Below are 44,843 nucleotides of genomic sequence, written 5' to 3' on the forward strand. Positions count from 1 at the left end.
AAGGATATGAGCTAGCTAAGTCTCTTGAACACAATGACTTGTGATCAAGAGACAGCGTTTAACGTGCCTTTTTCTTTTTTTTATATGTTAATATCGGTCACTTCGTTTTTAGAATATCGTGGCTTACCGTGAAACAAAAAATAATAATGTTTATAAAAAATAAGCATTTTATCTTCGATCTTATAATATCTTTTTTTCTTATAGTATTATCCACCACAGCTATGGGAGCAAAGCATCATAACTATTTGTTAACACTCTTGGTGTATTTTGTTGGCGTGATGATCCTTGCTGGATATAAGCGAGTTAAATACTATTTATTATTACCATTGTTTATTATAAGTTGGCTTTATTTACCTGTTGGTATGATTTATGGTTCACCGAATATTGGCTCTGTTGCATCACTATTAGATACTAATCAGCAAGAAGCATTAGAATTTATTTCTAATATTCCATCGGATATTATTCCATGGTCAGTCAGTTTATTTATTTTAATTATTGTCTTTTCATTTAAGAAAACATCTTATCAAATTAAGCATGATATTCCGTTAGTCATTGGTTTAGTATTACTCTATTTTTCACCTTATAACCATTTTTTTGTACGCGGCTATCAGTCAGTTACTGATTATTTTGTGCAAGAAAAAGCACTTGAGGCTGCTTTCTCGCATAAAGTCAGTTTGGATATTCAGCAGGTATCGCCGAAATATCAAAACTATATTGTTGTTATAGGTGAGAGTATGCGTCGTGATTATATGTCGTTGTATGGTTATCCTACACAAACAACACCGTATTTAGATAAAGCTAATGGGGTATTTTTAAATGGATATATTTCAACAGCACCAAATACAACAACGTCATTACCGCGCACACTTTCTTTGAGTCAAGGCCTAACGTTTGAGCCTAATATTAACTTTATTAATCTAGCAAATAGCGCAGGGTTTAAAACGTACTGGTTATCTAACCAAGGGAAAATAGGACGTTATGATACGCCCATTTCAAAATTTGCAATTTTAAGTAATGAAATGCACTTTTTGAAAAATGGTAGCTTTAATGGATCAATTAATTATCAAGATTCTGACTTATTACCATTATTTAAACAGGCTTTATTAGAACCAACGCAGCAGCATAAGTTGATTGTTGTTCATCTAATGGGATCACATGCTAAATTTTGTCGTAGGATAAAACATGATGATTATCATTTAAAATATAAACAATTATCTTGTTATTTATCAACATATCGAGAGTTTGATAATTTGATGAAAAAAATGGTGGGGTTATTAAATAGTCGTCAGCAATCATATTCATTACTTTATTTTTCAGACCACGGTTTAAGTGATAAACATAAAAAAGGTAAAGACGTATATTTGGTACACGGCGCAGATCACAAATCAAATTATGAAGTGCCATTCTTTATTCTATCAAGTGATAGTAAGCAACATGACATGTTGAATAAGCAAGTTAGTGCTTACCACTTTTTATCATTATTTTCTGACTGGACTGGCATTACATCAAAAAAAGTGACGCCATTATCCATTGAACAAATTAATGATAAAGATATAAAGGTATTTAATTATACAAATATGGTTGACTTTAATAAACTTGCTGAAGATCCTGCAGTTAAAATTAAAAGTTAACTATCAACGTTATGTCTCTCGAAAGTTGATTTGTAAGAAAGGCTAAGTGTATAGCACTTAGCCTTTCTTATATATTCTATTTAGTGTTTGCATAATTAAAATGAACTTAGAATCTATATTGATGTGCTGCTAAAGTAAAAATATATATTTCATTAAGGAATAGATTCAGATAAAGGATAATAAACATTCCATACTAACTATAACATCTTAACGTAATACAGCGTTTATCAGTGTCTTGATGTTTTTGTTAAATAGTTTTATCACCTTTGGTTCAGTAAAAATATTTTGTGATGTTGATAACAAAAACTTTTTTCGCGATGATTTTTTATTTCTTAAATAATACGTCATCACAAAAAAACGATCATTTATTCCATAATTAAATTTAATTGATAGTTTGATAATTACATTAGGTCGTTATTAAGGATGAATTAATGAAAAAATTATCTATAGCTATTAGTACTCATATTTCTGATGATTTCTTACCTATATCAGAAGCTCTAAGTAATAAGTTAAATAGGAAAGTAATTAAAATAGATAATGTTGCCTTAACTGATGTCTCTGTGGTTATTTTGACTAAAAATGATCTTGAAAATAATGTTCAAGAACAATTAGATAATACCGGGTATAATTTACCTATTTTCTTAATTGCTGATCGTGAGACAGAAATAGGTGCCGATGAGTATAAGGTACTCACAGGTGTTATTGATCTAAAGAAACAGTCTGTTGATTATTATGCACACCAAATAAATGAGGCAGGGATAAAATACGAGTCACGATTGTTACCCCCATTTTTTGCGAGGCTTACTGACTATGTTGACATGGGGAATGCTGAATTTGACTGCCCTGGACATCAAGGAGGGCAATTTTATCGTAAGCACCCTGCAGGTAAGCAGTTTTATGATTTCTTTGGCGAAAATCTTTTTCGTAGTGATCTCTGTAATGCTGATGTTGCGCTTGGCGACTTATTAATTCATGAAGGAGCTGCATGTCTGGCACAGCAGCACGCCGCGAAAGTATATAATGCCGATAAAACGTATTTTGTTTTAAATGGTACTTCCGCTTCAAATAAAGTGGTATGTAATGCATTGGTGACAGAAGATGATTTGGTTTTATTTGATCGAAATAACCACAAATCAAATCATCATGGTGCGTTAATTCAAGCGAGAGGTTTGCCTGTTTATGTAGAAACAGCGCGAAACCCATGGGGATTTATTGGCGGCATTGATGAGCATTGCTTTGACGAAGCTTATATACGCCAACAGATAGCAAAAGTAGATCCAGAAAGATCAATGGCTGAACGTCCATTCCGTTTAGCGGTTATTCAACTCGGTACTTATGACGGTACTATTTATAATGCACGTTTTGTTATGGATAAATTAGGTCATCTATGCGATTACATTTTATTTGATTCGGCATGGGTAGGGTATGAACAATTTATTCCAATGATGAAAGATTGCTCTCCATTATTGTTAGAACTCAATGAAAATGATGCAGGTGTCATTGTTACTCAATCAGTTCATAAGCAGCAGGCTGGTTTTTCCCAAACATCGCAGATCCATAAAAAAGACCGTCATATAAAAGGACAAGCGCGATACTGTAATCATAAACGTTTTAATAATGCGTTTATGATGCATGCGTCAACATCGCCATTTTATGCATTATTTGCAGCTTTAGATGTTAATGCTCAAATCCATGATGGTGATGCAGGGCGGCAATTATGGCGTAATGCAGTTGAAATAGGAATTAATGCACGTAAAGAAATTTTAAATAGTTGTGACATGATCCAACCCTTTATTCCAGCCGAAATTGAGGGGAAATTATGGCAGGAATATTCAACATCAGAGATAGCGACCAATAAAAAGTTCTTTATGTTTGAACCTCATGCGGCTTGGCATAAATTTGAGAACTATGGCGAAGGACAATATTTTGTTGATCCTTGTAAGTTGTTATTAACAACACCTGGGATTGCAGATGATGGTAGCTACGACAATTTCGGTATACCTGCAACGTTGCTTGCGAACTTCCTTCGTGAAAACGGCATTATTCCCGAAAAGTGTGATTTAAACTCAATCCTATTCTTATTAACGCCAGCTGATGATATGGGAAAAATACGGCAATTAGTGGCTCAGATTAATCGTTTTGAAAAATATGTAAAAGATGACGCGCCATTGGAAGTTGTATTACCGCATGTCTATGAGATGAATAAAGCGCGTTATCACGGCTACACACTTCGCCAGTTATGCCAAGAAATGCATGACATGTACAAACAGTTAAATGTGAAAGAGTTACAAAAGAGGATGTTCCGTTGTCAGCATTTTCCTGAAATGGTTTATAAGCCTGATATCGCAACGCAAAAGTACTTACGTGGTGAATGTGATTATGTTCCATTAAAACAAGCATTAGGTCGTGTTGCTGCTGAAGGAGCACTGCCTTATCCCCCAGGTATATTGTGCGTGATTATGGGAGAAATATGGACGGATGATGTTGTTAATTATTTCTTGTCATTAGAAGAAGGGATAAATCGTTTCCCTGGTTTCGCTCCTGAAATTCAAGGTGTTTATTTAGAAGATATAAATGGGCGGATAACAGCTCATTGTTATGTCATTAAAGATTAAACCTGAAATTTTGATCGCTCTATCAAAATGATAGGGCGATATTTTCCTCGGAGGAATTCTATGAGTGTTAATAATAAGAAAATGTCAGTTATTCAATTAACTGTGCTCACTTTTATTAATATGGCAGGCTCTGGCATTATTATGTTGCCATCGAAATTAGCGCAAGTAGGGACTATTTCTGTTCTTTCTTGGTTAATTACAGCGTTAGGTTCTTTAGCTTTAGCCTATGTATTTGCTAAATGTGGACGTTTTAGTAAACGTGAAGGTGGTATGAATGGTTATGCGTCTTATGCTTTTGGCAAATCAGGGGCATTCATGGCGGGGTGGACTTACGGTCTTTCGTTATTAATTGCGAATATTGCGATAGCAATTACGTGTGTTGGTTATGGTGCTGCATTTTTTAATGCCACGCTAACACCTTTAGAAACAGGGTTATATACCATTGCTATTCTTTGGCTGTGTACCTTAGCCAATTTTGGTGGAGCAAATATTACCGGTAAGATTGGTACTTTTACTGTATGGGGGGTGATTTTACCTGTTTGTTCTTTGGGTATTATTGGGTGGTTTTACTTTTCTCCAGAGATGTACGTAAGTGCGTGGAACCCACATCAACTGCCTTTTGGTGAGGCTGTCAGTGCTTCAATTGCGATGACATTATGGGCATTTCTTGGCTTAGAGTCAGCTTGTGCGAACTCAGATGCGGTGGAAAATCCAGAGAAGAACGTCCCAATTGCGGTATTAGGTGGAACATTAATTGCTGCTGTGGTTTATATTGTTTCAACAAATATCTGTTCAGGCATTGTTGCTAATGACATGTTAGCCAGCTCTTCTGCACCATTCTCAACAGTGTGGGCTGCTATGTTTGGTACGACTGCTGGTAAAGTTGTAGCTGGACTTGCTGTGTTAGCATGTGCAGGGTCATTATTAGGTTGGCAGTTTACAATAGCTTCTGTTTTTAAAGCATCTTCGGATGAGGGATTTTTCCCGCAACTATTCTCTGAGGTTGATCATCGAGGTACACCAATAAAAGGAATGGTTGCAATTACTATTATTCAGTCATTGCTATCATTAATGACTATTTCTCCAACGTTAAATGAACAATTTGAAGCTCTTGTTAATTTAGCTGTAGTAACGAATGTTATTCCTTATATTCTTTGCATGGCATCTATTTTTATTATTGAAAAAATTGCTCATGAAAATAAGCATGATATGCGTATTACAAATACCTTAGCCATAATAGGTACAGTGTACAGTTTCTATGCATTATATAGTTCAGGTTATGAAGCTATGATGTGGGGCTCTATGGTGACATTCCTTGGATGGTCTGCGTATGGTTTGATTGCTGAAAATCATGAAAAGTTAGTTAATTAATATTGTATAAACTAGTACTTATCGATGAGATAAGTACTAGTTTAATGAGTAATGGTTAATATAAGTTATGGTCAAGTTTCACTCCATAATTACTCCATAACATATATCTTTTAGCACTATTACTTGATGTGTACATAGTTTGATGACAATGAAGACACTCAACAAAATACATATTATTTTTTTCTTTCATAATATGTAAATGACGTCTATTACAGAGCTTACAAGATAAGCGTTGAACTTTTTGATTAACATCAATTCGTCTTGAAAATTTATTAACATCATTAGATTTTAAAATATCTAAAATGTTTTTTTTCATAGGATGATCTTTTAACATGTGGTTGATGGCTAATGAGTAGATATAAGGTATAGATACATTATTGTTTTCTATATTTGTTATTTTTGAAACTGATACACCTAAAAATCCAGCAAAATCTTTTTTGCTATATTCTAATAAGAATCTAGCAGCAATAAATTTTTCAGCTGTATTAATATCAAGCATTAAATATTCCTTTTTAAGTTCATTGTGGGGAGGATGAATATGACTATTTATCATACTGTTATTGCATGATCTCTTATGAGATCGGTATCATAAAATAATATTTATTCTTTATTATGGTCAGTTATATTCTGATATATGTTTTTTAATGGTTAATTTGGCTTATTAAAATAATGGTCATTGCTATGAATTTACAGTGGATGTGTTTATTTTTTGTTATATTTATTGTGGGAGTTATTATAGTATTGACTGATTCGAACGAACCTAATATTGGCGTAACTAATACACCTCAAGATCAAAAAAAGAGAGATAAAACCTAGTGAATAAGTATTAATTAATACTATAAAAAAACATTATAGAACCTCAATTTTATATACTGAAAAATAACTCATCAATATATAGGGCAGTTGTTTGAAAAATGCTTATCATCTTCATTATATGATCTTGGGGTAGACAAATATTGCTTGGAACTTAATGATAAAAAAGTAATAGCTAGAACAGTAAAACTGCTTATACCCGTCGTTAGAAAGGAAATTGACGCCAGATATGGTCACTTTTTAGTTCGTTATGCTGAATACCTTGATTTAGATAGAAAGCGGATGGTTTATAATTTGACACGGAGAAAAATGTATCATTAAGTGTATTTAATTACTTAACCATTTAAATTATAAAGCTATTTTACGTATATTTATCATTTAACGCTAATACAGGCTGTTACTGCTATGTATTAGCGTTTTTTTCCAATTAATCGCTATGTTTCATGGTAATGAGGTTAAGGCTATTTGGTCCTGATTTTTATATGAGTCAGCGTATAAACAGGTCTATACATTCATAATGAGCGCAAATGATATATTACTTAAACATTTTTTACTTAGGTATAGCTAAGATCATTCTTCTATATTTACTAAGGATAAAAGAAATATGTTTAGCGTTATGCTTAATCATTATGTGAATCTTTGTTTTCATTTAAAATGCCAATCAAAATGTATAGATATTAGTTGTTTGTATGTTTTTGGCTATATAATTCGCCGCCAAAATGGAATCAGTTCGCCAAGGCCGGCATAACGTATATCGTGAACATCTTCTATCATAGTTATGTTGACGCGATATCACTATGATAATTATTCTTGGGAATGGATATAATGAAACTTCGCTTAACCAGCGTATTATATACACTACTTGTCGCACTCTTTTTTACGGCAATACAGAATATTGCGCTATGGCAACACATTACAGCGCTTTTTGAGAGCCAGCCACCAAAGAGCATTATTTTTGCTGTTTCTATTCCTATTTTTATTTGTGCGGCACTAAATCTTATTTTCACACTGCTTATTTGGCCTCGTATTTATCGCATACTTATCCCATTACTGATTATTTTGTCATCATTGGCAACATATGGCATGTATAGCTATGGTGTGTTCTTTGATTACGGCATGATCGTTAATATTTTCGAGACGAACACAGGCGAAGCTGCCAGCTATTTATCTTTAGGTGGTGGGCTATGGTTACTTGCAATTGGTATTATTCCCGCGGTTCTCTTTACTACGATGAAGGTGCAATTCAAGCCATTTATTAAAGAGCTTGCATCTAAATTACTATCGATTGTGATTTCGTTGGTTGTGATCGGTATTATTGCGGCTGGCTATTATAAAGATTACGCTTCGTTAGTACGTAATCACTCAGAAATCAAAGCCCTAATTAATCCGACCAATTACTTATCAGCGACGTATCGTTATGCGCATTACCAGTTAATTGAAGCGAATATGCCATTTACCCATATTGGCACTGATGCTGTAGATAAACATGCGGCAATCACAGCAACAACCAATAAACCCAATGTGGTGGTAATGGTACTCGGTGAAGCATCACGTTCTATGAACTATTCATTAAATGGCTACACGCGTGATACCAATCCACAATTATCAACCCGTAATGTGATCAGTTTTCTTAATGTGAAATCCTGTGGTACGGCAACTGCCGCTTCAGTGCCTTGTATGTTTTCTGACATGACCAAAGCGAATTACGATCCAATTAAAGCACGCCATCAAGATGGTGTATTAGATGTCTTGCATCATGCAGGTGTTGAGGTGTTATGGAAAGATAATGATGGTGGATGTAAAGGGGCATGTGATCGCGTTAAGCATATTGAAATGAGTGCTGAGATTGATCCTAGCCTATGTCATAACGGCTCTTGTTATGATCAGATTTTACTTAAAGGCTTACAGCAATATATTGATGATGCTAAGCAAGATACGATGATTGTGTTACATATCATTGGTAGTCATGGACCAACGTATGACGATCGCTATCCGGCAAAATTTAAAGTGTTTACCCCTACTTGTGATACCAGTGATTTACAAGATTGTACCCAACAACAAGTGAAGAATACTTACGATAATACGATTGTGTATACCGATCATATTTTGAGTCAAGTTATTGATATGCTAAAGCAAGATGATCATCATGCTAATACCGCAATGTTCTATATGGCTGATCATGGTGAATCATTGGGTGAGGATGGCGTCTATTTACATGGCTTACCTTATGCTATTGCACCAAAAGAACAAACGACGGTACCACTGATATTATGGTTATCGCCTGAATACCAAAAAAGTCAGCATATTAATCGTGCATGCTTAGAGAAAGAAGCTACTACTGGGGGATATTCGCAGGATTACTTATTTCATTCATTACTTGGCATGATGGATGTTAAAACAAACGTTTATGATCCTAAGCTAGATATATTCTCACAATGTCGTAATATTAGCGCCCATTAAAGCAGTACTAGCTAATGATTAATAATAAGAGAGATAAACAACAATGAAACCGGGCGCAACAGGGATTACTCGTATAATTAATGCGGCAGGCTACTCGGCAAAAGGGCTTAAAGCTGCATGGATAAATGAAGCAGCCTTTCGTCAAGAATCAGTGCTATTGGTGGTGATGACTGCGATTAGCTTTTTCTTACCTGTAACGGGGTTAGAGCGAGTGATCATGATTGCTTCATTGTTATTAGTGATGATTGTTGAACTGGTTAACTCGGCAATTGAGGCGGTGGTTGATCGTATTGGGCCTGAGCATCATGAACTGAGCGGCCGAGCGAAAGACATTGGTTCTGCGGCGGTATTTGTTGCGATGGCTGTAGTTGTATTGGTATGGGGCGGTATCTTAATTAGTTAATTAAGTATAGCGATATAACGAAAACACCGAAAAAAGCCAGAGCTTAGCTCTTAATGCATGTGAATTAAGATAATTCACATATTCTTGAAGACCTAGTCGCATAGCGACTGGGCCTTTTCTTTACTGCTCTTGGATAGCTTCTTTCCTGCCTTTCAGGTAATACAAAACTTTCTGACATATCAATTATATACCTCAATATTTCAGGCTATCGACCAGCAGCAATTAGCTTTCTTACAGTTAGGGCAAGTATGGGGTAAATTTATAACGCCACCTGACATAGGTTACTCCTTAATATGGAAAATATATCTATATATTAAATCTAAAAAGAATCGTAATTTGTGACATTTAAGCTGTATTTAACAGTATGCATCTTCCACGAACTTCATCACCCGTACGCCCATTAAAGATGAACCAATCACCTAATTTTTAATAGAAAAATGATGAATAAATCACTTTTTAAGCTGTGGTTTGTATGTCGGCAGTATTAACAATCCACTCTTTGATGATTGCTGATGTTTTTAGCCGATAAAGCCTATTTCTTACAGTGTTTTGTTTAGAAATTTAGATATACGTCTGATTTTATAAAACATTTGGTTATCTTATACTTTGCAAGCGGTTTTTAGCTTATAAATCAGTATTATTGCCGTTAATATCATCAGATAACAGATAATAAGAGATCCTTATATGACTGCTAAAATTTCAACCTCACAGCTGGCTAAAGCACGTGGTATTGTCGCAAAAGAATTGTTTAATCAATTAGCCGAAGCTGGCTATATCATTCGTGATAACACCGAATGGCACTTAACGGAAGTGGGTAAAAACGCCCAAGGTGAATACAAACATTCGCCTAAGTTTGGGCAATATATAGTGTGGCCTGATTCATTAGAGATCGTTGAACAACCAGAATTTGATGGTAAAAAGCTATCTGCCACTCAAATCAGCAGCCATTTCAATTTAACCTCGCAGAAAATCAACCAAATTTTAGATGAGCTAGGTTGGATCAATAAAGCAGTCAAAGGTTGGAAAGTCAGTAACTCTGGACTTCGTCTTGGTGGTATTCAAAAAGAAGATTTTAGAACGGGCGTACCTTATGTGGTGTGGGATGACAGCGTATTAAAAAATAAGAGTCTCATACATTCCGTTAATGAAATTACAGGAGCCAATGCTGAAGCGAAAAGCACCGATAATTCGGTTTCAAATTTTCGTCAGAAGTTTGAAGCCAAACACCGTGCTGCAGACGGGCACTATGTGCGTTCAAAAGCTGAAATGTTGATTGATAACTGGCTGTATATGGCAGGCATCGTTCATGCGTATGAGAGAAAATTACCGATTGAAGAAGATCTGTACTGTGATTTTTATTTACCGACAGGCAAAGTGTATATTGAGTTTTGGGGATTAGAAGATGATCCTAAATACGCACACAGAAAGAAAATCAAACAAGATCTGTATAAAAAATATGGTTTTCATTTGATCGAATTAAATGATGATGATGTGCAAAATTTAGATGATGTACTGCCAAGGTTACTGCTTAAATTTGATATTAAAGCGTATTAAGAAGATAACGGGCAAGGATTTAACTCTAAGCGTTAGAACAACAACGCTTATCAGGGTAGGTTTTATCGAAGAAAAGTTAGTTCTTACATATTTTAAGATGGGACATTAAGTAAAGTGAGATAATGAATTTGCCCTCTACTCAAATAAGAGGGCTTTTTTGTGTTTAATTACTGTGGTAAATGACATTGCGCGTAATGAATGATTGCTTGTGATATTTCTTTTAATACGCCAGTTTCTAATTGCCAGTGATGCCAATAAATTCGGTTAGATAAGGAAAAATTTGGCGTAATGTTAACGAGCGTGCCTTTTTCTAATTCCTCGATGATCTGTAGTTTTGGGATTAAACAGTAGGAGACACCCGCAATGGCCATTTTGATAAAGGCTTCTGAGCTACTAATTTTATGATGGACGGTATTATCAAGATTCACATTAAAGTGTTCGGTAAGAAATTTCTGGTGTAAATCGTCAAATTGATCGTAAGAAACTGTTGGTGCTTTGGCTAGCGTTTGATTATTCACGCCTTTTTTGAAATATCGCTGAGTAAATTCAGGGCTTGCAACACAAACGTAATCAATATAACCCAAATAGTCGGCTCGGCAGGACGGGATAGGTTGTGATTCTAGGCTGATTGCGCCTGCGACTTCTCCGCTTTTCAATTTTTCAATGGATAGGTTTTCACCATAAATACTTAGTGAAATCTCAACTTGTTTCTGTTTCATTACCTCTTGTAGCGAAGGTAATAACCATGTCGCAAGGCTATCGGCGTTGGTAGCCAGTGAAAGTTGAATAGGGCGTGAGCTGGTATCGTTTTCTAACTCGGGCAATAATTCATGCTCAAGTAATCTAACACGGCGATATAACCCTAGTAGTTTTTTGCCAATTGCTGTGGGTTTAGGTGGTTGTTCACGGATCAGTACAGGCTGAGCCAGAAACTTTTCTAACTGTTTTACTCGTTGTGAAATTGCTGACTGTGAAATAAATAGGTATTCAGCGGCACGTTCAAAACTACCTTGATGAATAATCGCATCTAAGGCTTCAATCCATTTGTAATCTAACCCTCGCACTTAAGCTATCTCCTTGCCTGTTCGTCTCGTTACTCTATATGGGTAACACCGTGTTATAAGTATCTCTAATGTTATATTAAAATCATTAATTATACTTATCTATCTAAACCTTTTATCTTCTCGGCTCTTTACGAATAGTGTTGTGATGTTACTGAGGTGAGTGATGAGTTTTTGGATTTTATTACAGGGATTTGGCTTGGGTGCATCAATGATCATTCCTATTGGTGCACAGAATGCTTATGTACTCAATCAAGGTATAAAGCGTAATCACCATTTAACGACAGCGACGATTTGCAGTTTGCTAGATACGCTGTTTATTTCCTTAGGTATTTTTGGTGGCGGTGCCATTTTGGCGCAACATGACATGTTACTTACCTCTGTAACATTAGGCGGCATTGCGTTTTTAACCTTTTATGGTTTGTTGTCATTAAAAAGTGCGTTCAAAAAGCCAAATGCTGATGAACAAAATGGCGAAGTGGTTGCTCGCGGTCGTCGTGCTGTTATCTTAGGTGCATTGGCTGTGACGGTGTTAAATCCGCATTTATACCTTGATACCGTGGTGATCCTTGGTTCATTAGGTGGTCAGTTTGAAGGAAATGATCGTATTGCTTTTGCTGTTGGTACCATCATGGCATCGTTTGTCTGGTTCTATAGCCTGTCTTTAGGCGCGGCAAAGCTTGGGCCTGTTTTATCACAGCCAAAAGTGAAAAAAGGCATTGATCTATTAGTCGCAGCAATGATGTTTACTATTGCGATCATTCTTGCCAAAGAGTTGATGGGTAAGTATTGGTAAAAGTAAAAGGGATAGTGATATATGCAATCGTTACAAAAAATTTATGCGTTTAATACTCAACGTTTAAAATCATTGGCTATCCCTTATCGAGAATGGGAGCATGAAAGCATTCTTGATTTTGAAACCGATCAAAAAGTGGCTGCGAGACTGGGTTGGACGGGAGTGCATACTAAGAGCATCTTTATGAAATTTAAAGATCATGGTTATGCGTTGTATTTGACGGATAAAGATTCGCGAATGGACTCGAAAAAAATAAAGACGTTGATCGGTAAGCGGCCTTCTATATGTACTGGCGAAGAGATGACTGCGCAGTTAGGGTGTTTACCCGGTGCTGTATGTCCTGTTGGGCTACCTGAACATGTCGCTATTATTATCGATTCATCCTTGTATGCGTGTGAAGAGTTGCTTTATACACCCGGTATACCGGAAATTACGTTTGGTGTGGCGGGTAAGTATTTAAAACAGTTATTAGGATCTGAATTTAATGTTATTTATGAACTGTAAATTACAAACCAAGATAAATAAATGGCAAGGGCTTTGAGTTTAATATTCAAAGCCCTTTTACTTTATTTGAAAAAGGGAAAGTGATTGATGTCTAAGTGTGTGGTTTATTTTTATACATCATCGTTAATTTCCCTAAAAGTAATATTTAGAGAGCGCATTCACTCACTCAATATAAGAGAAGTTTTTATATCCTGAGTTTATGAACAATATTCTTCAGCTATTTAAAAGTGTATACCTTTTAAGCGATAAAATAGTGTCGATAATTTAACAACGATAGATTATGGGCTTACTTCAATATTTAAAACGATCTCGATACTTCATTTTAGACAACCAATAACACATTGATTTTTAATGTTTTGTTTTTAAAGGCAAAGGCATTGCTCAGGTACATTTCATCGTTATCCCTTTTTCTTTAGTTATATAAATTCCATTTAAGTATTTAAATGTCTTGATTATAAATATCTTAATAATTACCATTCTCATTAACGGTAAACCGTAGGTTTACTATTCTATTTTTTAAATAAAAAGTGGTCGGTAATGAAAAGGACAGCTTTATTCTATGGCGCGTTATGCGTGTCATCATTTGCAAGTGCTGTAAATGCGGCATCCATTTACGCTGATGAGGGAACAAGTCTTGCTATTGGCGGGCGTGTTGAAGCTCGTGCTGAGCATCGTGATAGTGACATCAGCGATCTTAGCCGTGCACGAGTGAATATTAGTGGTGAAACACTGATCGGTGATGGTATTAGCGGCATTGGTTATTTCGAGCAGGAATTCAAAGCAAGTGAAAACAAAACACGCTATCTCTATGCAGGTATTAAAGCGGCGCTAGGAGAGGGAGAAGCGCAAGTCGTTTACGGTAAAACGGCAGGAGCAATGAGCCTTGTTACGGATATGACTGATATTCAGGCAGCATACGGCGCAATTGCTGCTGACAAGTTTAAGGTCGGCAAACGTATTGCGAACAGTATTGCCACTTTTTATACCAATGATTCGGGTACGTCATTAGGCATTAACTACTCGGGTAAACATACGATTAAAGCGGATACATTTAAACATGGTTTCTCTATTGGGGCATCGCAAGCCATTGGTAATACAGGGTTAACGTTGGCAACGGGTTATGCCGATCAAACAATGATCAAAAAAGGCAAAGAGAAAGAAAAGTCACAGTTTGATGTCGGTATGGGATATCAAGTTAAGCAGTTTTATTTAGGTGCTTTATACACCAATCAAAAATTAGGCGGTAAGGATGCTGACGGTTATGACGTAGTAGCTGCTTATAAGATCAATAGTATTTATAAAGCCACGCTTGGTTTTGGTGAGTTGCATGTTAAAGGTGGGGATGATTCTCGAGCTGTGAATGGCGACATCACCGCCAAGTGGAATAAACATTTCAGAACCTATGCTGCGGTGAATTACGACACAGTAATTGATGATACACAAGCCATGCTTGGCGCTCGTTACGATTTCTAATCTCAAAAGGTCTTATATGAAAACGCGATTTAAACTTCTTACTCTTGCCGTTGGTGTAATGGCTTCATGTTCTGCGCTTGCTGGTGATTACCCGATGACAATCACGGATGTATCAGGCCAAACAATCACGCTTGATCATCAGCCGCAACATATTGCACTTGGTACTGCTCGTAACTTCCCATTATTAGAAATCGTTTACGGCAAAGATGCTGGTAAACATGTTATTGCAATGCGTGATGATATGAAGATTTCAGCCCCTTCTATGTATGAGTTTTATACCAATAAATACCCAAACCTTAAAAAAGTGCCAGAGATTGGCAAGATCAGTAAAGGTCAGTTTGATGCTGAGTCATTTATTCAAATGAAGCCTAAACCTGATGTGCTGATCATCGGTACTAGCAGTATGAATTCTGCTAAAGAGAAGGGCTTAGTTAAGAAGCTTAATGATGCAGGTATTCAGGTGATCACTGCTGATTTTCGCGAGCAAACTATTAAAAACACAATGACATCAGTAACTTCTGTAGCAAAAGCTTTAGGTTATGAAGATCGCGGTAAAGCATTTGCGGATTATTATACAAAGCATCTAAACGTTATTACTGATCGCATTGCTAAGGCGAAAGATTTAAAGCCAAAAACAGTGTTTATGGAAACGGCAGCAGGCTACACCCTAGATTCCTGTTGCAACACTTATGCTGGTGGCAATATGGATGATTTTATCACGCTGCTAAAAGCGACAAATATTGCGACCAAACCATTAGGTGGTGCTCATTCCGGTAATATGTCACCTGAAACTATTGTTGCGGAAAACCCTGATATTTACATTATGCAAACGGCTGGCTGGGTTGATAAAAAAGGTAATTCTATGAAGGGTATTCCTCTAGGTTACGCGGCTAATGACGCTGCGATCAAAGCGGCAACGAAAACCTTGATGGATCGTCCTTGGTTACAAGCGACCAACGCAAATTTAACCGGCAATGTTTTCTCTATTTATAAGCCGTTTTATAACTCGCCGTATAACCTTGTGGCGCTTGAACACTTTGCGAAGTGGATCAGACCTGAGTTATTTAAGGATTTAACCCCAGAACAAACCTTCGTTGAAATGAATAAGGCTTTAGCTAACAGTAACGTAAGCGGTTTATTTGGTATTGATAACGTTGATGTTATTCAATAATAAAATAGAAGGGCGTTTATCGCCCTTCTATTTTCCGTTCTGCAATGTTTACTTTGCACTGCCACTTTTTGAACATCACCACGTAGCTCGATACGGTTGCATCTATTGACGATATCTCTCAGTAATTTTTCTCCTGTGATAAAGAGAAAATCTTTCTAAAAATCATTTTCAACGAGCAGTTTAAGAGAATAATAATCCTACAAAGCATTATTATCGGTCAAATAATGAGCAATCAGTCGTAAATGAGAATTGTTATAACTTACTGTAATTTCTTAAAAACCCTCTTTATTGTAAGAGATATAGGATCTGAATTCACATATTTACGGTTGTAAACTATAGGTTTACCAATTACCATTTGTCGCGAATATTGCGGTTTTTGATTGACGATTTTTGATTGACGGTGTTTGAGATCTGGCGCAATTAGATGCGATAAAACGAGCAAGGTTATCTTAGTAAACCATTGTGGTTTCATTTTTGATTGAGGATGAAAAACATCACGCTACGGATTAGCAATAAATATATTTCTATAAGACGAGCGTTAATATGAAAAGTAACAGAATGATAGTGAGACTAAAGCGAAGTATTACAGGTAAAAAAAATACGATGTTGTTCTTTCTAGCGTTAGGTAAACATCATGGCTAAGTGTGGAACAGGTGTAAAAAGAACCCATGTTTATGGTCATATATGTAAAGATCCAAGATTGTGTGTGTTATGTTCATCAGTAGTTCTGTTACCTAAAGCGTATCGCACTAAGGAATCGTTTTTACAATGCTATAAAACGACATTTCAATTGTTTAAATTAGCCAAAGTTTTACTTTTTATTCCTGCTTTTATTGGTATTGGCGCAAGTCGGGCTGATAGTCCCAGTTATAGTATTCAGTGCATGTTTGATGGTGTGAAAAATAAAGATGGCGATTTTAGAAAGCCATTTTTTCAATCTTATAAATTTGAGATAGATAAAAAAGAAGTAATGGTCGTTGATGATATGCATCAATCCTTAGCGCAAAAGGTTTATGGGTTTAATAATATTACGCTTTTAGAGCAAACGGCATTTGGAAATATGGTGTCAACTACCATTGTATTTAAGAAAGAAGGGCAACAGATGGAAGCGGTACAAAGTCGACATGAAACCCTTAATCATCATGTGATGCCTTTTCAAACGATAGGCTATTGTAATTACGCCTAAATACAATTTTATTAAATAGAACGCGAATATATTAGATATTTATTATTCTTTTTGTTTCTTAAATATTATTAATTGTTTGACATTATAAATAATGGTCATGCGTATCTATTTAACTTATTTATGGACACTTATATAGCAGGGATCGATTTTATTTATTACACAACATAGAGAAAAAATAATGAAAAAAGTAATTATCACCAGCCTTATTGCATCGACAATTTTATTATCCGGTTGTGGAGCTATTAAAGAGAAAGCAGCTGGCATGGTATTAGGTGATAAATTTGTACAGGCGAATGCGAAATTAAATCAGTGCGATCTTTCTAGTTTAACGTATTTAAAAAATGCTGCTGCTGATGATAAAAATCCGATTGTTCAAAATGCAGCACTACTTGTTTTAGGTGCTCATTTTGCTGCTGATGGAAACATGCATGCTGTTGATACAGTAGCACAAAAAATCGCGAACATGTCAGATACAACAACGTTTGCAGAGCAACGTAAAACTATTATTGAAGGCGGTAAAGAAACAGCGAAAGATCGTATTAATAATGGTTTCACTGCAAACTGTAAATAATATGTTTTATTCATTTATCTGTTTGATTGATTGAAGCAGGCAAGGCTCCAAGGAAGGAGCTCTTTAAGCATTTGAAATAATACTATTCGTTAATTTGAAAGAGGTGCGTATGAGAAAATTATTTATTGCCGCGCTATTCGTTTCGCCGATCACCCATGCCGATTTATTAACATCTTCTCGTCCTATTGTGACGATGTATAACGTTGTTAATGCTGCACAATGTGCTGATAATGTTACCGAGTATCCTGAAAATGAAGTGATTGGTTTGTTTAATTTTGCTGTCGATGTCCTGGATGAAACAGCGAAACATATTGGTTATAACAATGTTGAGAAGTTCTATGCTGCCACTGAGAAAAACGCACTGTTTGTTATTGATAAAGCTCACTGTGATGCGCTAATAGAAAATGTTGTGATGCCTTATTTATTTAGTGCACCAATTACACTTTATCAGCAGGAGTTAGTGTCGTGAAATACGGTTTTTTAGCGATATCAATAATATTGCTGTTAGGTACAGGATGCTCTGTCGATAATAAAACTAATCCTAAGAATGCAGCGCCACCGATGCTTAAGTTATCTGTACCATCACCGACGATATTAGAGATGGCTAACTACCAAACTTCTGACAAGGTTTGCTCTTTAATGGGTATGGCACGAGAGAATGGAAATGATGAATTAGTGAGTCAATTAGGTTTTATTTTTTCGTCTCGTCGCGATATTTCATTGAAAGACTGTGTTCGCTTTGCCGATCTTGGACAGAAAGAAGAACGTGCGGCGGCAACTATCGAGGTGAATTGATCAAATCATTAAATTAAAAGGGACGTCTGTTGCCCCTTTTAGTGTGATCGTATTAATCTTGGATCATTTTTTCTATTTTTTCTGCAACAATCAAAGGGACGGATGACGGTGGAATAATAAGAAAAGAGGTATTCGCTGCAATCTGTTTAAAACGATCTGCTTGTTTGCTCTCTTCTGGTAAGTGAATAGCGATAACTAATCGAGATCTTGTTGGATATTCAAGAAGATTCTTTAATAGCTTTATACACATTTCGGCATTACCGTCATTGAAATTGGGTAAAGCAATAAAGCTATAAGGACGAATATCGAGTTTTGAGTCTCCAATTAATTCCATATAGCCAATTAATATATTGCCGATATATTCAGTGGTAACGCCAGTAAGATCGGCATTATAGAACTGCTCATCAATGCGAGCTAACATGGTTCGTGTTTTGTTATTACATTCCCACTCGAAATTTTGCTCGTCTTTCAGGTTGGCATTTTCAACATAAGACAATGCGTCAACCGCTTCTACCATTCCTGTGATTAATTTTATCTGAATAGGATTGGTCTTTTCATCATCTAATCTTTTTATGATTTCTACTGCTTTACGTGCGTTAGAAGACCATGCATATGACAGAGGATTAATCGGAGCATGGTTTTCTTTATCTGCAATCAAATCTAATGGTGGTACGGTTTTAAAAAAACGAGAGCAGATAATTAAGTTTTCTTTCGAGACGATACCTGTTGTTACCCATTTATGGACGGCTTGTCTTGATACATCACAGTAGGTTGCCAACGCTGTTTTTGAAACACCATTAGCATTCATGTTGTAGGCAAACCAATCCATTAATTTGGTTTTTACATTTCTTTCTTTACGGTGAAGTTGTGCGTTTTTTTGCTCTGTCTTGCTATTTTCTTTGGTCATTATTGCGTAACCTGATGAGTTGACACGCTCTATTGTGCAAATCTTAAGTTTAAAGAGATTTGTTGTAATAAGTATATGCTTCAAGTTACAGGTTAATAAGCTATATATGGAAAGTCAAACGTCGGTAATTGGAAAAAATTGAGCAAGTAAAAGTGTTTAATGAGTGATGATATCTGCTTTTACAATAAGAAATGCATTTTAATAATAAAGGTGTAGTGGTTTAGGTTTTATGTGTTATTAAAGCTGATTATCACTGATCGTATTTATAAACAATACATTATCATGTGGATGACAAGAGATTAACTAAAGGTTTCCTTTTACTATATTGTCATGCAAATATCAGTTTTAGATCGAAGCTTGATGATAGTGCTCTTTTTATATCGCAGCGGTAGTTAATAGCAGAGGGGTAAACAAGTCTGTTATTTCTTACTTGTTGTCACTATCGAAACGTTTTGCTGGGTAGAGTGTGAGCTGAGTTTCTTTTTTGTTCTTATTTTTACGCTTAAAACCGATCGTTCTCACATCTTATCGAACAAGGGATAGCCAAAAGAATCAGTCGAATTATTATGTCATCGAAACGTTTCGATGGTTTTTTCTAAAACGGTGATTTTCACCGATTAGCAGATGCCTTTAGTAAGAAAACGTATAACCGAATGGTCGATAACATGAAAAAAAGTACCCTCATTAATTCAGAATTGTCTTACCTAGTTGCCACATTAGGGCATACCGATGAAATCACGATTTGTGATGCGGGCTTGCCTATTCCAGATCATGTCCAACGTATTGATTTAGCGTTAACTCATGGCGTACCGAGCTTTTTAGATACAGTGCGTGTGATGCTCTCTGAAATGCAAATTGAAGGAGTGATCATGGCAGAAGAGTTTGCCCAAGTGAGTCCTGAACATCACCAAGCCTTGCTGGTTGAACTTGAACTAGAGCAAGTGAAAACGGATAAAAAAATTCATATTCAATACGTTACCCACGAGCAGTTTAAACATCGCACAGAGCAAAGCCGAGCGATAGTAAGAACTGGCGAATGTACCCCGTATGCCAATGTGATTTTTCAATCCGGTGTGGTGTTTTAAACCGCTTTAGATGTTGTAAAAACCTTATGTAAATGAATCCTAAATTTTTGCAATGCAGTGTATCACCTACTTGTGGGTGATCTGTTTATGGAAGATAAATCAATGTTTATAAGAAACAACACGGTTCAACATCCTGATGGTTATTTAAATAAAACCCCGTTATTTCAGTTCTTATTATTGTCATCCGTTTTTGCGTTATGGTCAGCTGCTGCTGCCCTTAATGATGTATTGATCACTCAGTTTAAATCTATTTTTGATCTTTCAAATTTTGCTTCAGCGTTAGTGCAATCTGCGTTTTATGGGGCGTATTTTTTAGTGGCCATTCCTGCTTCAATGGTCGTTAAAAAAACATCTTATAAGTTAGCTATTTTGTTGGGTTTAGCGTTATACATTTTCGGCTGTTTGATGTTCTTTCCTGCATCGCATGCTGGTACTTATACTATGTTCCTTGCGGCTATTTTCTGTATTGCGATTGGTTTATCTTTCCTTGAAACCTCGTGTAATACCTATTCTGCAATGATTGGTGAACCAGAGCGTGCAACACTGCGTTTGAATGTTTCTCACACCATTAATGCGATGGGTTACATCGTCGGTTTATTATTGGGTAAGCATTTAATTTTTCAAGAGGGTATTGATGTTAGCCATATGATGGAAACCCTCACAGGCCCTGAACTTGCGGCGTTTAAAGAGCAAGTGTTGCAACAAACCCTTGAACCGTATAAATGGTTAGTTGGTATTATTGCTACTATCGCGATTTTGATTGCCTTAACCGAGTATCCAAGCTGTAAAGCTGAAAGTGATAATAAAGACAATCAACCGTCTTTTTCTGAAACACTGTCTTATCTTGCTGGTAATGCCCGCTTCTTTAAAGGGATTGCAACGCAGTTTGCTTATGTCGGTATGCAAGTAGCGGTATGGTCATTCACTATTCGTTTAGCATTAGAGCTTGATCATAATATGGTTGAACATGATGCGGCTAACTATCTATTGTATTCATTTATTATGTATTTCTTGGGTAAGTTATTAGCCAATTACCTGTTTACTAAAACATCGCAAGAAAATGTATTGATGGGCTATTCCGCCATTGGTTTTGTTTGTTTGATGTACGTAACCTTTATTCCTAGTTTTACTGCGGTATGGGTAGCGGTAGGTACCTCTGCATTATTCGCTCCTTGTTGGGCAACAATTTTCGCTTCAACACTGCAATCGGTTGATACTCGCTACACAGAAACAGCCGGTGGTTTTGTGGTGATGTCTATCATCGGTGGGGCAGCGATCCCTGTAATCCAAGGTTTATTAGCCGATAACGTGGGGATGCAACACTCGTTTATCGTAAGTGCATTGTGTTTTGCTGTGGTGTTCTTCTACTTCTTAAGCGAGAAAAAACACAAGCAAGCATTTACTTATTCTGTCGCTAAGGCGTAATAAAGTTTTATGACCATTCTTTAATGATGTGAGCTGTCTAAGAATGGTCATTTCTCATCGAGGTTATTATGTTTACTCTTCCTCTTTATAAAGAGCAGTTTTCTAAAACGAAAACCCGTATTGCCCACTCTGAGCATTTCGATATTCATACTTTTATTTATAACTCTGGTGTTCACGCCGTTGAAATTCAGAATACCAAAGGGCGTTTAGTGATTTTGCCGTTTATGGGGCAGATGATTTGGGATGCAGAGTTCTTAGGCACCGATCTTTGCATGAAGAATATGTTCTCAGAACCGAAACCAGCTAAAACCATTGTGGAAACCTATGGCTGTTTTGCTTTCCATGCAGGTATGTTGCGAATGGGCTGCCCAACGCCACAAGATGATCATGCTCTACACGGTGAAGTGCCATGTGCTGCAATGGATTCAGCATGGCTTGAAATCAGTGACGAGTCGGTTGCGATAAAGGGCTGTTATGAATACGTGATGGGTTTTGGGGATCATTACTTGGCGACACCATCGGTGACGTTAGCTAAAGATGCCAGCGTGTTTGATATTCAAATGGTAGTGAAGAATTTGGCAACGGTAGCCATGCCGCTGCAATACATGTGTCATATCAATGCGGCTTACATCGAAAATGCCCAAATGAGTCAGAATATTCCTGATGATGCATTTACTCTGCGCCAAAGTATTCCTTCGCATGTTCAACCTAATGCACAGTGGTTAGCGTATAATGAACAGTTAAAAATCTCGCCTCCGATATCTGTATTAGATAAACCAGATATGCACGATCCTGAAATCGTCTACTTGATGGATGATATCGACCAATATACCGATCGTGCCGTGTTTAAGATGGCGTTTGAAGATAAGTGCTTTACCACTGAGTTTGATACCAAAGACTTTAATCATGCAACACGCTGGATCTTATGCAATGGCGATCAACAAGTGAACGCTTACGCACTGCCTGCGACTTGTCGACCTGAGGGTTTTCTGGCGGCGAAAGAAAAAGGTACCTTGCAATATTTAGCACCGAATGAAGTGCGTAGTTTTACGGTTCGTACAGGTATTTCCCAAGCTTAAAATTTTGTCTGCGTGTTAATTTCCCCTATGGTTAGTGCGCAGACGAGATGCCTTTGACGTTTTTTGACTGAAGAAATCAAAGTCATCTTATTTATCACAATGTATGTAAAAGGCTCAATAGAGCTGAGGATAACGATATGAGTAAGTTAGTAGTATTAGGTAGTGTCAATGCTGATCATGTTCTTCAAGTGCCTTCTTTTCCGCGTCCAGGGGAAACACTGCATGGTCATCACTACCAAGTTATCCCAGGAGGAAAAGGGGCTAATCAAGCTGTTGCCGCAGCGCGTTTAAATGCTGATATTGGCTTTATTGCGTGTGTGGGGGATGATGCCTTTGGCATGTTGATGCGTGGTAATTTTGTTAAAGATGGAATAGATGTGCGTGGTTTAAAAACAGAAGTAGGAACGCCGACAGGTATTGCGATGATCCAAGTTTCTGACTGTGGTGAAAATAGTATCTGTCTATCAGCTGAAGCAAATGGCAAGTTAACAGAGCAAGCGATTGAATCTGATTTAGACACTATTCGTCAGGCTGAATATTTACTCATGCAATTAGAAACACCGATGTGTGGTATCGAAAAAGCGGCAAAAGTAGCGAAATCAGCCAATACCAAGGTGATCTTAAACCCAGCGCCAGCCCGTCAATTATCGGATGAGTTGTTAGTGTGTATTGATGTGATCACGCCTAATGAAACGGAAGCTGAAGTACTCACAGGGGTTACAGTAACCGATAATGAAAGTGCTCAACAGGCGGCTGATATTCTTCATGCTAAAGGTATTAAAACGGTGATGATCACTCTAGGTGCGAAAGGAGTATGGTTAAGCCAAAATGGATCTGGCGATATTATCTCAGGTTTTCGTGTGGAAGCGACAGATACCACAGCCGCTGGTGATACCTTTAATGGCGCGTTAGTGACTGGTTTATTAGAAGGTTTAGCTTTAGAATCAGCAATTAAGTTTGCTCATGCTGCCGCGGCGATTTCTGTCACTCGTTTTGGCGCGCAAACGTCTATTCCAACACGTGAAGAAGTGGATACATTTTTAGCGCAACATGCCTAACTAAGGAGAAATAGCATGGCAACGATGAAAGATGTCGCGAAACTGGCTGGGGTTTCTACCTCGACAGTGAGCCATGTTATTAATAAAACCCGTTTTGTTAGTGATGAAATAGCAGAGCGGGTCAACAAGGCAGCTAAAGAGCTAAATTATTACGCGCCATCAGCCTTAGCGCGTAGTTTCAAAGTTAACCGTACCAAAACCATTGGTATGTTAGTGACAACTTCTACCAACCCTTTCTTTGGTGAAGTGGTTAAAGGGGTTGAGCGTAGTTGTTATCAGCAAGGTTATAGTTTGATTTTGTGTAATACAGAAGGTGATCACCAACGTATGCACGAATCAATCAACACCTTGCTGCAAAAGCGCGTTGATGGGTTGATCTTAATGTGTGCTTCGCTTGAAGGTGAACGGTTTGACGTCTTTGAGCACTATTCAGATATTCCTGTCGTGGTAATGGACTGGGGACCGATGTTGTTCACTAGCGATAAAATTCAGGATAACTCGCTGCGTGGTGGCTATATGGCAGCGAAACATTTGATTGATGCGGGGCACAGCGATATTGGTTGTATAACCGGTCCGCTTGAGCGAAACCAAGCTAAAATGCGATATAATGGTTTTCTTAAAGCGATGGATGAAGCTGGCTTTATTGTTAATCCATCATGGGTAGTGGAAGCGGATTTTGAATGTGAAGGTGGCTATAACGCCTTTATTCAATTGTATGAAAAAGGAAAGTTACCCAGCGCTTTAGTTGTAGCTAATGACATGATGGCAATGGGCGTGATTAATGCCGCAAATGAGCGTGGTATTCAGATCCCTGAGGAGCTTTCTATTATTGGTTACGACGATATTCATATTGCGAAGTTTATCTCTCCGTCCCTTACAACTATTCACCAGCCTAAATATCGTTTAGGCCAAGCGGCTGTTGAGGCGCTACTGAAACGTTTAGATGCCCCTGATACTTTCCCTCAAGTTATTGAGTTAGAGCCGACCTTAGTTGAGCGCAAGAGTGTGCGTAAGGTGAAGTAAAAGACTATTTTTTGGTTATTTGATGGATATTGTAAAGATCACTATTAATAATAGAGATGATGTATTCCACAGGACAATTATCTGTTGAATAAATAGTCTCTCGTAATTCGATCATTGCTTGCTCGATATCGACGTGGAGTAATTCTGCAATATCAGGATCTCGTAGGTTAAACGCGGAAATGTTTTGTTCTCGCATCTCTATCTTTTTACCCGTTATAGATTCAAAACAAACATAGCTGGACTGCTCAAGTTGACTTAATTGAAAACCTTCACATACAGATACAGGTATGTGAATTTGTTCTAGAGAGACGGGCATTGAACCAAACCGCATTAAACGTTCGATAAAATAGATTTTATCTGTTGGAGGGATATGCAATGCGCAAGCTATCTGAACATTAGGTACTTGAATAATGGCAACGGATAAAACTTCTCTGCTTTCTTTTTTTTGTTTTTGATGTGCTGTTTGTTGAAATGGCGTGATTGTTTTTAGCTGTTGATTAACTTGCTGTTCTATTCCATCACTAACAAAAAGCCCTGATCCTTTAACTCGATAAATTTTACCCGCTTCAATAAGGTGGCGAGTTGCTTCTCTAACTGTTGTTCTTGTTAAACCTAATGTTTTAGCGATCGCTGATTCTGTATCAAGTTTGTCACCTACATTAAGTGCTAATGCCTTGATTTTTTTGTTGATGTGATCGATCACTTCTTGTTGTTTTGGTGTCGGTTTTACAGGCATTAATTTGTTTCTCATGTCAGTACAGCAGGATTTTCACGCTTAAAAACAATAAAACCAATGACAGACAATAGCAAGTCATTGGCTTATCGATAGTAAAGATATTAGTCCTTTAAAGGGCTAGTAATTTTTGTAAGCTAAATTCAGCGATCTTTTCTGCACTTATACCGTATGTTTCTTTTAGGTACTCAAGTGAACCAACTTGACCAAATTGTTCATTAACGCCGAGTTTGTGGAACATTGAAACTTTACAATTATTACTTAATAAGCAACTTGCAACTGCATCACCTAAACCACCAATAATATTGTGATTTTCAATTGTAATGATTCGTTCTGTCGATGCATATTTAATTATGAGAGATTCATCAAGAGGCTTAATTGTATGCATATCTATAACGGTTACAGTAAAGCTACTTCTATCTTCAATAATTTGTGCTGCTTCTAATGCATCATGCACTGATACACCACTAGCAATTAACGTTAGATCGTTACCTTCTCTGAGTACATTACCTTTACCTATTTCGATATCATCCTTTGAGTGATATAAGCTTGGTAATGCTTTCCGAGTTGAACGAATGTAATTAATACCATGGTGTTTGTAAGAGTAATGAATTGCAGCTTGAAGCACGTGTGCATCTGATATGTCAATGACAGTTGCGTTAGGTATTAGTCTCATTAGTCCCGTATCTTCAAAGGGCATATGAGTACCGCCATTTGTTACAGCAGTTACACCAGCATCGCTACCGAATATATTGATATGCTGCTTTGCATAACCGCCAGCTAAAAATAATTGGTCATAACAACGACGAGTAGCAAAACAGCCAAAAGAGTGAACAAAAGGAACTTTTCCTACAGTTGATAAGCCTGATGCTACGCCAATCATATTAGCTTCGGCTATACCGCATTGAATAAAATTATTAGGATAGGTATCTGCAAATTTCTTGGTACTTACACTGCCCATTAAATCAGCTTCTAGAACCATAATATTTTTATTTTTTTCAGCAATTTCCATCAAGGTTTCACAATGGACATGTCGTAATTCTTTGTTCATGATAATTCCTCGATTTTTTGTGCAAGAGAAAGTAGATCTGATTCTAATTGTTCGACTAGTTTGTCATCTAAACGAAGGTGATGATTAGCTTCAATATTTTCAACTGTTGGTATCCCTTGTCCCTTTGTTGTATCTAAAATAATGGCTGTTGGCCTATTTTTAGATGTTTTAGCTATATCAATAGCAGAAGAAATTTGTTGAATATTACTTCCATTAACGGTGAGAGATTGGAATCCAAATGCTCTAAACTTATCTTCTAAATTGAAAGAGTTCTGTACGTCGCTAATATAGCCATCTAGTTGGCGTTTATTATTATCGATAAAGACGACAAAGTTGTTTAACTGATGGTGAGCTGCAAATTGGATCGTTTCCCAGCACTGACCTTCTTGTAATTCACCATCACCTACAATGGTATACACCATTGAATTCGTACCAACAGCAATACCCGCAGCACAAGAAATACCTTGCCCTAACGATCCTGTCGTCATATCTACACCTGGGGTAAGATTCATGTCTGCATGACTTGGTAAACGTGTTTTGTTTTGGTTGATGGTGTATAGCCAATCACGAGCAAAATAGCCTTGTAAAGAAAGCGTGGCATAGAGCGCAGGACCTGCATGTCCTTTTGATAGGACGAAGTAATCTCGATTTGGATCTTGAGGTATTAGCGGGTCATGTTTTAGGTGTAATCCATAAAGACAAGCTAAAGTTTCGGTTATCGATAATGAACCACCAAAGTGTCCATATCCCATATGAAGCAATGCGTTTACAGTTTCTTTTTTTATTTCTAGATTTAAACGTTCAATTTTTTTCAAAGTAGATGATGAGAGCATGATTACCTCAGAACTAAAAAGGATGGCAACGAGAATTGCTGCCATCAGATGACGTTAAATATTGTCTTGAGTTATTTCTGGTTCTTTTGATTTTGTAAAGTTAGTCGCAAGAACTAATGCGGCAACAATCGCAATACCTGCAATAACCGCTTCTTTACCTATCATTGCTAAGTAGCCCAAGAAAATACCAGTTACTGCAAAATCAGAGTCTGAGAAGGTTGTATTTGCGAAACCAAAATCACCAAGTACTGGTAGCAGCCATAGTGTTAGGAAAGAAATGATAACGCCGTTGATAAATGCACCTGCAATTGCACCTCGGCGTCCACCTGTTGCATTACCAAATACACCCGCTGTTGCTCCTGTAAAGAAATGAGGAACAACACCAGGAAGAATAAGAGTTAGTTGTAGTCCACCCATAATAGCCATACTAATTAGGCCTCCGACGAAGCTCGCTAAAAAGCCAATGAGAACCGCATTTGGTGCGTATGGAAATACAATTGGACAATCTAAAGCTGGTTTTGAATTTGGTACTAATTTTTCTGAAATACCAGAGAAAGCAGGAACAATTTCCGCAAGGACTAAACGCACACCTTGCAAGATAACGAATACACCTGCTGCAAAACCAATTGCTGTTAAAATGGCGTAAACGATAGGGTTTTGACCGTTACTTAGATTTTCTGTTACAAAGTCACTACCTGCGGCAAGAACAAGAATTAAGTAAATAATCCCCATTGTTAGTGAAATTGATATTGAAGAATCACGAAGAAAAACAAGATTTTTTGGTAAATTCATTTCTTCGGTACTTTTTGAACCTTTACCAACCATTTTTCCAACTAATGCAGAAGCTGCATAGCCAACAGTTGAAAAGTGACCAAAAGCAACATCATCACTACCTGTTATTTTTCTCATAAATGGCTGGGCCATTGCAGGAAATAGCACCATAATTAAGCCTAGAGTAATGGAACCTAAAATAACAAGAGAAGGGCCTTCAAAACCTGCAACATTTAAAATGATAGCGATCATACATGCCATGTATAAAGTATGGTGACCTGTTAGGAATATATATTTGAACTTACTAAAACGTGCAAAAAAGATATTAGCAACCATACCAAACGCCATAATTAGTGATGTTGAAGCACCGAATTTGGCCATGGCTGTTGCATAGATAGCTTCGTTATTTGGAATGACACCACGAAGTTGGAAACCTTGTTCCATTAGTACGCCCATTGGGGTAACAGCGTTAACAAGGATTCCCGCACCGCCACCAATAACAATAAAACCAAGAATTGTTTTTATTGTTCCTTTAATTACATCTGAACTTGATTTTTTTTGAATAGCTAAACCGAGTAAAGCGACTAAACCAATGAGTATTGCAGGTGTACTTAATATATCTGTAATAAAATGCAGCATCGTGGTGCCCTCTATTAACGTGCTAAATATGCTTGGATTTGTTCTTTCATGGCATTTTTATCTGTGATATTTGGGATAGAAACAACATTATCTGCATGAATACTATCGGCTAAATCACGGGTACAAATAAAAAAGTCTGCCATATCTGGAGTAACAGAACCTAAGTCAGTGTGATTTACCTCTGCATCAATACCTAATTCTTGCATTACTTGTTTTACTTTCATTTCAATCATGAAAGATGAACCTAATCCTGTACTACATACGGCCATAATACGCATAATGTTATTCCTTAATATTTGTTTAATATATTTAAAACTTGGATTTTATTAATTGCTGTTGTTATCGATTTAATGTCATCTTCACAACAGAAAAACTCAGAAATAGAAGTGATTAAATTTATATGTTGATCGCTATCTTGAGCGGCTAATAAAAGAATTACCTTTACAGGGTCATTCTCTTGGCTATTAAAATTAATACCATTTCGAACAATAAGTAGCGAAAGGGCATTACTAATAACACCATCTTCTGGCCTTGCATGAGGCATCGCGATCTTAGGACCAAGGACATAATATGGGCCTATTTCTTTTGTCGTTTTTATGATCTCGCGCTGGTAGTTGTCTGTTATTTTTTTATTTTTTATTAATGGGTTACAAACCATTTCAATGGCTTTTTCCCAATTGGCGATGTCATTTACTATTTGGATATTTGATTCATTTAAATATGAGTTTAGCACTAGCTCACCTGATATATACAAGTTTAAGTTGTCTATACAGGTTAGATTAGGATGTTATTACTAAACTTATTGTGATTTGAATCTCATTAATTTATTACTAATTACAAACATTATATAAAGTGGGTCTGTAATCACAGGTTTTTTATTTTATTAAAAAAATAAAATCAATTGAGATATAAGTAACAGTTTATATATTATATATGTTCTTCATTATTTTTATTGTTACGTGAATTTAACATTTTTGGTGGGTTGAATATAAAGATAGAGATTTTATTATTGTATTGGCATTGTTGAACGCAAGAGTGCTAAATCATTGCGTTCATAGAGATTGCTTGTCATGTTGTAATCAAATAGTGTTACTCAGCAATAACCGTTAAATAGTTGTGAAAGGGTATCTAATACCATTTGAATACGCGCGGTATGAATAATATCTGCGTGTGTAACCAGCCAGATCTCGTAGTTTTCATTGAAGTCCTTTTCAGGAAAGATCGGTACGAGATTATCAATATCTGCCATAAACTTCGGTAAGAAGCCGATCCCTACGCCATTCTTTATCGATGTTCTTAATAATAAACTGCTGTCTGCAAGCAGTGCGATTTTTGCCTTGTCGATAGCTAAACCAAACAGTTTATCTGGGGACTTTTCTACCATAGGGGCATGAACGATCAGATCTAAACCTGCCAACGAATCGGATGTTTTAGGATAACCATGTTGATGTAAGTATTCACTGCTTGAATAGAGCCCCATTGGTGAGGTTAAAAGCAATTTTGTGACTAATCCTGGCGTATCTGGGCGAATATTTCTGATCGCAATATCAATATTGTGTTGCGTCATATCGCGCAGCGCAGTCGTAACATCGAGCTTGATGCGAATTTCAGGCGCAGACGTTCTCAGTTGCTTAATAGCATTAATAATAAAGTCAATTGCAATAGAATCGGTAGTTGAAAGGGTGATATCGCCTTTTAACTGCTGATCGAAGCCTTTAACTTTGTTTTGTAAAGTGAGGGCTGCTTGTTCCATTTCTATCGCGGCTAAGAATGCTTGATAACCTGCTGGTGTGAATTCGTAACCTTTATTGCTTCTAATAAACAACTGGCATTTAAGTGAGTTTTCTAAAATGGCGATGCGCCTTCCAACGGTAGCTTGATCGACATATAGCTGTTGTGCAGCTTTGCGTAGTGTTTTTTCTCGTCCTAATGCGAGGAGGTATTGCGTGTCGTCCCAGTTCATAGTGTGCTGCAGATTTGTTGGTATATAGAGAGATTATCGCAGCATTTTTAAACCTCTACTTCATTTATTATTCCCTTGGTCAAACAAAACTGCTTAATAAAATCAATGAGCTCAGATAAATGCTCACTTTATTTTGTTTTGCGGTTATTTCTTTTTTGTATTCGAGGTTTGGATGAAAAGTATTATTGGTGCATGGGATTTATTGTCTTTTAAACACACAGTAATAGAGACAGGTGTTGAGTCCGATATTATGGGGGATACACCTTGTGGGCGGATTATTTTTACCAGTGATGGCTTTGTTAGTGTGTTTATTTCAAAACAAGGTCGAGAAGATTTTAATAAAGATAATGAAAAGCTCTATAAAACCATGATGGCGTATATGGGGAAATACACGTTAGATGGTGATAAGTGCAAGTTTTATATTGATAGAACATGGGACCCTGATTGGATGGATTTGACACTTCAGCGTCAAATTGCTTTCGAGGGTGACATATTAGTTATTACTACGCTGCCACAAATTGGAATTGATGGAAAACTAAGTACAGCAAAATTAACGTGGAAGAAAAGTGAATAATCAACCTAATTATTCATATTAAGAGTAGAAATAATAATGAAAGTGTTATTGTACAATCAAAAGAAAGTTGCTTTGTTTTTAATTATATCAATCTCATTTTTAATGGGTATTGCAATTGATATTTATGTTCCCTCGTTGCCTGAGATATCGTCTTACTATCATACGTCAATAAAATATGCTGAACTGAGTATCTCACTATACTTATTGGGGTATGGCTTAGGGCAAATCGTGCTCGGTATTTTGTCTGACACATATGGGCGTAAACGGATCTTTATATTCTCATCGTTACTCTTTTTAGTGGCAAGTGTATTATGTACAACAGTGAATAGTATGTTTGAGTTCAATTGCTTACGTTTAATTCAAGGTGTAGCTATCGCAGGGTTAGCTTCAGGGATGAGAGCAATCATTGTTGATTTGTTCTCAGGGTTAGAGCTGAAGAAAATGGCGAATTATTTTGCCTTAAGTTGGGCGTTAGGGCCGATTGTTGCACCATTTATCGGTGCTAATTTATCCCATTACCTAGGGTGGAAAGCAAATTTCTATTTATTCGCTATCTATGTACTTGTTATTTTATTTGTGTGTACGGCACTATTTGAAGAATCAAATAAAAGCTTAGTACCATTAAAGATAACTCATATTAAAAATAGTTTTTTTGAGATGATCTCACATAAGACATTTTTATTATTAAGTATTGTTTATGGTCTAAGTTATAGCTCTGTTTTGATTTTTAATACGGCTGGTCCTTATTTGCTAGAAGTCACTATGAAATACACGATATTAGAATATGGCTATATAGCGATGTTGCTAGGATGTGGTTATTTTATAGGTACTATTATAAACCGTATGTTAATTGTTCACTATAATAATGAAAATATTCTCAAGTTAGGAGTAACGCTAGCAATTATTACCGCATTGGTAATGTTAGTGATGGTGAATTTTTATCATAATCTTTATGTGATCATTATACCGTTACTACTGATGTTTTTATTTGTCGGTTTGATTGTGCCAAATGCGATCGCAATTACCATGACTATTTTTCCCGAAAAGGCAGGGTTTGCGACTTCATTATGTGGCACGATTGTCGGTATTATCGTGTTTGTGGTGACATCGCTCATTAGTGGTATCAATATGTCATCGGTGACATTAGCCTTTAGTTATGTAGCTGTATTTATGCTGGTTTACGGACTAAAAGTGTGGGTGTTTACTAACAGAAAGCCTGAAATTTAAGAGAAAATTGATGTCTATATGTGGGATGGCAATTTTTTAAATAGATTCTTTATTGAAAAGTAAATATCGTTTTCATCTTCTCGAAAACCATTGAAGGTTACAACTATGCGGACTGTCCTCCTCATCCAACGTGGTTAGCACCAACAGAGTGGGTTGATAATGCGAAAGATGGTGAATTACAGTTAATGACATCCCATGCTGCACACCGTCTTCATAGTCAGTTGAACTATGCTGAACTTCGTAAAGAATACGCGATTGCGGATCGTGAGCCGATCTCTATTCACCCTGAAGATGCTAAACCGCGCGGTATCAAGCAAGGTGATTTAGTGCGGGCATATAATCATCGAGGTCAAGTGCTAGTAGGTGCTTACATTACTGATGGTATTAAGCAAGGCTCGGTCTGTATTCATGAAGGCGCATGGCCTGATCTAGATCCAGCTACAGGGATTTGTAAAAACGGTGGTTGTAATGTGCTGACTGGCGATATTCCGACGTCTCGTTTAGCCAATGGTTGTGCGGGTAACTCATCTGTTGTGAAAATTGAGAAATACACAGGGCCAGTGTTGTCACTCACCGCATTTGATGAACCTGCGATAGTGTAGATTATTTACTTCATTATCAAAATAAACATAAGCCGTAAATATAATTTGCGGCTTAATTATTCATTAATGTTTTAGAAAAACGGTCGATATCTTTTAAGTACGGGTTACAAATGATCTTTGATAAAACTTGTTTGATCAAGATCGTGAAAACATCGATAAAATGTAACTAAATTAAAAACTACACTATAATCGTAGAAAAGTATTAGGTGATAGGGATATTGAGCATGTTTAATCTATGGAAAAAGAAACAAATCGATAGGCCAGTATTAGGCTCTGCATCTGTCGCTAAGCAGCGTTTGCTTGGTGAGTTACGGACTAATCGCATTCCATACAATGTTCAAATGATGAAAGATGAACTATCGAGACTACTATCTCAATGGGCAGATATTAAAGACAATAAAATTGAAATTGTGAAAACATCTAAATCGACTTCAATTTTAAAAATAAAGTGTCGCTGTTCATAATTTGTTAGAATAGTCGCTATGCAGTCACCCTTTGTTTAAGTATTCAACTTAAGCAAAATTTTTTACACCTACTATTCCTACTTTACTTGTTTACATGTGTCGTGAATGTAGACAGCTATCGTTTTATCTAACGTAATTATTTCTGTTGTTCTTCTTTAGTTTTTTGACGTTAATTTGTTATCTTTATCGGAATTATGCTGAATAATTGTTATTGATAGGGTTAATTATTTGTATGATTTGTCGTAACTGTAAGAAAGTGATGGGATAGTATAAGTATGCGTGCATGGACTCTTTTTAGTAACAAAAGGATAAGCATAAAGACGATAGTCGTTTCACTCTTAGTGTTTATTACCTTGATGACATCGTCTATTGCCATTGGTCTTCAGTACTATCACAGTAAAGAGATGGCAAGAGAGCAAGCAAGAACCAAGTATCAAATGTTGGCTGAATCAGTATCTGATGCAGTGACAGATGTGAGTGATGATGCGATCACGACTGTAAAGTATCTATCACATTTGGGAACCATTCTTCATTCTCCATCAAAAGATGTCATACGAAGTATTTTCACAAATGTTTTAAAAGATAATCCTAGCTTTTACAGTGCCTTTATTGGGACTGAAAAAAACTACGCATATATTGTCATTAATTTGGATTCTATGTCCGATGTAAGGCGAAAAAATAATGCGTTAAAGCAAGATCGGTGGCTGATTATAGAGCGTAGTGCTGATTCGGAAGGCATGAAACAATATGATTATTTTTATGATGCCGATTTTAATTTGCGAAAAAAAATAAAACGTAACGCTTTTTATTCGCCAACACTGCGTCCTTGGTATAAAAATGCGAAACGAGGTTCTGTTTTCCGTAGTGAACCCTATTTATTCTTACCTGAAGAAGTTACAGGTATTACTTATTCTACAGAGGTTCCTAGTGATAAAGGAAAGATTGTTGTAGGTATCGATTTTACGCTGTCACATTTTAATAAATTATTACAAGAAAATAATGTTAGCGATGGAAGTCAAAATTTCCTTTATTTGCCATCAGGAGAGTTGGTGGCAAGTAGCGAACCTTCTTTTGGTCAATTACCTCTTCCACCCTCTAAGCCTTTAGTTTTAACACCAGAAGAACAGAAATTGATTGATGATACTCATATATTACGTGTATCAAATAAAGATAATTGGGCACCAATAGATTTTACCATATCAGGCCGTCCTGCTGGCTTGATCCCTGATTTGCTATATATGGTGAGTTAATCGACTGGGCTTGAATTTGATTTTTTTAATGGGGTGGGATCGCAAGGGTTACGAAAGGCATATAGTAATGGGGTGTTAGATATCCTAACTGCTGTACCTGATGTTCCAAGTAATCATAGATTAGGTGTTTTTAGTCAACCTTTATTCAAATCTTCTTTTGCAATAGCTGTTTCTGATAATGAACATTATGAGAGGTTACAAGACCTGAATGGTAAACGCTTAGCATTATTAAGTAACTGGTCAATTATCTCACTAATTAAAGAAAAATACCCTTTAATTGATATTGTGACGTACTCACATGTTGATGAGGCTTTAAGAGCGGTCAGTGAGGGAGATGTTGATGCATTTATTGATGCGCAAGCGGTACTCAGTTATGTCTCTGAACAGTTTATGATTAATGATCTGTCGTATCATGCTTTAAATATTGAAAATAACTTAACCTTATCATTAGTATTACCTCCTGAGAAAAAGGCGCTTTTAAATATTATTAATCGTGCTATTGAAGCCTTAACTCCTCAGCAGAAACAATATTTACAGCAGAAATGGTTAGGCTCTAATGCGGAAGTGAATCGTGCTGGTGTTGTTCCTTATGTAGAATTAATCGATTTTGCAGCAGATGAGTCTTATCAGAACCAACTGATAGAAATGAATAGTAATGACGATGACTTTTTTTATTATGTGCGCGATGTACGGCGTGGTGGGCATGATCAAATCTTTTTTGCTTCGATAGTACCCAAAGCATCAGTTTACGCTGCCAGCGAAGAAAAAATTCGCACATCAATTTATGCTTCAGCTCTATTATTGCTTATATTACTGCCATTGGCAGGACTTTGCGCTAAACCGATAGTTAAACCAATTTTGCGGCTTCGTGAAGAAAATAAAAAAGTGAAACAGCGGCGTTATGAAGATGTTGTTGTGATCCCAACTAGAATTAAAGAGTTCCATGAACTTTCGATGTCAATTTACCGTGTTGCTGAATCGCTTCAAGAACACGAAAAACGGCAAGAAGAGTTTGTTGAATCATTTATTCAATTAATCGCTCAAGCGATTGATGATAAATCTCCCTATACTGCAGGACATTGTAATCGTGTACCTGAAATTGCCTTGATGTTCGCCCATGAAGTCGAGCAATCAAAACAAGGACAGTTTGCTGATTTCCGCTTTAAAAATGCAGCTGAACGTCGAGAATTTAGAATTGCGGCATGGCTTCATGATTGTGGCAAGATCACCACGCCTGAGCATATTGTTGATAAAGGGACGAAGTTAGAAGCAAACTATAATCGTATTCATGAAATCAGAATGCGTTTTGAAGTGCTATGGCGTGACGCGGAACTAAATTATTTACAGCATGTTATCGATAATCCGCATGAGCAAGAAATAGCATTATCGACCTTAAACCAGGCGAAAAAAAAGTTACAAGATGACTATAAATTTGTCGCTAACGCCAATGTTGGCGGTGAGTTTATGAGTGATGAACATATTACTCGTATACATGAAATTGCCAATAAAACATGGTTACGCCATTTTGATGATCGCTTGGGGTTATCGCCATTAGAAGAACTGAAAGTGCCGGAAAAATCACAAAGGTTACCTGTTGAAGAGTATTTATTGTCAGATAAACCAGAGCACCGAATTGAGCGTATTCATGAGCTAAGTTTTGATCCTGCGTTTGGGATCAAAATGCAAGTACCTGAGCTTCAATACAATCTGGGGGAGATTTATAACCTGACCATTAAACGCGGCACATTAACAGCAGAAGATCGCTTTAAGATTAATGAGCATATGATCAGTACAATTAAGATGTTAGAAAGTCTTCCGTTCCCTGATGATCTTGCCCGTGTTCCTCGTTATGCTTCAACACACCATGAGACGATGAAAGGGACAGGGTATCCACGTAAGTTATCAGCAAAGGATCTGAGCACTCCTGAACGAATTTTAGTGATATCTGATATTTTTGAAGCGCTCACAGCTGCCGATCGTCCTTATAAGAAGGCTAAACCATTAAGTGTTGCGATAGATATCTTGTATAAGATGGCGTTAGATGAACATATTGATATGGCGCTATTTAAATTGTTCTTATCAAGTGGTGTGTATATGCAATATGCTGAAAAGTTTTTACCAGAAAAGCAAATAGACAAAGTCGATATTAATAAGTATCTTTCTAGTTAGTTTATGTAACATTATATTGATGTTTTTTCAAAAAATAGCCTACATTATTATGTGGGCTTTATTTGGATGTTTAGGATTCTTTTATTCTCATTAAGTGCAGGTGTCTATTTTTTGTGTGATGTAATGCAATTAAAAAAACACCTGAATGATCATAATATAAAAATTAGATTTTATATTTGATTTATAATGATGACTTTAAAATAAAAAATTAGTATGAATGCAGAGTTCTAACTGAAATTAAGCACTTTAACTGTATGATTACTCTATCAATACTGGTCATGTTTATTATTTAACTGAAATATATCGATATATTTCTTTTTATATTGTGAATTTATCCATTAAGTCAAGAGAAAATATATCTTATATTTTTACTCTCGTCTGTGTTTATATACGCGCACCTTTAATACTTATATTGGTCGCAAGACTATAAGCATTGCTGATTTTTAACATGAATCAAAATCTAGATATTCAATGTCAAAAAACTATTCAAAACTATATTGATGACACATCGATATGGAAAGAAGGGTCAAACCGTTTTTGCCTGTCAATGACAAAGGTACAGTGGCGAATTTGGTTATTGGCGACATTTGGAAAGTTTTTCGAAGGAATGATCGTGTTTATGATGGGGCTAACTTTGCCCTTGATTACGCTACAATTTCATTTAACAGAATTCCAAAAAGGTACTCTGAGCTCTTCAATATTGTTCGGTATATTAATTGGTGCTAGTGCGTTAGGTGGGCTATCTGATCTCTACGGACGAAAGAAAATGTTTATCATTGAGATGGCATTACTTTCTGTTTGCTTAGTCGGTATGGCATGTAGCCAATCTTATCTTGCTATCTTACTGTTTAATTTTGGTATTGGCTTAGCATTAGGGTGTGATTATCCAACAGCACACTTGATGATTTCGGAAAGTATTCCGACTAAAAATCGCGGTAAATTGGTGCTTGGTGCGTTTGCTTTTCAGTCGGTTGGTGTTTTGTTAGGGATCCTTACAGGCATTATCGTACTGACTTATGTTGATAATATTAATGCATGGCGCTTAATGTACATATTGGCATTAATACCATCATTGGCAATAACGGTAGCACGTTTCTTTATTCCAGAAAGTGCTCACTGGTTACTGTCGAAAAAACGCGGAAAAGAGGCTGAAAAATCACTGAAACGATTATTAAATCGTGATCCTCAGTCTGATATGACATTGATGGTTGTACCTTGCACTGAAGGTGAAGATGCCCATTCATGGTTAGGTGGATACAAGAAGTTATTTAAGCAAAAGTACCGCGCGAAAACCATTTTAGCTTCTGCTCCTTGGTTTATCCAAGATTTAGGCACATATGGTATTGGTATTTTTACCCCTGTTATTTTAGCTTCGGTGCTTGATCCGCATGTAGTGACCACGGGAGATGCGCTTCATAGTACGATAGCGAGCATTGTCTATTCAGCGAAAGGTACGGCATTGATTGACTCATTGCTCATTGTTGGAGTGATTTGCGCCATTATTTATTCTGAATCGATTGGCCGTATGAAGTTACAAATTTATGGCTTTATCGGCTGTGCAGTTGGTTTAGCTTGCGCTGCTGTGTCTATAAAGCTCAATAGTGACTATCAAATATATATGCTGTTTTTAGGCTTTATGTTGTTCAACTTCATGAATAACCTTGGTCCTAATGCGCAAACCTATTTAATTTCGGGTGAGGTGTTTCCAGTTAAAATTCGAGCTAAAGGTGCAGGTTTTGCCGCATCTATTGCAAAGCTGGGAGCAATTTTAACGGCGTTTTTATTCCCTATTTTAATGCATGAGATAGGGGTATTTAATTTATTACTTTGCCTAGTTGCGACATCAATATTAGGTGCATGGGTAACGTATAAATACAGATTTGAAACATCAGGCAAGAATATCGAGAATATTTAGTTCGATAATGAAAGCATGATAATGTTGAAAAATAGATATTAAAAAAGAGCGTAAGAATATTTCTTGCGCTCTTTTTTTATTTGTAAATATTTTATTTGAACGTTGTATAATATATTTAATATAAAAGTCGTTGTTTTTTTATCACGTACTACAATTAAACTTTTAGTATTAAAAATACACAAACTTTATATTTTCTTTATATTTTTCTTCGTAAATCTTACCCTTTCTTTATATTCGCCTTGTTACCCTGCGTGCTTCTATTTCGTCATAAGGTACAGTGTCTCCCTGATACGGGATGTACATGAAAATCAACGATGCAAAATCAAAAACAGTCTTTATGGGTACTGACGTGCCTATCTATTGGGATTGTGTATGGTGATATTGGAACCAGCCCATTATATGCCTTCAAAGCGATGTTTGAAGGTGAGCACTCGATAGCCATTAACCAAGCAAACGTTTTTGGCATTCTTTCATTAGTGTTTTGGACCTTTGTGATAACGGTATGTATTAAATATTTAGCGTTAGTCACACGGGCTTCCAATAAAGGTGAAGGTGGCGTTTTAACATTAACGTCTTTAGCACATAACGTAGCGCCGATTCAGTTTAAGAAAGGAATATTATTTCTAGGTATGCTGGCCGCTGGTTTCTTTTTTGGTGAAGCCATTATTACACCTGCGATGTCAGTATTATCTGCAGTTGAAGGGATAACCGTAATAAATAGCAGTTTTACACCGATGATTTTACCGATAGCTATTACGATTATTTGTGCTTTGTTTGCTATTCAAAAATACGGTTCAGGAAAAATTGGACGGCTGTTTGCGCCTATCATGCTGCTATGGTTTGGTACGATTGGTATTTTAGGTTTACTGAGTATTATTAAAAATCCAACCGTATTAGATGCACTAAATCCGATTTATGCTACGCGCTTTGCTTTAAACCACGGAGCAGCAACTTTATTTACTTTAGGTGTGGTTGTTTTAGCGGTAACTGGGGTTGAAGCGTTATATGCAGATATGGGGCACTTTGGCATAAAACCGATTCGTTTAGCATGGTTTTTTATTGTGATGCCATGTTTAGTATTAAATTATTACGGACAAGGCGCATTAGTATTATCCAAGCAAGGAGATATTGATAATCCATTCTTTATGTTAGCACCAGAAATGCTACGTTTACCTTTGGTGATATTAGCGACCTTTGCCACTGTGATTGCTTCACAGGCCGTTATTTCTGGCATTTTTTCATTAACTCGCCAAGCGGTGAATTTAGGGTTTCTACCTCCTGTTCAAATTCACCATACTTCACAGCAAGAGCAAGGTCAGATCTATGTTCCATTAGCTAATTTTTTATTATTTTTATTAGTGATCACTGTCGTACTGACGTTTGGTAGCTCAGAGCGTTTAGCGGCAGCCTATGGCATCGCTGTAACAGCAACAATGTTGATATCATCATTATTTATTATTGTTGTTGCGCGCTATTTATGGGGATGGAAATTAGCGTTTGTCATTCAGTATGCGGTATTCATGTTGCTCTATGACGCATTATTGTTTATCGCAACATCGTTGAAATTCTCAGATGGTGGTTGGCTTCCATTAACGATAGGTTCAATTGTATTTCTTTTGATGATCACGTGGTATTTAGAGCGAGAAAGGATCAGCCAATTAATCAAGCAACCGTTGTCAGCTGAGGCGATGGTTAATGAGTTAGAGCAAAAAGATTGGCCTCGAGCATCGGGGACTGCGGTGTATTTCACCCGTAATGAAGAGCATGTCCCTGCATCCTTGGTCAATAATTTAAAATATAACGAAACACTGCATGAACGTAATGTGTTGCTGACATTTAAATACCCCGATCAGCCACGGGTCCATCCTCTTAAACGGATTGAGGTAAAGCAAATATCGCCTTCATTTTGGCAGATGATTGCATACGTGGGTTATCAAGAGTCATTAGATATGGATCAAATATTCACAGCCTGTAATGGTAAAGGTTTCTCATTACATGAGGTTGATACCGTGTTCTTTATGTCATCTGAACGAATGAAGTTGAAACGGACGACGCTATGGCATGATTTAAAAGCAAGGCTGTTTATATTATTGAGCCGAAATGCGTTGAGAACCTCAGAACGGCTACATGTACCGCAAGATAGGTTAATTGAAATTGGGGTACATATGGAGATTTAACGCTCATATTCTCTATGTTAAGAGCTTCATGGTTATCCCATCAGTGTGGTGCTAATTATTGAAGCTCTTTTTTCTTTATCAGTACATACCTTGAAGGTATTATTTGGTCTTGGTGGTAAGATAAATAGCTTAATTGATGACGAATCGAACAAATTGGAATGATCTAAATAAAACTGCGATATTGTTGGTGCTATATATTTTGGTGACATATATCGGGGTAAGATTCCGTGATGTGATCATTGAAACAGATACTGCAATGCTGTTATTGCTACTCAATATTGTGAGTGGATTCTGGTTACGGCGAAAATTTGCGTATGTGATCACGGCTATCAGTATTGTTGCCTTTCACTTTTTTGTTTTACCTGAACACAATTCATTCAAATTTCAAAATTATCAGCATATTATTACTTTCACCGTTATGGCTTTTAGTGGTGTGTTTGCGGTTAAAATAACGCAATCTCAACAGCGTGAAATTAATAAAAATAAACTATTAAAATCTGAATTAAATAGTAATTATTATCTTGCATCAGAATTAGCCTCGCTTAATGAAAGCCAAGCGATTGCCCAATCAGCGATAAAACACTTAGAACGAAAGGGACAGTTTAAAGCGCAAATCTGGTTATTTTCACCCTCACTCTTTTGTTTAGCTTCTCATCATCATTTACAGCAAAGTGAGTATTACTCGGTAGTTGAACGTTTTATGTTGCGAGGAGAGCAATCAAGCGAAATGTTATCCGCCTCTTTGGTATTACATCCGCTTTGTGGGCAAGCAGGATTGTTTGGGGTCTTGGTGATTCAATCACAGCAAGGACAACGGTTTAATCCTATTTTAACCACTTTAATTAGCTTATCTTTATCACGCTCAGAAGCAAACAGTGCACTTACGATCGCTAAAGAAGCAAACCAATTAGAGCAGATGCGTAATACACTATTAGCGGCAGTTTCTCATGATTTAAAAACGCCATTAGGGTCGATTATTGGTACAGCGACGACTTTAAGTGATCCGACAATAAAGCTGCCGATGGAGACTCAAAAAGAGTTATTACAATCTATAGCTGAGGAAGGCTATAGCTTAAACCGCAGCTTAACCAAACTATTAGATATTAGTCGTTATAGTACGAAAACCTTGATCCCTAATCGAGATTGGGTAGAGCCTGAAGAAGTGATTGGCAGTGCAACGAAAAGAATAGAGCAAGTTGTTAAGTTACACCCAATAAACCTAACGGGTGAAACCATGTTAGTTTCACTCGATTATGCGCTAATTGAACAAATTATCGCAAACCTTATTGAAAACGCAGCTAAGTATAGCCCTGTTGGTGAAGCGATTGATATCACGACAGGCTATAAAAAAGGATGCTTTATTATTGAAATTGCTGATAGAGGTTGCGGTGTTGCACCCGATGAAACGCAACGTATTTTTGAGCGTTTTTATCGCTCAGAACACACCAAAGTTAAAGGAACGGGATTAGGCTTAGCTATTTGTAAGCTGATTGTTTCAGCCCACAACGGTACTATTTGTGTCTCGCCAAGAGTTGGCGGTGGTAGCATTTTTACGGTAACCATTCCTTGTGATAAATACGATTTAACAGGCATTTATGAATAGTGATACCAAAATATTAGTCATTGAAGATGAAGCGCCAATTCGTCGCTTTTTAGATATATTAACGACGGGGCATGGTTATAGCGTAAAAACAGTAGAAACCGCACAGGAAGGGCTCAAGCAAATAGTGACTTGGAACCCGCACTTAGTGCTACTGGATTTAGGGTTACCGGATGCCGATGGCTTAGACTTTACTAAAGAGCTACGTACCTGGACGGAAACGCCGATTATTGTAATATCAGCACGTGATAAAGAAGCGGATAAAGTGCAGGCTTTAGATGCTGGTGCGAATGATTATTTAACAAAGCCATTTGGTAGTGAAGAGTTATTAGCCCGTATTCGGGTTGCTCTTCGGTTACATTCCCATTGTACAGCGACAGAAGTAAGCCAATACCGATTTGGCGATGTATTACTCGATATGGCTATGCAAACGGTAATGTATAACGGTGAAAGTATTAAATTAACGCCTAAGGAGTATAAGATACTAACCTTATTGGCTAAAAACATGGGGAAGGTACTGACACATAAGCAAATATTAAAAGAGGTATGGGGCGGTAATTATACGGAACATGCCCATTATGTGCGTATTCATATTGCTCAACTTCGCCATAAAATAGAACAATCACCCGCTCAACCTCAATATATCATCACTGAAAATGGGGTGGGATACCGTTTGATCAATGGAGAAATCGCCGATACTTAATATGTTTGAATTCTTATTTGATACTTATCTTTATAAAAATTTTATATGACTTAATGTATTTATTACATAAACCTTAGATCAAACTTTATACCATCAAATAATGTTTTGAATATAAGGTGGTTATATGTTTTTTAATATTGAAATGGTAGTGGCTGTTGTCTTTTTTGCAGCCATGTTAACTCGTACTGGTTTTTTAAAATCAACGTGGCAGCAATTGGTAACTGTCGCACTACAAATTGTTTCCGTATGGTGTCTAATTTATTTATTCCTAACGCATGTTTACCCTGAGTTTTTGTTTGCAAAAGATGTAATTAGCCTGTGCTTTTCTGCTGTATTTATTTTTGCAGCATTAAAAGATCGTTATGAGTCTGACGTTTACCGTAGTCACCAATCTAATATTGCAACTAAATAACAGGAATAAACATCATGGGTGAAATCAGTATTGGCAAGTTACTTATTGTTGCTGTTATTTTCGTATTGTTATTTGGAACAAAAAAATTAAGAACCTTAGGCAGTGATTTGGGCTATGCCTTAAAAGGTTTTCAAAATGCAGTTAAAGATGAGCCCGCCAAAGAGAAAACAGCAGAGAAAAGCGTGGTTGATGAAGCGACTCGTTAGCATTGATTATACTGTAAGAGTACAGCGTTAAATGATTGAAAAAATCAATATTATTTTGTTTCTCTGTTTATATTTTATTAATGCGCTATGGTAACAGCAGAATTTTTAAATCGGTATTTATCATGAAACGTGGATTGATAATTGATAATAATCTTACAGTGAATAAAGCTGCGATCTTACGCGTTGAGTTTGATAGCGCTTTTATTATGTTATTTTTCGCAGATCAAGCTGTTATTAATATTTGTTTAAAGCAAGATGAATTACATTTTTCATCAGATAATGCTTATTACCTACCTGAAGCTGAGTTTAATCGAGTTCAAACAGAGATTCAGGCGTATTTGAATAGTGAACTATAACGAATAAATGGGTTTGCTGTGTGGTTTTTAGGCAGGTAATTACGTTAATGATTATAAGGTGATGTGTAACCCTTCACGATATCGTTTGAATGCATAAAAGTTGTGCATACGGTTTGTGAGGTACTTTACAATTTAAAATGTGATCGCTATCATACACCGCAGTTACGGAGAGATGGCTGAGTGGTTGAAAGCACCGGTCTTGAAAACCGGCATACGT

41 protein-coding genes and 3 pseudogenes are annotated in these 44,843 nt (G+C 36.7%); 33 read left to right on the forward strand and 11 right to left on the reverse strand.

Annotation, left to right across the window (positions count from 1 at the left end; translation table 11 throughout):
- The first annotated feature begins 128 nt into the window (after window positions 1-128).
- The 3 genes from I3259_RS14810 to potE all read left to right on the forward strand — a co-directional run bounded on the left by I3259_RS14810 (window position 129) and on the right by potE (window position 5,617).
- Window positions 129-1,631: a phosphoethanolamine transferase gene (locus tag I3259_RS14810; RefSeq protein WP_238030326.1), complete on the forward strand. Its 1,503-nt coding sequence runs from the start codon at window positions 129-131 to the stop codon at window positions 1,629-1,631.
- 431 nt (window positions 1,632-2,062) lie between these two features.
- Window positions 2,063-4,246, forward strand: a complete 2,184-nt coding sequence (speF, locus tag I3259_RS14815) for an ornithine decarboxylase SpeF (protein WP_238030327.1) — start codon at window positions 2,063-2,065, stop codon at window positions 4,244-4,246.
- A 60-nt stretch (window positions 4,247-4,306) separates the two neighbouring features.
- Window positions 4,307-5,617 carry a putrescine-ornithine antiporter gene (gene potE / locus I3259_RS14820; protein WP_238030328.1) on the forward strand — a complete coding sequence of 437 codons (1,311 nt, stop codon included), beginning with the start codon at window positions 4,307-4,309 and terminating at the stop codon, window positions 5,615-5,617.
- Between the two features lie 55 nt (window positions 5,618-5,672).
- On the opposite strand, the gene I3259_RS14825 is transcribed toward potE, so the two are convergent.
- Complete coding sequence (locus I3259_RS14825; protein WP_238030329.1) at window positions 5,673-6,116, reverse strand: helix-turn-helix domain-containing protein; 444 nt, start codon at window positions 6,114-6,116, stop codon at window positions 5,673-5,675.
- Between the two features lie 1,139 nt (window positions 6,117-7,255).
- On the opposite strand from I3259_RS14825, the gene eptA reads away from it, so the two are divergent.
- Together eptA and I3259_RS14835 are read left to right on the forward strand one after the other, a co-directional pair.
- On the forward strand, window positions 7,256-8,890 hold the full coding sequence (gene eptA / locus I3259_RS14830) for a phosphoethanolamine transferase EptA (RefSeq protein ID WP_238030330.1): 1,635 nt from the start codon (window positions 7,256-7,258) through the stop codon (window positions 8,888-8,890).
- A 43-nt stretch (window positions 8,891-8,933) separates the two neighbouring features.
- Window positions 8,934-9,293, forward strand: a complete 360-nt coding sequence (locus I3259_RS14835; protein WP_005366468.1) for a diacylglycerol kinase — start codon at window positions 8,934-8,936, stop codon at window positions 9,291-9,293.
- Window positions 9,294-9,357: 64 nt separating this feature from the next.
- Here I3259_RS14835 and I3259_RS14840 read toward each other — a convergent pair.
- A pseudogene (locus tag I3259_RS14840) lies at window positions 9,358-9,516 on the reverse strand (IS4 family transposase); the annotation flags it as partial.
- Window positions 9,517-9,977: 461 nt separating this feature from the next.
- Here I3259_RS14840 and I3259_RS14845 point away from each other — a divergent pair.
- Window positions 9,978-10,847 carry a glycerol kinase gene (locus I3259_RS14845; protein ID WP_238030331.1) on the forward strand — a complete coding sequence of 290 codons (870 nt, stop codon included), beginning with the start codon at window positions 9,978-9,980 and terminating at the stop codon, window positions 10,845-10,847.
- A 167-nt stretch (window positions 10,848-11,014) separates the two neighbouring features.
- On the opposite strand, the gene I3259_RS14850 is transcribed toward I3259_RS14845, so the two are convergent.
- Complete coding sequence (locus I3259_RS14850) at window positions 11,015-11,911, reverse strand: LysR family transcriptional regulator ArgP (RefSeq protein WP_238030332.1); 897 nt, start codon at window positions 11,909-11,911, stop codon at window positions 11,015-11,017.
- 163 nt (window positions 11,912-12,074) lie between these two features.
- Between I3259_RS14850 and I3259_RS14855 the strand changes: the two genes are divergently transcribed.
- From I3259_RS14855 to I3259_RS14890, 8 genes are all read left to right on the forward strand, one after another.
- Window positions 12,075-12,704, forward strand: coding sequence for a LysE/ArgO family amino acid transporter (locus I3259_RS14855; protein WP_238030333.1), 630 nt, complete (start codon window positions 12,075-12,077; stop codon window positions 12,702-12,704).
- A gap of 21 nt (window positions 12,705-12,725) precedes the next feature.
- Entirely contained in the window at window positions 12,726-13,208 is a 483-nt protein-coding gene (locus I3259_RS14860) for a YbaK/EbsC family protein (RefSeq protein ID WP_238030334.1), read from the forward strand.
- A gap of 537 nt (window positions 13,209-13,745) precedes the next feature.
- A complete protein-coding gene (locus I3259_RS14865; RefSeq protein WP_238030335.1) occupies window positions 13,746-14,681 on the forward strand; it encodes a porin in 936 nt (311 codons plus the stop codon).
- Between the two features lie 16 nt (window positions 14,682-14,697).
- Window positions 14,698-15,852, forward strand: a complete 1,155-nt coding sequence (locus tag I3259_RS14870) for an ABC transporter substrate-binding protein (RefSeq protein WP_238030336.1) — start codon at window positions 14,698-14,700, stop codon at window positions 15,850-15,852.
- Between the two features lie 634 nt (window positions 15,853-16,486).
- Window positions 16,487-17,038, forward strand: coding sequence for a hypothetical protein (locus tag I3259_RS14875; protein WP_238030337.1), 552 nt, complete (start codon window positions 16,487-16,489; stop codon window positions 17,036-17,038).
- Window positions 17,039-17,216: 178 nt separating this feature from the next.
- Window positions 17,217-17,609, forward strand: coding sequence for a hypothetical protein (locus I3259_RS14880; protein WP_238030338.1), 393 nt, complete (start codon window positions 17,217-17,219; stop codon window positions 17,607-17,609).
- Window positions 17,610-17,718: 109 nt separating this feature from the next.
- Window positions 17,719-18,078: a hypothetical protein gene (locus tag I3259_RS14885; RefSeq protein ID WP_238030339.1), complete on the forward strand. Its 360-nt coding sequence runs from the start codon at window positions 17,719-17,721 to the stop codon at window positions 18,076-18,078.
- Entirely contained in the window at window positions 18,075-18,404 is a 330-nt protein-coding gene (locus I3259_RS14890) for a hypothetical protein (protein ID WP_238030340.1), read from the forward strand. Before I3259_RS14885 ends, I3259_RS14890 begins: the two co-directional genes overlap by 4 nt.
- 52 nt (window positions 18,405-18,456) lie before the next feature.
- Here the strand turns inward: I3259_RS14890 and I3259_RS14895 are convergent, their stop codons facing one another.
- Complete coding sequence (locus I3259_RS14895; protein WP_238030341.1) at window positions 18,457-19,311, reverse strand: hypothetical protein; 855 nt, start codon at window positions 19,309-19,311, stop codon at window positions 18,457-18,459.
- Between the two features lie 665 nt (window positions 19,312-19,976).
- Between I3259_RS14895 and rbsD the strand changes: the two genes are divergently transcribed.
- The 5 genes from rbsD to I3259_RS14920 all read left to right on the forward strand — a co-directional run bounded on the left by rbsD (window position 19,977) and on the right by I3259_RS14920 (window position 24,981).
- Window positions 19,977-20,396 (forward strand): D-ribose pyranase, encoded by a 420-nt coding sequence (gene rbsD / locus I3259_RS14900; RefSeq protein ID WP_238030342.1) that lies wholly within the window; start codon window positions 19,977-19,979, stop codon window positions 20,394-20,396.
- A gap of 102 nt (window positions 20,397-20,498) precedes the next feature.
- On the forward strand, window positions 20,499-21,821 hold the full coding sequence (fucP, locus tag I3259_RS14905; protein WP_346015702.1) for an L-fucose:H+ symporter permease: 1,323 nt from the start codon (window positions 20,499-20,501) through the stop codon (window positions 21,819-21,821).
- A gap of 68 nt (window positions 21,822-21,889) precedes the next feature.
- A complete protein-coding gene (locus I3259_RS14910) occupies window positions 21,890-22,900 on the forward strand; it encodes an aldose 1-epimerase family protein (RefSeq protein ID WP_238030344.1) in 1,011 nt (336 codons plus the stop codon).
- Between the two features lie 137 nt (window positions 22,901-23,037).
- Complete coding sequence (rbsK, locus tag I3259_RS14915) at window positions 23,038-23,958, forward strand: ribokinase (protein WP_238030345.1); 921 nt, start codon at window positions 23,038-23,040, stop codon at window positions 23,956-23,958.
- Window positions 23,959-23,973: 15 nt separating this feature from the next.
- Window positions 23,974-24,981 carry a substrate-binding domain-containing protein gene (locus tag I3259_RS14920; protein WP_238030346.1) on the forward strand — a complete coding sequence of 336 codons (1,008 nt, stop codon included), beginning with the start codon at window positions 23,974-23,976 and terminating at the stop codon, window positions 24,979-24,981.
- Between the two features lie 4 nt (window positions 24,982-24,985).
- Here I3259_RS14920 and I3259_RS14925 read toward each other — a convergent pair whose 3' ends face one another.
- The 7 genes from I3259_RS14925 to I3259_RS14955 all read right to left on the reverse strand — a co-directional run bounded on the left by I3259_RS14925 (window position 24,986) and on the right by I3259_RS14955 (window position 30,971).
- Window positions 24,986-25,732, reverse strand: a complete 747-nt coding sequence (locus tag I3259_RS14925; protein ID WP_238030347.1) for a GntR family transcriptional regulator — start codon at window positions 25,730-25,732, stop codon at window positions 24,986-24,988.
- Window positions 25,733-25,826: 94 nt separating this feature from the next.
- Complete coding sequence (locus tag I3259_RS14930) at window positions 25,827-26,765, reverse strand: transketolase C-terminal domain-containing protein (protein WP_238030348.1); 939 nt, start codon at window positions 26,763-26,765, stop codon at window positions 25,827-25,829.
- On the reverse strand, window positions 26,762-27,643 hold the full coding sequence (locus I3259_RS14935; RefSeq protein WP_238030349.1) for a transketolase: 882 nt from the start codon (window positions 27,641-27,643) through the stop codon (window positions 26,762-26,764). The genes I3259_RS14930 and I3259_RS14935 overlap by 4 nt, the downstream gene beginning before the upstream one ends.
- 9 nt (window positions 27,644-27,652) lie before the next feature.
- A complete protein-coding gene (locus I3259_RS14940; RefSeq protein ID WP_238030350.1) occupies window positions 27,653-29,008 on the reverse strand; it encodes a PTS ascorbate transporter subunit IIC in 1,356 nt (451 codons plus the stop codon).
- Window positions 29,009-29,022: 14 nt separating this feature from the next.
- Window positions 29,023-29,286 (reverse strand): PTS sugar transporter subunit IIB, encoded by a 264-nt coding sequence (locus I3259_RS14945; protein WP_238030351.1) that lies wholly within the window; start codon window positions 29,284-29,286, stop codon window positions 29,023-29,025.
- An 11-nt stretch (window positions 29,287-29,297) separates the two neighbouring features.
- Window positions 29,298-29,741, reverse strand: coding sequence for a PTS sugar transporter subunit IIA (locus tag I3259_RS14950; protein ID WP_238030352.1), 444 nt, complete (start codon window positions 29,739-29,741; stop codon window positions 29,298-29,300).
- A 360-nt stretch (window positions 29,742-30,101) separates the two neighbouring features.
- Entirely contained in the window at window positions 30,102-30,971 is an 870-nt protein-coding gene (locus I3259_RS14955; RefSeq protein WP_238030353.1) for a LysR family transcriptional regulator, read from the reverse strand.
- Window positions 30,972-31,143: 172 nt separating this feature from the next.
- On the opposite strand from I3259_RS14955, the gene I3259_RS14960 reads away from it, so the two are divergent.
- The 14 genes and pseudogenes from I3259_RS14960 (at window position 31,144) to I3259_RS15020 (ending at window position 44,626) form a co-directional block, all read left to right on the forward strand.
- Window positions 31,144-31,545: a lipocalin-like domain-containing protein gene (locus tag I3259_RS14960; RefSeq protein ID WP_238030354.1), complete on the forward strand. Its 402-nt coding sequence runs from the start codon at window positions 31,144-31,146 to the stop codon at window positions 31,543-31,545.
- A gap of 36 nt (window positions 31,546-31,581) precedes the next feature.
- Window positions 31,582-32,772 carry an MFS transporter gene (locus I3259_RS14965; protein WP_238030355.1) on the forward strand — a complete coding sequence of 397 codons (1,191 nt, stop codon included), beginning with the start codon at window positions 31,582-31,584 and terminating at the stop codon, window positions 32,770-32,772.
- Window positions 32,773-32,840: 68 nt separating this feature from the next.
- A pseudogene (locus I3259_RS14970) lies at window positions 32,841-33,374 on the forward strand (molybdopterin dinucleotide binding domain-containing protein); the annotation flags it as partial.
- Between the two features lie 224 nt (window positions 33,375-33,598).
- A complete protein-coding gene (locus I3259_RS14975; RefSeq protein WP_238030356.1) occupies window positions 33,599-33,838 on the forward strand; it encodes a cell division topological specificity factor MinE in 240 nt (79 codons plus the stop codon).
- A 275-nt stretch (window positions 33,839-34,113) separates the two neighbouring features.
- The gene (locus I3259_RS14980; protein ID WP_238030357.1) at window positions 34,114-35,088 is read left to right on the forward strand and encodes a hypothetical protein; all 975 of its coding nucleotides are present in this window, start codon (window positions 34,114-34,116) and stop codon (window positions 35,086-35,088) included.
- 18 nt (window positions 35,089-35,106) lie between these two features.
- Window positions 35,107-35,628 (forward strand): annotated as a pseudogene (locus I3259_RS20265) (transporter substrate-binding domain-containing protein); the annotation flags it as partial.
- 924 nt (window positions 35,629-36,552) lie between these two features.
- Window positions 36,553-37,257, forward strand: a complete 705-nt coding sequence (locus I3259_RS20270) for an HD domain-containing phosphohydrolase (RefSeq protein ID WP_346769453.1) — start codon at window positions 36,553-36,555, stop codon at window positions 37,255-37,257.
- Window positions 37,258-37,705: 448 nt separating this feature from the next.
- Window positions 37,706-39,172, forward strand: coding sequence for an MFS transporter (locus I3259_RS14990; RefSeq protein WP_238030359.1), 1,467 nt, complete (start codon window positions 37,706-37,708; stop codon window positions 39,170-39,172).
- A gap of 314 nt (window positions 39,173-39,486) precedes the next feature.
- A complete protein-coding gene (locus I3259_RS14995) occupies window positions 39,487-41,349 on the forward strand; it encodes a potassium transporter Kup (protein ID WP_238030360.1) in 1,863 nt (620 codons plus the stop codon).
- 136 nt (window positions 41,350-41,485) lie between these two features.
- Window positions 41,486-42,952: an ATP-binding protein gene (locus I3259_RS15000; protein WP_238030361.1), complete on the forward strand. Its 1,467-nt coding sequence runs from the start codon at window positions 41,486-41,488 to the stop codon at window positions 42,950-42,952.
- Window positions 42,945-43,652: a response regulator gene (locus I3259_RS15005; RefSeq protein WP_238030362.1), complete on the forward strand. Its 708-nt coding sequence runs from the start codon at window positions 42,945-42,947 to the stop codon at window positions 43,650-43,652. The genes I3259_RS15000 and I3259_RS15005 overlap by 8 nt, the downstream gene beginning before the upstream one ends.
- Window positions 43,653-43,776: 124 nt before the next feature.
- Complete coding sequence (locus I3259_RS15010; protein WP_238030363.1) at window positions 43,777-44,064, forward strand: hypothetical protein; 288 nt, start codon at window positions 43,777-43,779, stop codon at window positions 44,062-44,064.
- Between the two features lie 14 nt (window positions 44,065-44,078).
- Window positions 44,079-44,270 carry a Sec-independent protein translocase subunit TatA gene (locus I3259_RS15015; RefSeq protein WP_238030364.1) on the forward strand — a complete coding sequence of 64 codons (192 nt, stop codon included), beginning with the start codon at window positions 44,079-44,081 and terminating at the stop codon, window positions 44,268-44,270.
- A 122-nt stretch (window positions 44,271-44,392) separates the two neighbouring features.
- A complete protein-coding gene (locus I3259_RS15020; protein ID WP_238030365.1) occupies window positions 44,393-44,626 on the forward strand; it encodes a hypothetical protein in 234 nt (77 codons plus the stop codon).
- The last annotated feature ends 217 nt before the right edge of the window (window positions 44,627-44,843 follow it).

This window comes from Photobacterium sp. Ph5 (assembly GCF_022129445.1).
In the GTDB taxonomy this organism is placed as follows: Bacteria; Pseudomonadota; Gammaproteobacteria; order Enterobacterales; family Vibrionaceae; genus Photobacterium.

Coding starts and splice junctions, on each gene's coding strand:
- I3259_RS14845 (WP_238030331.1), top strand. CDS start 9,978: ATGACTGCTAAAATTTCAACCTCACAGCTGGCTAAAGCACGTGGTATT.
- rbsD (WP_238030342.1), top strand. CDS start 19,977: ATGAAAAAAAGTACCCTCATTAATTCAGAATTGTCTTACCTAGTTGCC.
- I3259_RS14965 (WP_238030355.1), top strand. CDS start 31,582: ATGAAAGTGTTATTGTACAATCAAAAGAAAGTTGCTTTGTTTTTAATT.
- I3259_RS14885 (WP_238030339.1), top strand. CDS start 17,719: ATGAGAAAATTATTTATTGCCGCGCTATTCGTTTCGCCGATCACCCAT.
- I3259_RS14935 (WP_238030349.1), bottom strand. CDS start 27,643: ATGGCAGCAATTCTCGTTGCCATCCTTTTTAGTTCTGAGGTAATCATG.
- potE (WP_238030328.1), top strand. CDS start 4,307: ATGAGTGTTAATAATAAGAAAATGTCAGTTATTCAATTAACTGTGCTC.
- I3259_RS15000 (WP_238030361.1), top strand. CDS start 41,486: ATGACGAATCGAACAAATTGGAATGATCTAAATAAAACTGCGATATTG.
- I3259_RS14910 (WP_238030344.1), top strand. CDS start 21,890: ATGTTTACTCTTCCTCTTTATAAAGAGCAGTTTTCTAAAACGAAAACC.
- I3259_RS15005 (WP_238030362.1), top strand. CDS start 42,945: ATGAATAGTGATACCAAAATATTAGTCATTGAAGATGAAGCGCCAATT.
- I3259_RS14940 (WP_238030350.1), bottom strand. CDS start 29,008: ATGCTGCATTTTATTACAGATATATTAAGTACACCTGCAATACTCATT.
- I3259_RS14925 (WP_238030347.1), bottom strand. CDS start 25,732: ATGAGAAACAAATTAATGCCTGTAAAACCGACACCAAAACAACAAGAA.
- I3259_RS20270 (WP_346769453.1), top strand. CDS start 36,553: ATGAGTGATGAACATATTACTCGTATACATGAAATTGCCAATAAAACA.
- I3259_RS14995 (WP_238030360.1), top strand. CDS start 39,487: ATGCAAAATCAAAAACAGTCTTTATGGGTACTGACGTGCCTATCTATT.
- I3259_RS14875 (WP_238030337.1), top strand. CDS start 16,487: ATGGCTAAGTGTGGAACAGGTGTAAAAAGAACCCATGTTTATGGTCAT.
- speF (WP_238030327.1), top strand. CDS start 2,063: ATGAAAAAATTATCTATAGCTATTAGTACTCATATTTCTGATGATTTC.
- I3259_RS14870 (WP_238030336.1), top strand. CDS start 14,698: ATGAAAACGCGATTTAAACTTCTTACTCTTGCCGTTGGTGTAATGGCT.
- I3259_RS14860 (WP_238030334.1), top strand. CDS start 12,726: ATGCAATCGTTACAAAAAATTTATGCGTTTAATACTCAACGTTTAAAA.
- I3259_RS14945 (WP_238030351.1), bottom strand. CDS start 29,286: ATGCGTATTATGGCCGTATGTAGTACAGGATTAGGTTCATCTTTCATG.
- rbsK (WP_238030345.1), top strand. CDS start 23,038: ATGAGTAAGTTAGTAGTATTAGGTAGTGTCAATGCTGATCATGTTCTT.
- I3259_RS14980 (WP_238030357.1), top strand. CDS start 34,114: ATGCGTGCATGGACTCTTTTTAGTAACAAAAGGATAAGCATAAAGACG.
- eptA (WP_238030330.1), top strand. CDS start 7,256: ATGAAACTTCGCTTAACCAGCGTATTATATACACTACTTGTCGCACTC.
- I3259_RS14960 (WP_238030354.1), top strand. CDS start 31,144: ATGAAAAGTATTATTGGTGCATGGGATTTATTGTCTTTTAAACACACA.
- I3259_RS15010 (WP_238030363.1), top strand. CDS start 43,777: ATGTTTTTTAATATTGAAATGGTAGTGGCTGTTGTCTTTTTTGCAGCC.
- I3259_RS14895 (WP_238030341.1), bottom strand. CDS start 19,311: ATGACCAAAGAAAATAGCAAGACAGAGCAAAAAAACGCACAACTTCAC.
- I3259_RS14975 (WP_238030356.1), top strand. CDS start 33,599: ATGTTTAATCTATGGAAAAAGAAACAAATCGATAGGCCAGTATTAGGC.
- I3259_RS14835 (WP_005366468.1), top strand. CDS start 8,934: ATGAAACCGGGCGCAACAGGGATTACTCGTATAATTAATGCGGCAGGC.
- I3259_RS14825 (WP_238030329.1), bottom strand. CDS start 6,116: ATGCTTGATATTAATACAGCTGAAAAATTTATTGCTGCTAGATTCTTA.
- I3259_RS15015 (WP_238030364.1), top strand. CDS start 44,079: ATGGGTGAAATCAGTATTGGCAAGTTACTTATTGTTGCTGTTATTTTC.
- I3259_RS14930 (WP_238030348.1), bottom strand. CDS start 26,765: ATGAACAAAGAATTACGACATGTCCATTGTGAAACCTTGATGGAAATT.
- I3259_RS14955 (WP_238030353.1), bottom strand. CDS start 30,971: ATGAACTGGGACGACACGCAATACCTCCTCGCATTAGGACGAGAAAAA.
- I3259_RS14920 (WP_238030346.1), top strand. CDS start 23,974: ATGGCAACGATGAAAGATGTCGCGAAACTGGCTGGGGTTTCTACCTCG.
- I3259_RS14990 (WP_238030359.1), top strand. CDS start 37,706: ATGAATCAAAATCTAGATATTCAATGTCAAAAAACTATTCAAAACTAT.
- I3259_RS14880 (WP_238030338.1), top strand. CDS start 17,217: ATGAAAAAAGTAATTATCACCAGCCTTATTGCATCGACAATTTTATTA.
- I3259_RS14855 (WP_238030333.1), top strand. CDS start 12,075: ATGAGTTTTTGGATTTTATTACAGGGATTTGGCTTGGGTGCATCAATG.
- I3259_RS15020 (WP_238030365.1), top strand. CDS start 44,393: ATGAAACGTGGATTGATAATTGATAATAATCTTACAGTGAATAAAGCT.
- fucP (WP_346015702.1), top strand. CDS start 20,499: ATGTTTATAAGAAACAACACGGTTCAACATCCTGATGGTTATTTAAAT.
- I3259_RS14865 (WP_238030335.1), top strand. CDS start 13,746: ATGAAAAGGACAGCTTTATTCTATGGCGCGTTATGCGTGTCATCATTT.